The 56510-nt window shown below is 71.5% G+C and carries 51 protein-coding genes (2 of these 51 running past the window's edge); 21 read left to right on the top strand and 30 right to left on the bottom strand.

The window, feature by feature from the left end:
* The 5 genes from IC605_RS06250 to IC605_RS06270 all read left to right on the top strand — a co-directional run.
* Window positions 1–916, top strand: the 3' portion of a protein-coding gene (locus IC605_RS06250) for a ketopantoate reductase family protein (protein ID WP_216320498.1). 107 nt of this gene lie to the left of the window's left edge; only the last 916 of its 1023 coding nucleotides appear in the window; its start codon lies off the left edge, out of view; the stop codon is at window positions 914–916.
* A 133-nt stretch (window positions 917–1049) separates the two neighbouring features.
* Window positions 1050–1814 (top strand): SDR family NAD(P)-dependent oxidoreductase, encoded by a 765-nt coding sequence (locus tag IC605_RS06255; protein WP_216320520.1) that lies wholly within the window; start codon window positions 1050–1052, stop codon window positions 1812–1814.
* Window positions 1814–3199, top strand: coding sequence for a dipeptidase (locus tag IC605_RS06260; RefSeq protein ID WP_216320523.1), 1386 nt, complete (start codon window positions 1814–1816; stop codon window positions 3197–3199). Before IC605_RS06255 ends, IC605_RS06260 begins: the two co-directional genes overlap by 1 nt.
* Window positions 3196–4728, top strand: a complete 1533-nt coding sequence (locus tag IC605_RS06265; protein WP_216320526.1) for a carboxypeptidase M32 — start codon at window positions 3196–3198, stop codon at window positions 4726–4728. The genes IC605_RS06260 and IC605_RS06265 overlap by 4 nt, the downstream gene beginning before the upstream one ends.
* A complete protein-coding gene (locus IC605_RS06270) occupies window positions 4725–5471 on the top strand; it encodes an SDR family NAD(P)-dependent oxidoreductase (RefSeq protein WP_216320529.1) in 747 nt (248 codons plus the stop codon). Before IC605_RS06265 ends, IC605_RS06270 begins: the two co-directional genes overlap by 4 nt.
* 124 nt (window positions 5472–5595) lie before the next feature.
* Here the strand turns inward: IC605_RS06270 and IC605_RS06275 are convergent, their stop codons facing one another.
* From IC605_RS06275 to IC605_RS06285, 3 genes are all read right to left on the bottom strand, one after another.
* A complete protein-coding gene (locus IC605_RS06275) occupies window positions 5596–6558 on the bottom strand; it encodes a threonine ammonia-lyase (protein WP_216320531.1) in 963 nt (320 codons plus the stop codon).
* The gene (locus tag IC605_RS06280; RefSeq protein ID WP_216320533.1) at window positions 6555–8399 is read right to left on the bottom strand and encodes an N-acetylmuramoyl-L-alanine amidase family protein; all 1845 of its coding nucleotides are present in this window, start codon (window positions 8397–8399) and stop codon (window positions 6555–6557) included. The genes IC605_RS06275 and IC605_RS06280 overlap by 4 nt, the downstream gene beginning before the upstream one ends.
* Before the next feature lie 196 nt (window positions 8400–8595).
* Window positions 8596–9399, bottom strand: coding sequence for an IclR family transcriptional regulator (locus IC605_RS06285; RefSeq protein WP_216320535.1), 804 nt, complete (start codon window positions 9397–9399; stop codon window positions 8596–8598).
* Window positions 9400–9478: 79 nt separating this feature from the next.
* Between IC605_RS06285 and IC605_RS06290 the strand changes: the two genes are divergently transcribed.
* From IC605_RS06290 to IC605_RS06330, 9 genes are all read left to right on the top strand, one after another.
* Window positions 9479–11251 carry a M28 family peptidase gene (locus tag IC605_RS06290; protein ID WP_216320537.1) on the top strand — a complete coding sequence of 591 codons (1773 nt, stop codon included), beginning with the start codon at window positions 9479–9481 and terminating at the stop codon, window positions 11249–11251.
* The gene (locus tag IC605_RS06295) at window positions 11248–12786 is read left to right on the top strand and encodes an ABC transporter substrate-binding protein (protein WP_216320539.1); all 1539 of its coding nucleotides are present in this window, start codon (window positions 11248–11250) and stop codon (window positions 12784–12786) included. The genes IC605_RS06290 and IC605_RS06295 overlap by 4 nt, the downstream gene beginning before the upstream one ends.
* Window positions 12786–13742, top strand: coding sequence for an ABC transporter permease (locus tag IC605_RS06300; RefSeq protein ID WP_216320541.1), 957 nt, complete (start codon window positions 12786–12788; stop codon window positions 13740–13742). Before IC605_RS06295 ends, IC605_RS06300 begins: the two co-directional genes overlap by 1 nt.
* Window position 13743: 1 nt before the next feature.
* The gene (locus IC605_RS06305) at window positions 13744–14604 is read left to right on the top strand and encodes an ABC transporter permease (protein WP_216320544.1); all 861 of its coding nucleotides are present in this window, start codon (window positions 13744–13746) and stop codon (window positions 14602–14604) included.
* Between the two features lie 100 nt (window positions 14605–14704).
* Window positions 14705–16120, top strand: a complete 1416-nt coding sequence (locus tag IC605_RS06310) for a M20/M25/M40 family metallo-hydrolase (protein WP_216320548.1) — start codon at window positions 14705–14707, stop codon at window positions 16118–16120.
* The gene (locus tag IC605_RS06315) at window positions 16113–17663 is read left to right on the top strand and encodes an ABC transporter substrate-binding protein (protein WP_216320551.1); all 1551 of its coding nucleotides are present in this window, start codon (window positions 16113–16115) and stop codon (window positions 17661–17663) included. The genes IC605_RS06310 and IC605_RS06315 overlap by 8 nt, the downstream gene beginning before the upstream one ends.
* Window positions 17664–17691: 28 nt before the next feature.
* On the top strand, window positions 17692–18918 hold the full coding sequence (locus tag IC605_RS06320) for a dipeptidase (protein WP_216320554.1): 1227 nt from the start codon (window positions 17692–17694) through the stop codon (window positions 18916–18918).
* Window positions 18906–19778, top strand: a complete 873-nt coding sequence (locus IC605_RS06325) for an alpha/beta fold hydrolase (RefSeq protein ID WP_246580498.1) — start codon at window positions 18906–18908, stop codon at window positions 19776–19778. Before IC605_RS06320 ends, IC605_RS06325 begins: the two co-directional genes overlap by 13 nt.
* Window positions 19775–20974, top strand: a complete 1200-nt coding sequence (locus IC605_RS06330; RefSeq protein ID WP_216320557.1) for a M24 family metallopeptidase — start codon at window positions 19775–19777, stop codon at window positions 20972–20974. The genes IC605_RS06325 and IC605_RS06330 overlap by 4 nt, the downstream gene beginning before the upstream one ends.
* Window positions 20975–21020: 46 nt before the next feature.
* Here the strand turns inward: IC605_RS06330 and IC605_RS06335 are convergent, their stop codons facing one another.
* The 7 genes from IC605_RS06335 to IC605_RS06365 all read right to left on the bottom strand — a co-directional run bounded on the left by IC605_RS06335 (window position 21021) and on the right by IC605_RS06365 (window position 29303).
* Window positions 21021–21794, bottom strand: coding sequence for a response regulator (locus IC605_RS06335; RefSeq protein WP_216320561.1), 774 nt, complete (start codon window positions 21792–21794; stop codon window positions 21021–21023).
* Between the two features lie 15 nt (window positions 21795–21809).
* Window positions 21810–22637: a DUF4388 domain-containing protein gene (locus IC605_RS25010; protein WP_216320565.1), complete on the bottom strand. Its 828-nt coding sequence runs from the start codon at window positions 22635–22637 to the stop codon at window positions 21810–21812.
* The gene (locus IC605_RS06345; RefSeq protein WP_343216526.1) at window positions 22634–25387 is read right to left on the bottom strand and encodes a hybrid sensor histidine kinase/response regulator; all 2754 of its coding nucleotides are present in this window, start codon (window positions 25385–25387) and stop codon (window positions 22634–22636) included. Before IC605_RS06345 ends, IC605_RS25010 begins: the two co-directional genes overlap by 4 nt.
* 11 nt (window positions 25388–25398) lie before the next feature.
* Window positions 25399–27594: a methyl-accepting chemotaxis protein gene (locus tag IC605_RS24465; protein WP_246580499.1), complete on the bottom strand. Its 2196-nt coding sequence runs from the start codon at window positions 27592–27594 to the stop codon at window positions 25399–25401.
* A 62-nt stretch (window positions 27595–27656) separates the two neighbouring features.
* The gene (locus tag IC605_RS06355) at window positions 27657–28475 is read right to left on the bottom strand and encodes an MHYT domain-containing protein (protein ID WP_216320568.1); all 819 of its coding nucleotides are present in this window, start codon (window positions 28473–28475) and stop codon (window positions 27657–27659) included.
* Between the two features lie 40 nt (window positions 28476–28515).
* Complete coding sequence (locus IC605_RS06360; RefSeq protein WP_216320571.1) at window positions 28516–28935, bottom strand: chemotaxis protein CheW; 420 nt, start codon at window positions 28933–28935, stop codon at window positions 28516–28518.
* Between the two features lie 5 nt (window positions 28936–28940).
* Window positions 28941–29303: a response regulator gene (locus IC605_RS06365; RefSeq protein WP_216320575.1), complete on the bottom strand. Its 363-nt coding sequence runs from the start codon at window positions 29301–29303 to the stop codon at window positions 28941–28943.
* 389 nt (window positions 29304–29692) lie between these two features.
* Here IC605_RS06365 and IC605_RS06370 point away from each other — a divergent pair, with 389 nt between their 5' ends.
* Entirely contained in the window at window positions 29693–30127 is a 435-nt protein-coding gene (locus IC605_RS06370; protein ID WP_216320578.1) for a response regulator, read from the top strand.
* A gap of 37 nt (window positions 30128–30164) precedes the next feature.
* The gene (locus tag IC605_RS06375) at window positions 30165–30584 is read left to right on the top strand and encodes a response regulator (RefSeq protein WP_216320581.1); all 420 of its coding nucleotides are present in this window, start codon (window positions 30165–30167) and stop codon (window positions 30582–30584) included.
* 172 nt (window positions 30585–30756) lie between these two features.
* On the opposite strand, the gene IC605_RS06380 is transcribed toward IC605_RS06375, so the two are convergent.
* A complete protein-coding gene (locus IC605_RS06380; RefSeq protein ID WP_216320584.1) occupies window positions 30757–32475 on the bottom strand; it encodes an AMP-binding protein in 1719 nt (572 codons plus the stop codon).
* Between the two features lie 254 nt (window positions 32476–32729).
* Between IC605_RS06380 and IC605_RS06385 the strand changes: the two genes are divergently transcribed.
* Complete coding sequence (locus IC605_RS06385) at window positions 32730–34403, top strand: tyrosine-protein kinase domain-containing protein (protein WP_216320587.1); 1674 nt, start codon at window positions 32730–32732, stop codon at window positions 34401–34403.
* Between the two features lie 195 nt (window positions 34404–34598).
* On the opposite strand, the gene IC605_RS06390 is transcribed toward IC605_RS06385, so the two are convergent.
* From IC605_RS06390 to IC605_RS06415, 6 genes are all read right to left on the bottom strand, one after another.
* Window positions 34599–36059: a DHA2 family efflux MFS transporter permease subunit gene (locus IC605_RS06390; RefSeq protein ID WP_216320590.1), complete on the bottom strand. Its 1461-nt coding sequence runs from the start codon at window positions 36057–36059 to the stop codon at window positions 34599–34601.
* An 82-nt stretch (window positions 36060–36141) separates the two neighbouring features.
* A complete protein-coding gene (locus IC605_RS06395; RefSeq protein ID WP_216320594.1) occupies window positions 36142–36576 on the bottom strand; it encodes a hypothetical protein in 435 nt (144 codons plus the stop codon).
* 47 nt (window positions 36577–36623) lie between these two features.
* Window positions 36624–36866 carry a helix-hairpin-helix domain-containing protein gene (locus IC605_RS06400; protein ID WP_216320597.1) on the bottom strand — a complete coding sequence of 81 codons (243 nt, stop codon included), beginning with the start codon at window positions 36864–36866 and terminating at the stop codon, window positions 36624–36626.
* Window positions 36863–37297, bottom strand: a complete 435-nt coding sequence (locus IC605_RS06405; protein ID WP_216320601.1) for a VOC family protein — start codon at window positions 37295–37297, stop codon at window positions 36863–36865. The genes IC605_RS06400 and IC605_RS06405 overlap by 4 nt, the downstream gene beginning before the upstream one ends.
* A 28-nt stretch (window positions 37298–37325) precedes the next feature.
* Entirely contained in the window at window positions 37326–37865 is a 540-nt protein-coding gene (locus IC605_RS06410; RefSeq protein ID WP_216320604.1) for a dihydrofolate reductase family protein, read from the bottom strand.
* 1 nt (window position 37866) lies between these two features.
* Window positions 37867–38412 (bottom strand): dihydrofolate reductase family protein, encoded by a 546-nt coding sequence (locus tag IC605_RS06415; protein ID WP_216320605.1) that lies wholly within the window; start codon window positions 38410–38412, stop codon window positions 37867–37869.
* 261 nt (window positions 38413–38673) lie between these two features.
* Here IC605_RS06415 and IC605_RS06420 point away from each other — a divergent pair, with 261 nt between their 5' ends.
* Window positions 38674–38913 carry a winged helix-turn-helix transcriptional regulator gene (locus tag IC605_RS06420; RefSeq protein WP_216320606.1) on the top strand — a complete coding sequence of 80 codons (240 nt, stop codon included), beginning with the start codon at window positions 38674–38676 and terminating at the stop codon, window positions 38911–38913.
* 420 nt (window positions 38914–39333) lie between these two features.
* Here the strand turns inward: IC605_RS06420 and IC605_RS06425 are convergent, their stop codons facing one another.
* The 12 genes from IC605_RS06425 to IC605_RS06480 form a co-directional block, all read right to left on the bottom strand.
* Window positions 39334–39639 (bottom strand): MliC family protein, encoded by a 306-nt coding sequence (locus IC605_RS06425; RefSeq protein ID WP_216320607.1) that lies wholly within the window; start codon window positions 39637–39639, stop codon window positions 39334–39336.
* A gap of 105 nt (window positions 39640–39744) precedes the next feature.
* Complete coding sequence (locus IC605_RS06430) at window positions 39745–41037, bottom strand: alpha/beta hydrolase family protein (protein ID WP_216320608.1); 1293 nt, start codon at window positions 41035–41037, stop codon at window positions 39745–39747.
* Window positions 41038–41122: 85 nt separating this feature from the next.
* Window positions 41123–41902, bottom strand: a complete 780-nt coding sequence (locus tag IC605_RS06435; protein ID WP_216320609.1) for a bestrophin-like domain — start codon at window positions 41900–41902, stop codon at window positions 41123–41125.
* Between the two features lie 156 nt (window positions 41903–42058).
* The gene (locus IC605_RS06440) at window positions 42059–42550 is read right to left on the bottom strand and encodes a hypothetical protein (RefSeq protein WP_216320610.1); all 492 of its coding nucleotides are present in this window, start codon (window positions 42548–42550) and stop codon (window positions 42059–42061) included.
* 12 nt (window positions 42551–42562) lie between these two features.
* Window positions 42563–43294, bottom strand: a complete 732-nt coding sequence (locus tag IC605_RS06445; RefSeq protein ID WP_216320611.1) for an MliC family protein — start codon at window positions 43292–43294, stop codon at window positions 42563–42565.
* A 57-nt stretch (window positions 43295–43351) separates the two neighbouring features.
* Window positions 43352–43798: a CHRD domain-containing protein gene (locus tag IC605_RS06450; protein ID WP_216320612.1), complete on the bottom strand. Its 447-nt coding sequence runs from the start codon at window positions 43796–43798 to the stop codon at window positions 43352–43354.
* Window positions 43799–43976: 178 nt separating this feature from the next.
* Entirely contained in the window at window positions 43977–44495 is a 519-nt protein-coding gene (locus tag IC605_RS06455) for a hypothetical protein (RefSeq protein ID WP_216320614.1), read from the bottom strand.
* Window positions 44496–44523: 28 nt separating this feature from the next.
* Window positions 44524–44970, bottom strand: coding sequence for a protease inhibitor I42 family protein (locus tag IC605_RS06460; protein WP_216320616.1), 447 nt, complete (start codon window positions 44968–44970; stop codon window positions 44524–44526).
* Between the two features lie 53 nt (window positions 44971–45023).
* Complete coding sequence (locus IC605_RS06465) at window positions 45024–45656, bottom strand: hypothetical protein (protein WP_246580500.1); 633 nt, start codon at window positions 45654–45656, stop codon at window positions 45024–45026.
* Complete coding sequence (locus tag IC605_RS06470; protein ID WP_216320618.1) at window positions 45631–47202, bottom strand: alpha/beta hydrolase; 1572 nt, start codon at window positions 47200–47202, stop codon at window positions 45631–45633. The genes IC605_RS06465 and IC605_RS06470 overlap by 26 nt, the downstream gene beginning before the upstream one ends.
* A 181-nt stretch (window positions 47203–47383) precedes the next feature.
* Window positions 47384–48664 carry a M23 family metallopeptidase gene (locus IC605_RS25015; RefSeq protein ID WP_216320620.1) on the bottom strand — a complete coding sequence of 427 codons (1281 nt, stop codon included), beginning with the start codon at window positions 48662–48664 and terminating at the stop codon, window positions 47384–47386.
* Window positions 48665–48770: 106 nt separating this feature from the next.
* Window positions 48771–49064 carry an antibiotic biosynthesis monooxygenase family protein gene (locus IC605_RS06480; protein WP_216320623.1) on the bottom strand — a complete coding sequence of 98 codons (294 nt, stop codon included), beginning with the start codon at window positions 49062–49064 and terminating at the stop codon, window positions 48771–48773.
* Window positions 49065–49420: 356 nt separating this feature from the next.
* Here IC605_RS06480 and IC605_RS06485 point away from each other — a divergent pair, with 356 nt between their 5' ends.
* A complete protein-coding gene (locus IC605_RS06485) occupies window positions 49421–52426 on the top strand; it encodes an ATP-binding protein (RefSeq protein WP_216320624.1) in 3006 nt (1001 codons plus the stop codon).
* A 491-nt stretch (window positions 52427–52917) separates the two neighbouring features.
* On the opposite strand, the gene IC605_RS06490 is transcribed toward IC605_RS06485, so the two are convergent.
* Window positions 52918–54759 (bottom strand): ABC transporter ATP-binding protein, encoded by a 1842-nt coding sequence (locus tag IC605_RS06490; protein WP_216320626.1) that lies wholly within the window; start codon window positions 54757–54759, stop codon window positions 52918–52920.
* A gap of 106 nt (window positions 54760–54865) precedes the next feature.
* Here IC605_RS06490 and IC605_RS06495 point away from each other — a divergent pair, with 106 nt between their 5' ends.
* Window positions 54866–55510 carry a TetR/AcrR family transcriptional regulator gene (locus IC605_RS06495; protein ID WP_216320627.1) on the top strand — a complete coding sequence of 215 codons (645 nt, stop codon included), beginning with the start codon at window positions 54866–54868 and terminating at the stop codon, window positions 55508–55510.
* A gap of 266 nt (window positions 55511–55776) precedes the next feature.
* A protein-coding gene (locus tag IC605_RS06500) for an LLM class flavin-dependent oxidoreductase (protein WP_216320629.1) crosses the window boundary here: on the top strand, window positions 55777–56510 show its 5' portion. The gene runs 388 nt beyond the window's last position; only the first 734 of its 1122 coding nucleotides appear in the window; its start codon is at window positions 55777–55779; its stop codon lies off the right edge, out of view.

A 56510-nucleotide genomic window follows, 5' to 3' on the forward strand; every position in this document is an offset into this window, starting at 1 on the left:
GGACGCGCTGAACACGCAGGGGCTCAGGATCGAGGGGCCGATCACCGGGTTCACCGTCCCCGCCGTCGCCGCCACCCCCGAGGGCCTCACCGGGCAGTGGGACCGGGTGCTCCTCTGCACCAAGGCGCAGGACACCGAGGGGGCGGCCGTCGCCCTCGCGCCCCATCTCTCGCAGGGCGGGTGCGTCGTGTCGGTGCAAAACGGGCTCAACCCCCTCACGCTGGCGGAACACTTCGGGCCAGAGCGCGTGCTGGGCAGCTTCGTCAACTTCGGCGCGGACTACCTCTCGCCGGGCGTGATTCACTACGGGGGGCGGGGCGCGGTCGTGATCGGCGAACTCGGCGGGACAATGAGCGACCGGGCGCGGGCCCTGTACGCGGCGTTTCAGCAGTTCGAGCCCAACGCCGTCCTCACCCCCAACATTCTCGGCTACCTGTGGGGCAAGCTCGCCTACGGGGCGCAACTGTTCGCCACCGCCCTCACCAACGACGGGATCGCGGACGCCCTCGCCCGGCCCGAATACCGCCCCCTCTACAGCGAGATCGCCCGCGAGGTGCTGCGGGTGGCGACCGCCGGAGGGATCAGGTTGGAGGGCTTCAACGGCTTCGACCCGACCGCCTTCCTGCCCGGCGCGTCCGAGGAGACCTCCCAGCGCTCCCTGGACGACATGGTGGCCTTTAACCGGAAGAGCGCCAAGACGCACAGCGGCATCTGGCGCGACCTGGCCGTGAGAAAACGGCGCACGGAAGCGGACGCCCAACTCGGTCCCATCGTCGCCTTCGGGGAAAGGTGGGGCGTACCGACTCCCCTCACCGCCCGATTGATCGAACTCGTGCACGATCTGGAGGAGGGGCGGCGGGCTTTCGGCACGGCCAACCTCGACGAGTTGCGCGCCGTGATGGCGGTGCGGGCGTGAGGCGAGCCGCGTCCATTTCCGTCCGGTTCGGTGGTGTTCCGAACCGGACTCCACTTCCCGCGACCCCCCTCTGTCTCCTGCTCGCTCCGCTCGGAGAATTCCCGCGCACCGCACGGAAATGTTCGGAGGCTTTATGAACATCCGTTTCGACGGGCAGACGGTGATCGTCACCGGGGCGGCCCACGGCTTCGGGCGCGCGATCTCCCTCGCCTTCGCCGAACGCGGCGCGAACGTCTGGGCCTGCGACGTGAACCGCGACGGCTTGGCGATGACCGAGCAGCAGGCACAGGAGAGGAACATGCCGCTGAACGTCCGCGTGGTGGACGTGGCCGACCGCGAGATGGTGCGGGCCTTCGTGCAGGAGGCGGGTGCGGGGGCGCGGGTGGACGTGCTCGTCAACAACGCGGGCGGCGTGCTCGGCCAGGTCGGGCGCCCCCTGGAAGAGATCGGCGAGGACGACTGGCACGCGATCTTCCGGGTGAACGTGGACGGTGCCTTTTATTTCGCGCAGGCGGTCGCACCCTTCATGAAGGCGCGGGGCTCCGGGCGCATCGTCAACATCTCCAGCGGGGCGGGGCTGGGGGTCAGCCTGACCGGCATTCAGGCGTACGCGAGCGCCAAGGCCGCTCAGATCGGCCTGACGCGGCAACTCGCGCACGAACTCGGCCCCTTCGGCATCACCGTGAACAACGTCGCGCCGGGCTTCGTGCGGAGCAACCCGACGACCGAGCGGCAGTGGGAGAGCTACGGCGAGGAGGGGCAGAGAAAGCTGGTCGAGGGCATCGCGATGAAAAAACTCGGCACGCCCGACGACATCGCCCACGCCGTCCTCTTCTTCGCCTCCGAGTACGCGGGGTGGGTCACCGGGCAGGTGCTCAGCGTGGACGGGGGCCGGTGATGGAAGACGTTCTGGCGCATCTCGACGGGCGGAAGGACGCGAGCCTGGTCGATCTCCTCACCTTCGCCTCCATCCCCAGCGTGAGCACCGATCCCGAGCGGCGCGGGGACGTGCGGCGTGCGGCCGGGTGGCTCGCCGACCGCCTGCGTACCGCCGGACTTCCGACCGTGGACATTCTCGAAACGCCCGGTCATCCCGTCGTGTACGCCGAGTGGCTGGGGGCAGCGGACGCGCCCACCGTCCTCGTCTACGGCCACTACGACGTGCAACCGCCCGATCCCCAGGGCCGCTGGCAGAGCCCGCCCTTCACGCCGACCGTGCGGGGGGAACGGGTCTACGGGCGCGGCGTCTCGGACGACAAGGGGCCGCTGCTGATCCCGGTGCAGGTGGCCGAGGCGTTTTTCCGGACGCGGGGAACGCTCCCCCTCAACGTCAAATTCCTCTTCGAGGGCGAGGAGGAGGTCGGCAGCCCCAACCTCGCGCCGTTCGTGCGGGCACACGCGGAGAGGCTGCGTGCGGACGTGGTGCTCTCCGCCGACGGGGGGATGTGGCGGGCGGACGTGCCTACTTTGACGGTCAGCTCGCGGGGCATGACCGGGCTGGAGCTGACCCTGCGCGGCCCCGGCAAGGACCTGCACTCGGGGCGGCACGGGGGCGCGGTGCAAAACCCGCTGCACGCGCTGGCCTCGCTCATCGCCGGATTGCATGACGAGCGGGGCAGAGTAGTGGTGGACGGTTTCTATGACGACGTGCAGGAATTGCAGGGCGACGAGCGGGCCAGTCTCCGCGCCCTGCCCTTCGACGAGGACGCCTACCGCGCGGAGGTGGGAGCCTCCGAACTTTTTGGCGAGCCTGGCTATGCCACCCTCGAACGCCTGTGGACCCGCCCGACGCTGGAGGTCAACGGGATGTGGGGCGGTTACACCGGGGAGGGCAGCAAGACGGTGTTGCCGAGCGAGGCGCACGCCAAGATCACCTGCCGCCTCGTGGCGAACCAGGACCCGGAAAGGGTGACGGCAGCAGTGGTCCGCCACCTGGAAACGCATCTCCTGCCCGGCGTGACGCTCGACGTTCGCCCCTCGGATCACGGCGCGCGTGCATATCGCATTCCTGCCGATCAACCGGCCCTGCGCGCGGCCCGCAAGGTGCTGACCCAGGTCTACGGCCAGCCTCCTCTCGAAGTCGGCATGGGCGGCTCCATCCCCATCTGCGAGGTGTTCCAGCGTGAACTGGGCCTCGAAACCGTCTTCTTCTCCTTCGCGGTGGGCGACGAGGACATCCACGCGCCGAACGAGTTCTTCCGCATTCCCCGGCTGTACGAGGGGCAGCAGGCGTGGGCCCGGCTCTGGCAGGAACTCGCGGTGAGGGAGGCCGCCCCGGCATGAACGACCTGAACGCCCAACTCGCGCAGATCAACGACCTGCTGTGTGTGATCAACGTGCTCAACTGGGACGCCCGGACGCAGATGCCGCCGGGTGGAAACGAGACGCGAGGGCATCAACTCGCCACCGTGAGCGCCATCGCCCAGGAAAGGCTGACCTCCCCGGCGTTGCGGACGGCGTTGGGGGAGGCTGAAGCGAAGTTCCCCACCCTCGACGACCGCGAGGCCCGCGCCGTGCGGCAGACGCGCGAGGCGGTGGACCTTCTTTCCCGCATCCCCGCCGACCTGACCCGGGACCTCGCCGAGACGAAAAACCGGGCGCAGGCGGTGTGGGCGCGGGCCAAGGGGGACAACGACTTCGCCGCCTTCGCCCCCGAACTCGAACGGATGGTGGCCCTGAATCGCCGCCTAGCCGACGCCATCGGGTACGAGGAGCACCCCTACGACGCCCTCGTGCGGCAGTACGAGCCGGGGATGACGGCCGGGACGCTGCAAACCTTGTTCGCTCAGCTCAGGGCCGGACTCCTGCCCCTCCTGAACGAGATTCGCGCCGCCCCCGAGCCGCGCGCCGACTTCCTGACCCGCGACTACCCGGAAGACCGGCAACGCGCCTTCGCCCTCGAAATGGCCCAGGCGTTCGGCTACGACCTCTCCCGGGGACGGCTGGACGCCTCCGCCCACCCCTTCGAAATTTCCTTCACCCGGCAAGACGTACGGATCACGACCCGCTACCGCCGCGACTTCCTGCCCGGCGCCCTCTTCGGCACCCTGCACGAGACGGGACACGCGCTGTACGAGCAAAACATTGACCCGGCCCTCACCCGCACGGTGCTCGCCTCGGACCTGCTCGGCCTGTATGCGGTGGGCGGCACGAGTTACGGCACCCACGAGAGCCAGTCGCGGCTGTGGGAGAACCGGGTGGGCCGCTCGCGGGCCTTCTGGGCGCACCACTTCTCCCGTTTGCAAGCAGTCTTCCCCGACCAACTCGCTGACGTGACCGATGAGGAGTTCTGGCGGGCCGTGAACCGCGTGCGTCCCTCCCTGATCCGGGTGGAGGCGGACGAGATGACCTACGACCTCCACATCATGCTGCGGGTGGAGTTGGAGATGGCGCTGATCGAGGGCAGCCTGAGCGTCCCCGACCTCCCCGAGGCGTGGAACGCGAAGGTGCAGGAGTACCTGGGCATCACCCCGCCCGACTTCGCCTCCGGTGTCTTGCAGGACATCCACTGGTCGGCGGGCCTCTTCGGCTCCTTCCCGACCTACACGGTGGGGAACGTCATGGCCTCGCAGTTCTACGCGGCGGCGCGGGAGGGCGTGCCGGGGCTGGAGGACAGCTTGACGCGCGGCGAATACGCGTCCCTGCGCGAGTGGCTGACCGAACACGTCTACCGGCATGGACGGACCTACAGCCCCGCCGAACTGCTGGAACGGGCGACGGGTGAGGGACTCAATCCAGCGCCTTACCTCGCCTACCTGCGCGGCAAGTATGCCGAGCTGTACACCCTCACCCCTCAAGGAGAACGCGCATGAGTGAATCTATTCAAGGCAAGGTCGCTGTTGTCACGGGAGCGTCCTCCGGCATTGGCGAGGCGACCGCACTCGCGCTGGCCGGGGCAGGTGCGAGAGTCGTGCTGACTGCCCGGCGGCAGGAACGGTTGGACGCGCTCGCCGGTCGGATTCGGGAGGCGGGGGGTGAGGCCGAGGTCGCCGTCGCGGACGCCTCCGACGAGGGCCAGACGCGCGGGGTGATCGATCACGCCTCTCAAGCCTTCGGCGGCGTGGACATCCTCGTCAACAACGCCGGGCTCATGCTCCTCGGCCCCGTTACGGACGCCGACACCGAGGACTGGCGGCGGATGGTCCACCTCAACCTGCTCGGCCTGATGTACGCCACGCACGCGGCCATTCCCAGCATGAAGGCGCGGGGCGGCGGGCACGTCGTCAACATCTCCTCGGTGTCGGGGCGGGGCGCGAGTCCCCTCTCGGCGGGGTACAGCGCGACGAAGTGGGGGGTGGGCGGCTTCAGCGAGGGGCTGCGCCAGGAGGTGAGACTGCACGGCATCCGCGTCACGGTGATCGAGCCGGGCGTCGTCCGCACCGAGCTCACCGACCACATCACCCACACGGAGACGAAGACGACCTACGAGGGCCGCATCGCCCAGATGACTCCGCTGGAACCGGAGGACATTGCCGCCGCCGCCCTGTACGCGGTGACGCAGCCGCAGCGGGTGAACGTCAACGAAATCCTGATCCGGCCGCTCGACCAGGGCTGAGGTCCGCTGCCGCTGGCCGCCTCCGGATCGGCAGGCTGTGAGGGACGCTGGCTGTCAGGCTTGACGGTGGGTCAGGACTCGCCCGGAAGAGCTGCCCTGTCTCGTATGCCCACCGCGTCCGCCCTCACCCCTCCCCTGCCGTGAGCAGTTCGACCGGCAGGCCGGGGTCGAGGTTCCCGCCGCTGAGCACGGCCACCAGCGGTCCCGCCTCGCCCAGCTCCGCGCGGTGGTAGAGCGCCGCCGCGACGGTCACGGCCCCACTCGGCTCGGTGACGAGGCGGGCACGCAGCGCCGCGTCCCTCGCCGCCCGCCGCAACTCCGCCTCGGTGACGGTCACGATGTCGTCCACGAAGGCCCGCACATGCGCCCAGGTCAGCTCGCCGAGTTGCTGCACGCGCAGGCCGTCCGCCAGGGTGGCGCCCACCTGCTCGGCCGGGTACGCGACGCGCTCGCCGCGCCGCAGGCTGTCGCGGGCGTCGGCGGCCAGCTCGGGCTCCACGCCGATCACCCGCACGTCCGGGCGTTGCAGCTTGAGGGCGGCGGCCACCCCGGAGATCAGCCCGCCGCCGCTGACGGGGACGAGCACCGTGCCCACGCCGGGCAGGTCTTCGAGAATCTCCAGGCCCACGGTGCCCGCCCCGGCGATGATCCGGGCGTCGTCGTAGGGCGGGATGGGCGTCAGGCCGCGCTCCCGCCCCAGCTCCCCGGCGCGGCGTTCCCGGTCCACGCTGGCGTCGCCGACCACGACCACCTCGGCCCCGAGGGCGCGGGTCAGGTCGAGCTTCAGGCGGGGGGCGTTCCCCGGCATCACGATCACGGCGGGAATCCCGAGTTGCCGGGCGGCGTAGGCGACGGCCTGGGCGTGGTTGCCGCTGGAGTGGGCGACCACTCCGCGCGCCCGGGCGTCCCCCGGCAGGGACAGCAGGGCATTGAAGGCGCCGCGCAGCTTGAACGCCCCGGTGGGTTGCAGGCTCTCGGGCTTGAGCCAGAAGCCCTCCAGCGGGAAGGGCACCAGGGGGGTGCGGACGACGTGGCCGCGCATCCGCGCCTGCGCCGCCCGGAGGTCTTCCAACGAGGAGAGCGTCATCTCCCGAGTCTCCCCTGCCCCAGCGCCGCGTCCCGGTAGAAGCGTTCGATACCGAGCGCGACGGCCTGGGCGAAGCGTTCCCGCCCGGTGGCGCTCATCAGGAGACGCAGGTTGCCCTTGTCGGTCAGGAAGGCCGTCTCGACGAGCACGCTGAGTTGCGTGGTGGGCCGGGTCAGCGCGAGGTTCTGGTAGTGAACGCCGTCGTTGCCGACCTCCGGCAGCACGCTCAGCAGACTCGCTTGGAGGGCATCGGCCAGGGCGCGGGCCTGCGGGTGGTAGGAGTACACGCCGCTGCCGCGCTTCGTGCGGGGGTCCACCCCGTCGGGCAGGGCGTTGGCGTGGATCGAGACCAGCAGGTCGGCATTGCGCTCCTCGGCGAGCAGCGGGCGGGTGTAGATCGGCACCGTCACGTCGGCCTCGCGGGTGAGGATCACCGTGGCCCCCTTCGCCCGCAGCAGCTCGGCCACCCGCAGGGCGATAGGCAGGACGAGGTTCTTCTCCGGCACCCGCAGCGGCCCCGCCCCACCGAACTCGTCGCCCCCGTGCCCCGGGTCGATCACGATGACCCGGCCCCGCAGCGGTGCGCGGATGTCGAGGGCCGGTGCCTGGCGCACCCGCAGCACCAGGGTCGTGCCCTCGTAGGTCGCGTCGTAGCCCCAGGGCTCGCCCCGCAGGTCCACCCGCACGCGGGCCACGCCGTCACCTTCCTGGGTCCAGCGCACGTCGCGCACCGTGCCTTCGGGGAAGTCGGAGACGATGTAGTCCACGTCCGCCACGCTGGAAAAGAGCCGCAGGTCGAGGCTGGAGCTGCCGCGATTCACCTGCTGCTCCACCGTGAAGGGTACGCGCGCACCCAGGTCGAGCCGCACCTCGGCGTGGGTGTCCCCCGTCCTCACGTCGATCCGGGTGAAGACCGCCCGGGGCAGGGGCGTGCCCGCCGGGCGCAGGGTCAGGGTACTCTTCGGGGCGTTGAGGGTCAGCGTCTCCGAGGCCCGCACCGCGAAGGTGTTGCCCTCCTCGCCCACGACCACGGCGAGGGCTCCGGGCCGGGGAAAGACCACGTAGTTGCGCCCCGCGCCGTTGCGCCACACGAAGGTGCCCGCTTGGACGCCCCGGCCGGGGATGGTGGCCGTGACCTCCGCCACCCGGGGGCCCGTCCCCGTCACGCTGAGCTTGCCGGGGCTGGTCGCCGTGGCCGCGCTGCCGTCCCCCGCCGTCAGGGTGAAGACCACGGGCGCCGCCGCCAGCCGCCCGGGCAGGAGGAAGGTGCCCTCGTAGCGGCCCGGCGCCGTCTCCGTCATGGGGAAGGGGCCGAGGTCGCCCACCCGGAAGGAGGCCTGCCCCCCGGCGGTCCCGGTGAAGGCCACCGGCACGGCGCGCCCCTCCAGGCCCGGCGGCTGGACGTAGGCCACCCGGTCCCCGGCGGGCAGCAGGCCCGCGGCCACGATCTGCGCCGCGCCGGTCAGGACCTGCGGCGGCGTGCTCGTCACCCGCAGCTCCTGGCGGGCGACCGCGCCGCCCCCGCCGGACTCCAGCACGAGGACGTTCTCGCCGGGGTTCAGGGGCACCCACTCGATGAAGAGCCCGTCGGCCCCGACCTCGACGGGCTGGCCGTTCAGGGTGAGGGTGGCCCCGGGTCTCACGCTGCCCTCCAGCAGCACGTGGTCGTACGCCACGGTGTGGCGGTCCGGCGGGTAGGCCACGAAGATGGGCGCGTCGCTGATCGGCATCAGGGGGGCCGCGCCCGTGGCGGGGGGCGTGGCGGGCGGGGGGGCCGTCTGGGCGAGGGCTACCGTCGCCCCCGCGAGCAGCAGGATGGAGAGCAGGAACCGGCGCGACATGGAAGACCTCCTGGGGTTGGGATGGGGCCGAGTCTAACGGGCGTCCGCCCCGGGCCGCACCCCCCCGCGCGGACCCCCGGGTGAGGACCTTCCCGTGGACACCTCGACCTCACCGGATTGCCTCACCGGGAGGGGACGACCCAACGACACGAACGGCCCCCGAACCCCTGCCCCCTGGCCGGGGAGGTCTCGCTGCCTACGGCGCCAACGGCAACCCGCCCGAGAACCCGAACTGGGCCGAAAGCTCACGGCTGGCCTCGCGGATCAGGGCGAGGTACCGCTCCTGGTTGTGGGGGTCGAGGCGCATGAGTGGCCCGGCGATGCTCATGGACGCGACGGCCTGACCCTGATCGTCGAAAATCGGGGCGGCGACCGAGAAGGTGTCCTCCTCCAGATCCGAGATCGCCACGTGCACCCCGTCTTCCCGGATGTGCCGCAAGGCCTGCTCCAGCGTGGCCGTGTCGGTGATGGTGCCGTCCGTGAAGCGTTCGAGGGGCCCCCTGAGGGTGGCGCCCAGCACCTCCCGGGGTGCGTAGGCCAGCAGCACCTTGGACGACCCCCCGGCGTGGAGGGGCCCGATGCGCCCGACCCGGGCGAACATCCGCACCGGATGCGGGGAGATTCGGACATCGACGACCAGGGAATGCTGCCCCTCGCGCACCACGAGGTGGATGTTCTCCCCCGTCTCGTCGGCGAGGCGGTCGAGGATCGGCCTCGCCGCCCGGGTGAGCGAATACTGTTCCCGGGCCTGCTGACCGAGGACGAGGGAAGCCGATCCCAGGCGCACCGCGTGCTCCTCGTCGAACCAGACGTACCCGAGGTGCGCGAGCGTCTGGAGGATGCGGTAGACCTTGCTCCTGGTCATCCCCGCCTGGGCGGCGAGCTGCGGGATTTTGAGTTCCGGGCACTGACCGACCAGCGCGAGCACCTGAAGCCCCGCCTCCAGGGCGGAGATGGTGTACTCCGGGGACGGCTCTGGAGCTGCACTTGACTTTGCCATACGCCGACCTCACACTACACGCAAATCCAGTCCATCCAATGAATCGGTAGTTCATCTAGTGAATCACAGGGGGATGGTTATGCTGCTCGCCGCAGAACGTCAGCTTCTCGACGCCGCCACACTCGAAAGGCCGTGGGACCTGATCACGACGTTCTCCGGCCTCAAGCGAGAGCACCCCGAGGACGTGCAGCAAGCCGCCCAGCACATCGAGCGGCACCTGCGCGAGCTGGGCATTCCCGTCGAGGTCCACCGCCCGGACCTGTTTCTCAGCCTGCCCCGCCGGGCGAGCGTCACCGTCGGAGACGTGACCTTCACCGCCAAGCCGATGGCGATGAGCGCGATCTGCCGGGAGGGCCTTGAGGCGCCCCTGGTCTACCAGCCCAGCGCCTACGCGGCCAACGCCGACGACATGTTCTCCAGCGCGCTGCTGGAGGGTAAAGTCGATGTGCGGGGCAAGATCGTGGTGACGGAGGGCTTCGGGATGCCGGGCAAGATCCGGGAACTCGAACGGCGCGGGGCGCTGGGCGTCATCGCCATCAATCCCGGAGAGCGGGCCCACTGGGGCATCTGCACGAGCATCTGGGGCACCCCGGACCTGAACGACCTGCCACGCAAACCACAGGTTGCGGTCGCCAACGTCAACCGCCCCGACGGGGACCGCCTGATCGAGTTCGCCCAGCGCGGGGCTGAGGCCGTGCTCACCACTGACCTGGAGGAGGGGTGGTTTCCCTCGCCCATCCCGGTCGTCACCATCCCGGGCACCGAGGACCCCGAGGCCTTCGTCCTGCTGCACGGGCATTACGACTCGTGGGACTACGGGGTGGGGGACAACGCGGTCGGGGACGCCACCCTGCTCGAAGTGGCCCGCAACCTCTGGAATCGCCGCGCCGAGTTGCGCCGCAGCGTCCGCATCGCCTGGTGGCCCGGGCACTCCACCGGACGGTACGCCGGGAGCACGTGGTACGCCGACCACTTCGCCCTGGAGCTGTACCGGAACTGCGTGGCCCAGATCAACTGCGACTCGCCGGGTTGCCGCTGGGCGACCGAGTACAAGGACGTGAGCGTGATGGCGGAGGCCGTCCCCTGGGCGGGCGACATCATCCGCGACGTGACGGGCCAGGAGATGCAGGCCGAGCGACCGGTGCGCGCCGGGGACTACTCCTTCAACAACATCGGGCTCAGCGGGTTTTTCATGCTGCTCTCGACCATGCCCGACGACCTGCGCTCCGAGAAGGGCTACTACGCGGTCGGGGGCTGCGGCGGCAACATCGCCTGGCACACCGAGGACGACACCCTGGAAGTCGCAGACCGCGACATCCTGCTCAAGGACATTCAAATTTACCTGCTTTCGGCCTACCGCACGGCCAACGCGACCGTCATTCCCTTCGACTACACCCGGACCCTGGACGAGTTCGATCAGGCGCTGGACGAGTACGCGGCGGCGGCGGGAGACGCCTTCGACTTCTCCCCGGCGCGCACGGCGGTTCACGAGCTACGCCTGGACTTGCAACGACTGGCCCGGGCCGCGCACGCGCTGAGCGGCGAGTCGCTCGCGTCCCCCACGGTGCGCCGGGTGAACGCCGCGCTGATCTCGCTGGCCCGGCACCTCGTCCAGGCGGGCTACTCGCAGGCTCCTGCCTTTTTCCACGACCCGGCCGAGCACGTGCCGCCCTTGCCCGACCTCGCCGTTCTGGGGCGGCTTGCGGAGGTCAGCCCCGAGGAGCGCGGCTTCGTGCTCACCCACGCGCGGCGCGGTCAGAATCGCCTGCTCGCCCACCTCGGCGACGCGCGGAACGCCGTCCGGGGTGCCCTGGAACACACCGAGATTTCCGTCCGAGGAGGACAGTCATGAAACAAATGCTGACGGCGTTGAGTTTCGCTCTGGGTGTGGGGATGGCGGGCGCGCAGTCGAACATCTTGCAACTGCCGCTGATCAACGACCCGATCATGAACCCCCTGATCGCGCCGGAGCTGGGCAGCATCCTGGTGAACAAGGTGATTTTCCCGGGCCTGGTGCGGCCCAACGAGGACCTTCAGCCGGTCCCCGACCTCGCCAAGAGCTGGACGATCACCAACGGGGGCCTGGTCTACACCTTCACCCTGCGCGACGACGTGCGCTGGCACGACGGGAGACCCTTCACCGCCGACGACGTGGTGTTCACCTTCAACACGGCCCGGGACCCCAAGAGCGGCTCGCGGTTGGCGTCCGACTTCAGCTCCATCAAGTCGGTAGAGGCGAGGGGCAAGAACACGGTGCGCTTCGTCCTCTCCCGCCCCTTCGCGCCGTTCCTGATCCTGCTGGGCCACAACGCGGGCATCCTGCCCAAGCACCTCCTGGAGGGCAAGGACCTCAACTCGGCGACCGCGTTCAACCGCCAGACGCCCATCGGGACCGGCCCCTTCAAGGTCTCCCGGGTCGTGCCCGGCGCGAGCGTCACCCTGGTCGCCAACAAGGATTACTACGGCGGCGTGCCTAAGCTGGCGGGCATCACCTTCAAGGTCGTTCCGGACCTCAACACCCAGGTTGCCCAACTGCGTTCCGGCGGGCTCGACTGGGTGACGCTGGAGCCCAGCAACCTGCCGAGCGTCCAGGGAGCGCAGAACGTCGCCATCAAGCAGGCCGACGCCGTTCAGCATTACCTCGTCTTCTTCAACCTGAAAAACCCGCTGTTTACCAATGCGACCGTGCGCCGGGCCATGCAATACGCGGTCAACCGCCGGGCGATCATCGACGGCATCCTGAAGGGCTACGCCGACTACCCCACGGGCACCATCCCCACGGCGCTGCGGACGTACTACGACAAGTCGATCAAGCCCATCAACTACGACCCGGCCCAGGCGCGCCGACTCCTCGCGCAGGCGGGCTGGAGACCCAACGCCCAGGGCGTGCTCGTGAACGCCAAGGGGGAGCCCTTCAAGTTCACCCTGATCGTGGACAAGGGCAACGCCACGCGCGAGCAGGCGGCGCTCGCCGTGCAGCAGGACCTCAAGAGGGTCGGCATGGACGTGACGCTCCAGACCCTGGAGTTCGCCACCCTGGTGCGCGACTACCTGATCCCCGGCAAGTACGACGCGAACCTGATCTGGTGGACCACGCCGCCCGACCCGGACCAGTACTCGTTCTACGCGACCGGACAGGACAACAACGAGGCCGCCTGGAGCAACGCCCGCGCCGACTCCCTGCTCAAGCGGGGCCGCGAGACGGTGGACCCCGCTGCCCGCAAGAACATCTATAACGCCTTCCAGCGCCTGACCATGCAGGACCCGCCCGTGCTCGTCCTCTACTACCCCAAGGAACTCCAGGCGATCAGCAAGCGGCTCACGGGCGTCCCCGACCTTGGCATCCGCGACGCCCTGCGCTACACCGAGCGGTTCGACCTGCGCTGATGCTCAGCCCCGGCTACGTCGCCCGACGCGTGCTGCACGCCCTCGTCGTGCTGGCAGTCGTGGCGGTGGTGACCTTTTTCATCGTGCGGCTGGCGCCCGGCGGGCCTTCCCTGCTGGCCGACCCCGCCCTGCGGGACGCCGAACGTGCGGCCATCGAGGCGCGGCTGGGGCTGGGTGACCCCCTGCCCGTGCAGTTCCTGAAGTTCGTGTCCAACGCCGTGCGGGGCGACTTCGGGCAGAGCTTCCTGTTCGGCACGCCCACCCTCCAGGTCATCGCCTCGCGGCTGGGCAACACGTTGATCCTGGCGGGCGCTGCCCTGGCGCTGACACTGCTCGTCGCGGTGCCGCTGGGGACCCTCTGCGGCCTGCGTCCGCACTCGTGGCTGGACCGGCTCGTCAGCGTGCTCAGCGTGGTGGTGCTGGCCGTGCCCGTCTTCTGGCTGGGCCTGATGCTGATCATCGCCCTCGCGGTCCTGCGCCCGGTCCTGCCCGCCGGGGGGATGTACACCACCGGCCTGGAGGGCAATATCCCTGACCTGCTGCGGCACCTCCTGCTGCCCGCCGTGGTGCTGGCGAGTGCCTCCATCGCCGAGCTGCTGCGTTACACCCGGTCGAGCGTCCGCAGCGCCGCGCGGCTCGATCACGTCCGGACGGCGCGGGCCAAGGGGTTACCGCAGGGCGCGGTCCACCGCCGCCACGTCCTGAAAAACGCCCTGATCCCGGTCGTCACGGTGATCGGCCTGCAACTTCCCCGGTTGGTGGGGGGCGCCGCCGTCACCGAGACCATCTTCGCCTGGCCCGGCATGGGGCGCCTCAGCGTGGAAGCGGCGCTGGGGCGCGACTACCCGCTGATCCTCGGCGTGACGCTGGTGGTGGCGCTCGCCGTGGTGCTGTTCAACCTGCTCGTCGATCTGCTCTATCCCCTGATTGACCCCCGCATTCGGACGGAGGTCTGAGGTGACCGCCCGTGTGATCAGCCCTCCTCTGGCCCCAGCCGGGCGGTCCTGGCGGCGGCTGCGGCGCGACCCGGTGGCGGTCACGGCGGCGGCCGTCCTGATCGGGGTCGTCCTGTTCGCGTTCCTGGGGCCAGTGCTGAGGCCCGTCGATCCCAACGCCCTCGACCTGGGCAACACCCTGGGCCGGTCCAGCCTGGCGCACCCGCTGGGCACCGACGAGAATGGCCGTGACGTGCTGGTGCGGCTGATGCTGGGGGGGCGCGTCAGCCTGCTGGTGGGGGTGTTCGCGGTGCTCGTCTCGCTGCTCGTCGGCACCCTGGTCGGGGCGCTGTCGGGGTTCTACGGCGGGTGGCTGGAGGGCCTCTTAATGCGCTTCACCGACGGCATCCTGGCCCTGCCCGCCTTTTTCGTCAGCGTGCTCACCCTGACCTTTTTCGGCCCGGGGCTGGTGCCGCTGGTGCTCGTCATCGGTCTGACCTCCTGGATGGGGCTCGCCCGGCTGGTGCGCGGCGAAGTGCTCAGGTACCGCGAGGAGCAGTACGTCGAGGCGGCCCGCGCGCTGGGGGGACGCGACGGGCGGGTGCTCTTCCGGCACGTGCTGCCCCAGGTCCTCCCCACCCTGATCGTGAATGCCAGCGTCGGCATCAGCACCGCCATCCTGGCCGAGTCCGCCCTGTCCTTTCTCGGGCTCGGCATCCAGCCCCCGGCGGCCAGTTGGGGAAACATGCTCAGCGGCGCGCAGAACTACTTCTACACCGCTCCCCGCCTCGCCGTGTATCCCGGCCTGCTGATCCTGGTCACGGTCCTGGCGAGCAATCTGCTCGGCGACGCCCTGCGTGACGCCACCGAGCCCAGCGGATGAACGTCTTCAAGGAGTCTCCATGCAAGACAGACAGGACAGCGGGAGCAAGTCCTCCTTTCCTCAGCCGGGCGGGGAAACACCCCGACGAGCAGGGAGGAGCATGAACGTTCAGGCCATTCACGTTGACTTGCAGCGACATTTTGAGGCCGACCTCGAAGACATCCGCCGCTTTCTGCGCCAGCCCAGCATCAGCTACACCGGCGAGGGTATCCGCGAGACGGCGCGGGCCGTGGCCGACCTCATCACCTCGCTGGGGGGTGAGGCCGAGATCGTCGAGACGCCGGGCCATCCCATCGTGTACGGCGAGCTGTGGCAGGACGCGCCCCGGACCCTGCTGATCTACGGCATGTACGACGTGATGCCCACCGACGAGGACGGCTGGATCGCCGAGCCGTTCGGGGCCGAGATTCACGACCTGCCCGGGCTGGGCCCCAGCGTGATCTGCCGGGGCGCGGTGAACACCAAGGGGCCGCTCGCCGCCTTCTTCACCGCCATGCGTGGGATTCAGCGGGTCGAGGAACGGCTCCCCGTCAACCTGCTCTTCGCCGTCGAGGGCGAGGAGGAGATGGGCAGCCGCTCCTTTCCCGCCTTCGCCGAACAGTACGCCGACCGGCTGAAACGGGCCGACGCGGTGTTATTCCCCTTCTTCGAGCAGGACGAGGCCGGGATGCCCAGCCTGGTCCTGGGCACCAAGGGGATGCTGTACGTGGAGCTGATCTGCACCGGCGGCGAGTGGGGAGGTCCCACCGAGCGCGGCATCCACGGCAGCTACAACGCCTGGGTGGGGAACCCGGCTTGGCGGCTGACCCGGGCCCTCGCCAGCCTCGTGGACGACGACGAGACCGTTCAGGTGGAGGGCTTTCTCGACGACGTGCGGCCCCTCCCGGAGCGTGAGGCCGCCCTCCTTGACGAGCAGATCGACGCGGGCCTGTTCGACGCCGGGGTGTTCCGGGACGCCTACGCGGTGCGGCGGCTCAAGGAGCCCGACGACCGCCGGGCCTGGCACCGCCTGTTCTCGCAGCCGCAACTCAACATCGACGGCCTGTTCGCGGGCTACACCGGCCCGGAGACCAAGACCGTGCTCCCGCACCAGGCGACGGCCAAAGTGGACGTGCGGATGGTGCCCGACATGGACCCCGACCGGGTGCTCGCCGGGCTGCGCGCGCACCTGGACAGAGGAGGCTACGGCGACATCGAGATCAAGGTCTACAACAAGTACCCGTGGTCGAAACTCAGCCTCGACGAGCCCGCCGTGCAGGCCATGATCCGGACCTACCGGGCGCTGCACGGTGAATTGCAACTCTGGCCGATCAACCCCGGCAGCGCCCCCTACTACGTCTTCGAGCGGCTGCTGGGCCTGCCCTACGTCACCGGCGGCCTCGGGCACGGCTCGCGGCAGCATTCCAGCAACGAGTACTGCACGGTGGCGGGCATCCTCGACTTCGAGCGGTCGATGGTCACCTTTCTGGACGAGTTCACGCGGGGGCAGACCCCGGAGGGAGACGAACGTGCGTAAATGGCTTCTGGCAGGACTTCTCCTGGCGGGCGGCGCCTCGGCCAAGACCATCGTGTTCGGCCTGAGCGGCGAGCCCATCAGCCTCGATCCCAGCGTCACGGCGGACGGCAACAGCGCCTATGTCCAGACCCAGATCTACAACAGCCTGGTCAGCTTCAAGCCCGGCACCGTGGACGTGCAGCCCGACCTCGCGCTGCGCTGGACCACCAGCCCCGACGGCCTGACCTGGACCTTCTACCTGCGCCAGAACGTCCGGTTCCACGACGGCACACCGCTCAACGCCGAGGCGGTGCGCTTCAACTTCCTGCGGTGGTGGGACCCCGGCTTCGAGTTCGGCGCGAAAAAACCCTTCCTGGGCTGGAAGAACAACCTGGGCGGCTTCAAGGGCGAGGCGAGTTCCATCGTCAGGGACGTGAGGGTCAGAAACCAGTACGCCATCGACATCGTGCTCGGTCAGCCCTACCCGGCCCTCGGCGCGGTGCTGGCCGACGCGGGCCTCTTCGGCATCGCCAGCCCCACGGCGATCCGCAAGGACCCCGCGCAGTACGGCACGCCCGCGGGCCTCGCCGTAGGCACCGGCCCCTTCGTGCTGAAGAAGTGGACCAGCGGCGTGAACGTGGAGCTGAGCCGCAATCCCCGGTACTTCCGCGCCGGTCTGCCCAAATCGGACACCCTGGTCTTCCGCTTCGTCAAGGACCCCAGCGGACGGCTCAACGAGCTGCTGGCCGGGGGGGTGGACATCGCGGGCGACCTGCTGCCCGACCAGCTCAAGTCCGTCCAGTCCAATCCCAGGCTCACCGAGGTGCTGCGCCCCGCCCTCAACCTCGGGTACCTGGGGCTGAATACCAGCTATAAGCCGCTTTCAGACGTGCGGGTTCGCACGGCGATTGCGATGGCCCTGAACAAAAAGGCCATCGTGGACGCTTTCTGGAACGGGCTGGGCACCACCGACGGCCACCTGCTGCCGCCGCCCCTCGCCCGCTACCACGCCAAGACGGTCACCGACTACAAGTTCGACCCGGCGGCGGCCAAGCGGATGCTCGCCGCGGCGGGGTACCCCAACGGCTTCCCGCTGGACCTGTGGTACATGCCGGTCTCGCGGCCCTACTACCCGAACCCCAAACCCATCGCCGAGGCGATGGCCGCCGACCTCTCGGCGGTCGGGATCAAGGTCACCCTCAAGACCGCCGACTGGGCCAAGTACCTCGAAGACCGCCAGAACGGCAAGCTCCAGGCGTTCATGCTCGGTTTCGTGTACGTGACCGACCCCGACAGCGCCTACACCTACCTGATCGCGGGCGGCTCGACCACCGACATCAACTGGACCAGTCCGGAGGCGGACGCGGCCCTCGTCAGCGCCCGCAAGCTCCAGAACCCGGCCCAGCGTCTGCCCCTCTACCACAAGGTGGACGAGATCATGTTCCGTGAGGCGGTGCGGATTCCCATCGTGCATTCGCGGCTGCTGGCGGCCAGCGGCGCGGGCGTGAAGGGGTGGATTCCCAGCCCGACGGGTTCGGAGAAGCTCGACACGGTGGAGAAGTGACGGGGATGCTTTCCCGGGAGGAACGACCATGACGGACCTCAAAGACGCCCCGATGCAACAGAAGAACTACACGGGCTACAAGTCCTTCTCCTACCTGGAGCCGGGGACGGACTACAAGGTCTGGCCGCTGAGTCCGGAACTCAACCGGGTGCCCAGCCGCCGAGTGGAGGTCAGCGCGGAGCAGGAGGACCGGGTACGTCGCCTCTTCCGGGAACACCTGATGATCTCGCTGCACGACCACTGCTTCGTCGCGCCCCAGGACCTCTCGCAATTTCTGGAATTCCGCCGCTGGGGGCGCGACTTCACCGGCTATGAGGGGCTGAGCGTCTCGGGCCTCGACGCCGTGTTCGACAACCTGATGAACGGCACGGCCATGATCACCTCGCGCGGCGGCTGGAAGTGGGAGGACATCATCTATGACCTCGGGATGCGCCTGTCGGACATCGCCCATCAGGAGATGGTCGTCCACTGCAAGACCACCGAGGACATCGTGAACGCCAAGCGGGACGGGCAGATCGCCTTCATCGTCTCGCTGGAGGGCGCGGCGATGATCGAGAACGAGCTCGACCGCCTCGACATCCTGTATGGGCTGGGCGTGCGCTGCATGGGAATCGCGTACAGTGAGGGCAATGCGTTGGGAGCGGGTCTCAAGGAACCCCGCGACGGCGGCCTGACCGTGTTCGGGCGCCAGGCGGTCAGGCGCATGAACAAGCTCGGCATCGCCATCGACGTGAGCCACAGCGGCGACCAGACCTCGCTCGACACCATCGAGGTCAGCGAGAAGCCCATCTTCATCACCCACGCGGGGGCGCGCGCCCTGTGGAACTCCAACCGCCTCAAGCCCGACGAGGTGATCAAGGCCTGCGCGGCGAAGGGCGGAGTCATCGGCATCGAGGCGGCGCCGCACACCACCCTCACCGAGCGGCACCCGCGCCACAGCATCGAGTCCTTCATGGAGCACTTCGAGTACTGCGTGAATCTGGTGGGCATCGACCACGTGGCCTTCGGGCCGGACGTGCTGTTCGGCGACCACGTGGGGCTGCACCACGCGCTGTCCGAGGCCCTGTCCATCGGGGCCTCGCGCGGGCACCTCCAGTACGAGGAGGTCGAATACGTGGACGGCATCGAGAACCCCGCCGAGGCGTTTCCGAATATCGTCCGCTGGCTGGTGGCGCATGGCTACAGCGACGAGGACATCGCCAAGGCGGTGGGCGGCAACGTGATGCGGGTGCTGAAGGAGGCATGGTACAGGTGAGCCGAACCATCGAGGTGGGCGGCGTCACGCTCGTCTACGACGATTCCGGGAAGAGCGCGGGGCAGAGGGCGACCATCGTCACGCTGCACGGCGGGCCGGGGATGGGGAGCCGGGCGAACGACTGGGCCGCCTTCCAGCCGCTCACCGACACCTACCGCCTGATTTCCTACGACCAGCGCGGGAACGGCGAGTCCCAGGGCGCCGAGCCCTACTCGCACGCGCAGTTCGTGGCCGACCTGGAGGCGCTGCGGCAGCAACTGGGCCTGGGCAAGATCGTGGTGCTGGGCGGGAGCTACGGCGGTTTCATCGCGCTGGAGTACGCCCTCGCGCACCCCGAGAACCTGCACGCGGTCATCCTGCGGGACACGGCGGCGAGCAACCGCTTTCAGGGCACCAGCAAGGACCGGGCGATGAGCAGCGGCTTCCCGATGGACGAGGAGACGCTCGACCGCCTCTTCTCCGGGCAGATTCGGGACAACGACGACTTCCGCGAGAGCTTCGCCATGATCCAGCCCCTCTACACCGTGGAGCGCGACCCGGCGGCGGAGGCCGGGCGTCTGGCCCGCATTCCCTTCCGCTACGAGACGCACAACTGGGCCTTCTCGCGCAATCAGCCGGAGTACGACCTCGTGGACCGCCTGCCCGAGGTCACGGTTCCCGTGCTCGTGACGGTGGGGCGCCACGACTGGATCACGCCGCTGGAGGCCAGCGAGGAACTCGCCGCCGGGCTGCCACGGGGTGAACTCGTCGTGTTCGAACACAGCGGCCACTCGCCCCACCTGGAAGAACAGGAACGGTACCTGGCCTCCGTGCGGGATTTCCTCGCCCGGCACGTTCAGGCACAGGTCGGGCAGACATGAACGCCCAGCCCATCTCGCGGGAGGAACGCTCCGGGCGGGCCCGCGACGTGTTCGGCCATCTCACGCCCGGGATCGACGCGGTGGTCCTGTTCGACGACCAGTTCATCCAGTACCACAGCGGCTTCGCGTTCTTTCCCACTGAGCGGCCCATCGCCCTCGTGATCCTACCCGGAGGAGAGCGGCACCTGTTCGTGCCCCGGCTGGAGCGGGAACACGCCGAGCAGACGGGGGAGGCCGAACGGGTGCTGGACTACCCGGAGTACCCGGGCCGGGTCCATCCCCTCGTGCAACTCGCCGCGCACCTGACCGAACTCGGCCTCGGGCGGGCGCGGCTCGGGGTGGATCACGACGGTTACCCGGCGGTCATGGGGTACAGCGGGCCCAGCCTCAGTCACGCCCTTCCCGACGCGCGGGTCGTCCCGGTGACGGACGGCCTGAACCACCAGATGTCGCTCAAATCGGAAGCCGAGTTGCGGCTGATCGAGGAGAGCGTCCGCTGGGGCGACCACGCCCACCGCCTGCTTCAGGAGTACACCCGGGTCGGCGAGAACGAGCACGCGGTCGAGGGCCGCGCGACCCGGGAGGCGACGGAGGCGATGACCCGCACGCTGGGGCCGGACTACCGGGGGCAGAACCGCTGGCTGAGCGGCGCGGTGGCGCTCTACCGGGGGCAGATCGGAAAGAACAGCGCGCTACCGCACGCGATGACCACCGGCGCGACCTTCCAGCCCGGCGACACCCTGGTCACGGGCGCGGGGGCGGCGGTCTGGGGTTACCTCAGCGAACTGGAGCGGACGATGTTCCTGGGCGAGCCGTCGCCCGGGCAGCGGCGCTCTTTCGAGCACATGCTGCGGATGCAGGAGATCGCCTTCGAGGTGATGGGTCCCGGCGTGCCCTGCTCGCGGGTGGACGAGGCGGTGCAGGCCTACGTGGAGCGCGAGGGACTGCGGGCGGGCTGGCGGCACCACGTCGGCCACGGGCTGGGGCAGCGGATTCACGAGAGCCCCTTTCTGGACGTGGGGGACGACCGGCCCCTGGAGGTCGGCATGGTGCTCAGCGTCGAACCCGGGCTCTACGTGCCGGGGCTGGGCGGCTTCCGGCACTCCGATACCGTCGTGATCACGGGCACGGGCATCACCCGCCTGACGACCTACCCCCGGGAGCTGCCCGACCTCGTGCTGCCGCCGGAGGCCTGAGGACCGCGCCCCTGGGGCACGGGGACCCGCGTGTGGGCGGATCGGCTCAGGCGGTCACCTGCCGCAGCAGGTACTTGACGACCCCGGCGCCGCCCGTCTCCCGCAGCAGGCACGCGAGGAAAACGTCGCCGTCACGCGCGAGCAGCAGGGTCCGCTGCGCGAACTCCAGTTGCAGCGTCTGGAGGGCCTGGCCGTGGATGTGCCTGCCGAGCGCCTCGGCCGTGCCCAGGTAGAAGCGGACGTACGCGCCCACCTCGTCCGGCAGGGGCTCGCCGACATGCGCGAGGACTTCCCCGCCCTGGCGGTAGGCCGTGGCGCTCACCATACCCGGCGTCTCGGCGAGCTGCCCGACCAGGGCGGCGTGCCTGGGCGGGGCCGCCGCCGGGGAGGGTGGCCGGGCGGGGGCCGGGGGAGCGGCGGGCGGGGGGGCCTGGAACGGGTCGGCCTCACGCGGGCCGCCGAGCGCGCGCTGCACCGCCGGGAGCAGCCCCCCCGAGGTGAAGGGCTTTTTCAGGAGCCCGGCGGCCCCCGCCTCCTGGGCCTGGCGGTACATGCCGTCGTTCACGACGCCGCTCATCAGGAGGACGGGCAGGCCCGCGTGGCCCGGGCTCCCCCGGAGTTCGCGGCAGAGTTCGAAGCCCCCCATCCCGGGCATCACGATGTCGGCGATCACGAGGTCGATGGTGGGGCGCTCCGCGAGCAGGTGCAGCGCGTCCTGCGCGCTGGGGGCGCCGAGCACGGTCAGGCCGTGCGGGATGAGGCTAAATTCCAGCGCCTTGCGGACGCTGACGCTGTCGTCGACGACGAGGACTTCGGGCATGGGGCTCCTCTGGGCTCAGCCGTGGGCCGCCCGCGCGTGGTCGAGCTGCACGGTGGCCTCCAGCATCAGGTGTTGGGTGGGGGTGGTGATCGTGTGGGGCAGCCCCCGCACCTCGCCCTGGCGCAGCGGCGAGAAGGTGAAGGGGGCCCCGGGGGCCGCCTCCGTCAGCGCAAAGGCGCGGAAAAAGGCCGCCTCGCCGCTCAGGAGGCCGTACTCGGCCCAGACGACCTCCCCGCCGTCGAGGACGAACTGCGCCGCCTCGCCGAGCTGCACGAGCAGCCGCCCGCTCTTGCGCATCTGGTTGAGAAAGCTCAGCAGGTCGAACAACCCGATGAGTTCGAGGGTGCCCTGAAGCTGGGCGCCGCCCTCATCGGGGGCCTCACCGGGCACGGGACCTTCCTCCGGCGCGTCGTCGAGGAGCAGGTCGTCGGTCAGCGGGGGCTCGTCCACGGCGGTAGCGGGCCGGGGGTCCGGAGAGGGACCCAGCCCCTCCAGGTGCTCCAGCACCACGCCGATCAGCTCCTGGGGGGAGAGGCCGGGGGCCTGCCACAGGTCGAGGGGGCCGCTGAAGCGGGCGGGCTTTTCCCGTGAGACGAGGAGAAAGGGGCAGCGGGCGGTCGCCGGGTCGTTGCGGACGATCTCGAAGAAGTCCTCGCCGCCCAGATCGGCCATCTTCTCGTCGCAGACGATCAGATCGGGCACGATGCGTTCGAGTTGGGTGAGGGCGTAGAGCGCCCCCTCGGCGAAGCTCGCCTCCAGCCCGCGCCCGGTGCCCAGCAGGGCGTGGGCCCGGCCGCGCGCGAAGGTCCCCATCACGAAGAGCACGCTGCGGGGGGCGCTCACGGGGCCCCCCCGGCGCAGAGCTGGGCCAGCCGCCGCAGGAGCAGCGTCTCGTCCACGGGCTTGCTGAAGTAGTCGGTGGCGCCGAGCGAAAAGGCCAGGCGCTGGTGCTTCTCGCCCGCCCGCGTCGTCATCACCACGACGGGCGTTCCGGCGGTGGCGGCGCGGGCGCGCAGGGCCTCGATCAGTTCGTAACCGTTCATGCGGGGCATCTCCAGGTCGCTGAGAATGAGGTCGAAGGCCGGGTCTTGCGAGAGCACTTCCAGCGCCGCCTGACCGTCGGCGGCGGTCACGACCCGGTAGCCGCCGCGTTCGAGCATCCGCCCCACCACCCGGCGCACGCTCACCGAATCGTCCACGAGGAGCAGCCGGGTCCGGTGCCGGGCCGCCTGCACGGCGGCGCGGGGAGCCCAGCGCCGGGGCTCGGCGGCGAGGCGCTCCAGTCCCCCCGGGTCGAGCAGCGGCACGACCTCCCCCCCACTCGTCACCGTCGCCCCCGCCAGGAAGGGCAGGCTGGCGAGCAGCGGCTCGAGCGGGCGCAGCGACACCTCCTCGATGTCGAGAAACTCGTCCACCTCGACCGCCGTGAGCCCCGAGGCCGTCTGCACCACCGCCACGCGGCGGGGGCCGGGTGCGCCCGCGTCCGGCAGCCCCCACAGGGGACGCAGGGGGTGCAGGGTCAGGCGCTGGCCCTCGTACTCGACCTCCTCGCCCGCCGGGGTGCCGAGCACCTGGCCGGGGTCGAGCTCGCGCAAGGCCGCGACGCTGTTGGTGGCAAACGCCACCGTCTGGGGGCCCACCCGGGCGAGCAGGATTTCCGCCACGCGCACGGTGAGGGGCACGCGCAGGGTGAAGGTGGTGCCCTCCCCCGGGCGGCTGCGGATCAGCAGTTCCCCGCCCAGGCGCCGGACGTTGCTCGCCACCACGTCCATGCCGACCCCGCGCCCCGCCTCCGCCGTCACCTCGCGGGCGGTCGAGAGGCCGGGCAGCAGGATCAGCCGCAGGGCCGCCTCGTCGGTCATGGCCTGGAGTTCGGCGGCCGAGTGCAGCCCGCGCGCCAGGGCCCGCTCCCGCACGGCCGCCACGTCGATGCCCCGCCCGTCGTCGCTGACCTCCACGTCGAGGTGGTGCCCGCGCGCCACGGCGCGGACGCGGATGGTGCCCAGGGCCGGTTTGCCCGCCCGGACCCGCTCCCGGGCAGCTTCGAGGCCGTGGTGGGCCGCGTTCGTCACGAGGTGGAGCAGGGGGTCGGCCAGGCCCTGGAGCACCCCCGCCTCGACCTCCACCCGCTCGCCCTCGGTGACCAGATGGAACAGCTCCTCGCGGTCCCGCGCCCAGCGGCGCAGGCGGACCGTGGCCTGCCCGAAGGGCACCCGGCTGGTGCGGGCGACCTCCTGGCGAAGCTGGCGCAGCAGCTTGCCGAGCCGCTCGCTCTCGTCGCGCAGGCCCGAAAGGCCGCTGCCGAAGCCCGTTCTGACCTCCCCGAAGTCGGCGGCGAGTTCGGTCACCGCCCGCGCGAGGATGTTGAGGTCGTCGTAGGCGTCGAACTCCAGCTCGTCGAACAGCTCGCCGACGCTGGCGCCCGCCCGGGAGGCGGCGGGCCCTTCCCCCACCCGCACCATGTCGGGGTTGAGGTAGCGCTCTTCGAAGTCGCGCACCGCCCGGCTGATGCGCGCGTGGCTGTCGGCCATCGCCTGCCCCAGGGTGGAGAGCTGCGAGAGCGTCTGCCCCAGCCGGGCGCGCGAGACCACGAGTTCGCCCACGAGGTCCATCAGGGCGTCGAGGCGGCGCGGATCGACCCGCACGCTCTCGCGGCGCTCGGGGCTGGCCGGGCGCGGGGCCCCCGGCTCGGGGGCCGGCACGGCCGGGACCCCCGGCCCGGGTCCCTCGCCCCCAACCAGCGCGGCCAGCCGCCCGCCCACCCGCGCGAGGACGGGCGCGAGGTCGTCGGGCTCGCCCTCCGCCGCACGCAGCAGCCGCTCGACCACGGAGGCGGCCTCGAGGAGGGCCTGCCGCGCCGGGGCGTCGAGGGAACGCTCGCCGTCGCGCACCGCCGAGAGCAGGTTCTCCAGGCCGTGCCCGAAGTCGCCCAGCACCTCGAAGCCCACCATGTAGGCGCTGCCCTTGATGGTGTGGGCGGCGCGGAACATCTCGGTCACGTCGCCCGACTCGCCCGCCTCCAGCCCGGCGCGCAGGGCCCCCAGGTGCTCGCGCACCTCGGGGGCGAAGTAGCTCCACAGGTCGCTCTGCCCCTCGCGGAAAGCGCGAAGATTTGCCTCCAGCCCGGCGGGGAGACCCGGAACCTCCGGTCCCTTGGCCCGCTCCGGGGCCGACGGGGCGCGGAAGGCGGTGGGCTGGGCGGCCAGGAGGTCTTGCAGCCGGCGGGTGCCCCCGATCTGGGAGAAGGTGAGGCCCACCTCACCCTCGCCCTGGCCGCCCGCCACCCCCTCCAGGGCGCCGCGCAGGCAGACGGCGACGTTGCCGAGCACGTCGAGGAGGCTCTGCCGGAGCCCCTCGGGCAGCGTGGGGCGGGGTTCGAGGAGCCGCTCGGCGAGGGCGGCGAGGCTCGACATCTGCGGAAAGCCGTAGAGGGCCGCGCTGCCCCGCATCCGGTGGCAGAGCACGGCGAGGGCGTCCACCGCCCCCGGGTCGTGCCCGGCGCGCAGTTCACCCAGGCGGGCGTCGAACTGGGTGAGGGTTTGCCCGCTTTCGAGCAGGTAGCCGCCCAGCAACTCGGCGGAGTGCGCGGTCACTTCCGGGCCTCCTAACCGGGGAGCCGGAAGCGTTCGAGGCTTCCGTCCAGTTGACCGGCGAGGCTCTGAAGTTCCTCGGCGGCCTGGCGGCCGCGCTGCACGGACACGCTCGACCGCTCGGCGATCTGGGCGATCTCGCCGACCGCCTGCCCCACCTGCTCGACCCCGCGCACCTGCTCGGTCGTGGCCGCGCGGATGCTCTCGGCGAGCTGGGCCGACTGCCGGGCGAGGGCGCCGAGTTCCTGGAGCCGTTCACCGGCGGTCGTGGCGACCCGGTAGCCCGACTCCACCTCGCGGGTGCCGTCCTCCACCGAGGCGACCACCTCCTGAATCTCGCCCTGCACCGTCTTGATCAGGGTGGCGATGCGCCCCGTCGCCTGGGCGCTGTTCTCGGCGAGCTTGCGCACCTCGTCGGCGACGATGGCAAAGCGGCTTCCGGCCTCGCCCGCGCCCGCCGCCTCGATGGCCGCGTTGAGCGCGAGCAGGTTCGTCTGCGAGGAGAGGCGGGTGATGGTGTCCACGATCTCCTGAATCTCCAGCGAGCGGTCGCCGAGGGCTTTCACGCGCTTGGAGATGTCCTGCACCTCGCGCCGGACGTTTTGCATCCCGCCCAGGGTGTCCTTCACGGCGTCCTGGCCCTGCACCGAGACGCTGAGCGCCTGCCCCGCGGCGGTCGCGCTCGCGGCGGCGGTCTCGGCCATCCGGCGGATCGCGGCCGTCACCTCCTGCACCTGAGCGCGCACCCGCTGGGCCTCGCCCAGGGTCGCCTCGGTGCCCTGCACGATCTCGCCGGTGGTGCCCAGCATCGCCTGCGCGCCGCCGCTCACCGAACTCGAGGCGGCCTGGACGCTGCGCAGCACCGCGCTCAGCTCGTCGGCCATCAGGTTGATCGAGTCCACCACGTTGCCGAGCACGTCCTCGGTGACGCGCCCGCGCCGGGTGAGGTCGCCGTCGGCGATGTCCATCGTCACGTCGAGGAACTCGCCGATATTTTGCTGCAACCGCTGGGCCTCCTCGCGCTCGCGCCGGGTTTTGACCTCGTTCTCGTGAAGCTGGGCGGCGGTGCGGTTGAAGGTGCTCGCCATGAAGCCCAGCTCGTCGCGGCTGCGCACGGGCACCCGCACGTCGAGGTCGCCCCCCCCGAGCGCCTGGCTGGCGCGGGTCAGCGTGCCCAGCGGCCCCACGATGCTGCGGGCGAGCGCGATCAACAGGCCGAAGGCGGCGAGCAGCGCCGCGCCCACGCCGAGCAGGGACAGCAGGCGGTCGCGCTGCTCCTGGGCCAGACGCTCGGACAGCAGGCGCTGCAACCCGGCGGTGCCTGCCACCTGCACGGCCCGGACGCCCTCTTCCGACTGCTCCTCGAGCGCCTTGAGGTTCAGGGCCCGGAGGTCCCCCTGGGCCACCGCCCCCTCCATGTCGGCGACGAGCCGGCCCGCCGTCTGCACGAAGCGCGTGCTCGCGGCCCCGAAACTGCCTTGCAGGTCCGGGTCGGCGCGCACCGCGCGGGTGGCCGCGTCCTCGAAGGAGGCCAGCGCCTGCCGGGCGAGCACGGTCTCACGCTGCAAGACGCCCAGGGCCCGCGAGGGGTCGGCGGCCTCGCCGTTGAGGTAGGCGACGCGGAAGCTGCGCCTGAGCTGCGCGAGGAAGCCCAGCGTGCTGTTCTGGAGGTGGTAGACCGGGAGCGTGGAGTCGAGGGAGAGCTTCGAGCTGTCGAGCAGGTCCTGCGCGAGCCGGGTCTGGACGTTCAGGAGCCCGTCGAGCTCCTCCAGCAGTGCCCCCGGGGAGCGGGCCGCCCCCCCCGCCTGGTAGGCCGTCCAGTCGCGCTTCAGTTCCGCCAGCCGGGCCCGGGCGGCGTCGGGGACCTGGGTTTCGAGCCGTTGCAGGCGCCGGTCGACGCGCGCCGCGAGCTGCAGGGTGTCCGGCTCGCCCTCCAGCAGGTGGTCGGTGTAGTTGCCGAGGTCACCTTGCAGGTCCTGAAGGGGCGCGAAGAGGGGCAGGGCGTTCACCTCGCCCCGGGTGACGCTGATGACCCGCTGCTGGTCGGCGAGCACGAGCGAGATGAGCACGCTGAGCGGAAGACCGAAGGCGAGGGCGGTCAGGGCGAGCTTCTGGCCGACGCGCAGGTTGGCGAGGGGGCCGCCGGGCGCGCGCAGGCCACGGGACCGGGCTGGGGAGGAGAGGCGGGCCGTCTGGAACTGGAGTTGCATGGTTGGGGGCTCCTCGGGGGGCGGGAAGGCTGGGGGAGTGGGCGAGGGGAGCGCGGCAAGCTTCAGTCCGTGCCCTCCGGGGTGAACTCCAGCTCCCCGAGTTCGCGCACGCCGCCCGAGTCCATCAGGATGCTGGTGACGGCCAGCCCGATCAGCAGGAAAGAAATCACGCCGATGATCAGCGCGAGCAGGCCGGTGTCGGCCCCCGAGGCGGCGCTGCCGAGCGCGCCGGCGTTCACCACGCGGTGCTGCCAGGCCGCCATGCCGGTGTAGTGCATACTGACAATCGCCAGCCCCATGACCAGACCGGCGCCGATCTTGAGGCCCGTCATCACCGCCCGGGAGCGGCCCTCGGCCCACTCGCTGGACACCAGCTTGAAGAGGAACAGCGCGGCGGCGCTCGCCCCCACGGCGATCAGGACGGACGCCAGGAAGGGGCCCCAGTTCACGCTCACGGCCGTGCCCGGAACGCGGAAGGCGTACATCCCCAGGTAGTGCATGACGACGATGCCGGTGCCCGCGACGCCGCCCGCCGCGAGGAGCCGCCGGGCCGTCAGGGGACCGCCGTGCAGGATCGTCAGGGCCGGGTAGAGCAGGGCCACCGCCGCCAGCCCCGAGACCACCGTCAGCGGCAGGTTGTAGCTCACGGCGGCCGGGACCTGAAAGGCCAGCATGCCGACGAAATGCATCGCCCAGATGCCGTAGCCGATGATGAGCGCCTGCGCGACCAGCCAGAAGCGGTTGCCCGCCTCGGTGGGGCGGCGGCCCGCGCGGGCGGCGAGTTCCAGCGAGACGTAGGAGGCCAGGGTGGCGATGGCGTAGGACAGGGCGACGTACGTGGTGTTCCACTGGTGCGTCAGGGCGTGGTGGGCGTGATCCATGACTCTTCTCCTTTCAGGGCTCTTTGACCTTGACCCGGCGTCAGGCGCTCGCCTGGACACCGAGCTGCGCCCGCACGGTCTGCGCGAGGGCCGCCAGGTCGAGGTGGTGCACCGGTCCCAGGTCGCCCGCGGTGTCCTCGGCGAGCAGGTCCTGGGGGGCGGGGGCGGGGACCGTCCGGCTCTCGAAGCCGAGGACGCCCGCCACGGGGAAGGCGAGGGGTTGCCCGGCCGTCTCCACGAGCAGGGCCAGCTCGGCGGTCGGCTCGGGCTCGCCGACCAGAGCGGCGAGGTTGACGAGCGGCACCGGGCGGCCCTGCACCGCGCAGACCCCCAGCAGCACCCGGCGGCCCAGGGGCAACGCGGCGACCCGCCCCGGGGCGAACGCCTCGCGGCTCTGGTCGGCGGGCACGGCGAACACGCGCCCGCCGAGGCAAAAGAGCAGGACCCGGCGCCCCCGCACGCGAGTCAGCCCACCACGCGGCGCACGGAGGCGAGAATCTGGGCGGGCGTGTACGGCTTGGTCACGTACTCGCTGGCCCCCTGGCGCAGGCCCCAGCGCACGTCGGTGTCGTTGCCCTTGCTCGAGACCAGCACGACCTTGACCCCCTGGGTCAGGGCGTTTTTCCGCAGCGCCCGCAGCACCTCGTAACCGTTTTGCCCGGGCATGACCACGTCGAGCAGCACCAGATCGGGCCGCTCGGCCGCCACCCGGCCCTCGACCTGGGCCGGATCGCTCACGGTGATGACCTGATGGTCGGCCGAGCGCAGGATGCTCTCCATCAAGGCGAGGTCGGCGGTCGAGTCGTCTGCAACGAGAATACGGGCCATACGGGGGTCCTCCTGGGGGCGCTGGGCGTTGGGGAAGGGCAGGGGGCGAACACTCGGCCGCGGGGCGGGAGCGGCCAGAACGTGGCGGGCACCGGCCACCCGGAGCCGGCGGGTGGCTCCCGGCAAGAGCGCCTCCTCCCGGGGCAGGAAGCCTCCGGGGGGCTCACCGGGGCACGTGGCCGCGTCACTGACACCCTGGGCAAGAAGCTAGGCCCCGGGGCCTCACAGCTTCATCACAGGCTGGCCGATTCGCTTTACGTTAAAGAGAGACGCGGTGCGGCGGGGCCCGGGCCATGCTGAGAGGGCCCTCCATCCGGCTTTGAGGATTGGCCGCGCCTTCCCTTGAGAAACCGCCGCGCCGGGGAGGCGGCGGGTAAAATGGAGGGGTCATGACGCGCCCCCTGCGCCTGCTGCTGATCGACGACAGTCTGGTGGATCGCCAGCTCGCCGAGGAGGTCTTCGCCGAGTACGCCGGGCTGTGCACCGTCCGCACCTGCGCGAGCGGGACCGCCGCCCTCGAAATGCTGGACAGTGGGCAGGCCACCTTGCCCGACGTGATCTTGCTCGACATCAACATGCCCGGCATGAACGGGTTCGAGGTGCTGGCCGCCCTCAAGGGGCACCCGCGCCTCGCCCAGATCCCGGTGGTCATGCTCAGCACGTCGGGCCACGACTCGGACGTCGCCCGGGCGTACACCCTCCACGCGAGCTCATACCTCGTGAAGTCGGTGAGCTTCGGGGACTTCGTGAGCCAGATCGAGAGCTTTCTGGAATTCTGGCGAACCTCCCGGCTCACCACCTGGCCGGAGATGATCGCTCGCTGAAGGCCGGAATGGGACCTCCCGGGCTACGCTGAGGGGTATGGTCTTCAAGCGCGACAGCGCCGACCCGCGCCCCGAGTCGGCGCCGTCGGTGCGGCGGGTGCTCGTGATTGAGGATTCCGCCCCGGACGCCCTGCTGCTCGAACTCGCCTTCGAGGAGCTGGCGCCCGGCGTGCAGGTCCACCTCGCGCACGACGGGGAAGAAGCGCTGCACGCCCTCGCCACGCTGCCCGAGCCCGACCTCGTGTTGCTCGACCTGCACCTGCCGGGACGGGATGGGCTCGAACTCCTGGCCCTGCTGCGCGCCCGGCTGGGAGACGCGGCCCGGGTGGTGTGCTGGAGCAGCCGCGCCCAGCCCCGCGAGGTCGAGGCCACCTCCGCCCACGGCGCTGCCTACGTGGAAAAGCCCATCGGGCACGACGACCTGCTCGTCCTCGTCGGGGGCTGGCTGCGCCCCTGACCCGGCGCCGGTGAGGCCACCCGGCCGGGGCCACCACCGCGCTCAGGACAAGGGTGCCGACGGCCCACCCACGGGAAGGGGTTCGTCCGCCGCTCCCGTTGGCCCCCGGGCCTGTGGCGACGGGGATCAGGCCCGCTCAACTCCTGCCCCGCGTGACCGGGGGCGCGGCCTTTTACCCGGGCTGAGGCGCCGGGAAGTCCTCCTCCCAGAACTCCAGTTCCCCGCGCACGCCGCCCTCCACCCCCTGCCGCGCGTGGGCGGTCAGCTCCACCCGGCGAATCTTGCCGCTAATGGTCTTGGGAAGCGGCGCGAACTCCAGGCGGCGAATCCGCAGGTGGGGCGAGAGGCCCTCCCGCGCGAAGGCGAGCAGCTCGCGCGCCACCTCCGCCGAGGGCTCGACCCCGGGGGCGAGGACCACGTAGGCCTTGGGCACGCACAGCCGCTCGGGGTGGGGGCTGGGCACCACGCCCGCCTCCGCGACGAGGGGGTGGGTGACGAGGAAGGACTCCAGCTCGAAGGGCGAGACCCGGTAGTCCGCGCTCTTGAACACGTCGTCCGAGCGGCCCACGGAGAAGAGATAACCGTCCTCGTCCCGCCGCACGATGTCCCCGGTGGGGTAGGTCGCGCCGCCCAGCACGGCCGCCGTGCGCTCCGGGTCGCCGTCGTAGCCCACCATCAACCCCAGGGGCCGCGCGGCCCCCAGGCGCAGGTTCAGCTCGCCCTCGTCCGCCTCGCGGCCGTGCTCGTCGAGCAGCACGACCTCGTAGCCGGGGAGGGGGCGGCCCATGCTGCCGGGCCTGACGGGCACGCCGGGCGGGTTGCCGACCTGCGCGGTCGTCTCGGTCTGCCCGTACCCGTCGCGGATGGTCACCCCCCAGGCCGCCCGCACCCGGGTGATCACCTCCGGGTTGAGGGGCTCGCCCGCGCCCACCGCCTCGCGCAGCCGCACCGGATAGGCCGCGAGGTCCTGCTGGATCAGCATCCGCCACACCGTCGGCGGGGCACAGAGGGTGGTGACGCTCTGGCGGACGAGCTTGCCCAGCGTGGCCGCCGCGTCGAAGCGGGCGTTGTCGAGGTACACGGCCGCCCCCACCGTGAGGGGCACGAAGAAGCTGCTCCAGGCGTGCTTGGCCCAGCCGGGCGAGGAGATATTCCAGTGGCGGTCACCCTCCCGCAGCCCGAGGTAGTAGCCGGTCGAGAGGTGCCCCGCCGGGTAGCTGGCGTGGGTGTGGACCACCAGCTTCGGGCGGCTGGTGGTGCCGGAGGTGAAGTACAGCAGCACCGGGTCGCTCGCCCGCGTCACCCCGTCGGGCGTGAACCCGGCGGGCGCCCGGTCGGCCCCGGCGAGGGAATGCCAGCCCGGTCCCGCGCTCGCGTCCACGCTCACCCGCAGCAGGTCACCCGGCAGCCCGGCGAACTTCTCCACGTTCGCGCCGTCGGTCACGACCGCCCGGACCCGGCCGCGCTCCACCCGGTCCTCCACATCGGCCGCAGTCAGGAGCGTCGCGGCGGGCAGGATGGGGGCGCCGAGCCCCATGCAGGCGATCAGGACCACCCACAGCTCGGGCACGTTGCCGAGCATCACGAGCACCCGGTCGCCGCGCCCCACCCCCAGGGCCCGCAGGTGGTTCGCCACGCCGCCCGCGCGGGCGCCCAGGTCCGCGTAGGACAGCTCCCCCCCGTCCCAGAACAGCGCAGGCGCCTCCCCCAGCCGGGCCGCCAGCGGCGCGAACACGTCGAGCGCCCAGTTGAAGGTCGTGAGTTCCGGCCAGTGGAAAGCGGCGTGCGCGGCCTGGGGATCGGACGCGTGGTCGAGCAGCACCTGCCGGGCGGCCTGGAAGGCGCGGGCGCCGGGGCTGTCCGCGCCGTGCCGGGCTTCGGGATCGGTCATGTCACCCTCCTCGGGGGTGGGAGCCTTCAGGGACGGGCGGACGGTGGAACCTCCCCGTCACCTTAACCGACCCGGGGCGCAGGCGGGCGGGGGGGGACTCCCCCCAATTCGTCAAGGTCTCACCCGCCGCACAACCACGTCATTCCGGCCACGGGCCGCGCTGGGCGGCGACCCGGCCTCCCGCGACCCACCCGGTCAGAAACGCCGAAAAACGTAAAGATGAAGAGAATCCCTCTTGTTACAGTGACGTTCGCATGCAGACTTCCCCCCCCCGTGGCCCGAGCGCGGACCAGATTGACCTCCGGCAGGTGTTCGGCACGCTGCGGCGCTCTGCCCCACTGCTGCTGCTGGCTCCGGCGCTCGTCGCCGGGGGCACCTACGCCCTGACCAAACGCCAGCCGCCGACCTACGAGTCGAGCGCGAGCGTGATCGCCGTGGACAACGACGCGCAAAATTCCCTGATCAACAACACCCTGGTGACGGCGCCGCCGCTGCCCCAGGGCGCGGTCGAGCAGGTGATGCGCAGCCGCAGCCTCCTGAACGACGTGGTGGGGCGGCTGGAGCAGACGGACCTCGGCCCCGCGCTGGTGGGCACCATCCGCCGGGACCTGACGAACGAACTCGCCGAGCGCGACTTCACCCGCTTCAAGGTCCGGGCCCGCCTCGATCCCCAGCAGCGCGGGGTGTACGAACTGCGCGCGCAGGCGGAGACGCCCGAGGCCGCCCGGCTCCTAGCCGAGGCCGGGGTGCGCTCGCTGATCGCCTGGGACAACGACCGCGCCAAGCAGGGGGTGATCCGCTCCCGGCAGAGCCTTCAGGAGCAGCTCCGCAGCCTGACGGTGCGGATCAACGCGACTCCGCCGGGCAACCTGGAGCGCCAGAGCCTCGTGGCGGCGCGCGGGCAGCTCCTGCAAAACCTCTCGCAGGTCGCGGTGCTGGAGACGGCGGCGAGCGGCACGCTGGTGCTCGTGTCCGAGCCGGTCGCCCCCCTCACGCCGGTCTCTCCCCGGCCCCTGCGCAACGCGGCCCTGGCGGGACTGCTCGCCCTCTTCCTGACGGCGGCGGGAGCGCTCCTCAGTGACAGCCTGCGCCGCCGGGTGGACGGCCCGGCGGACCTGCTCCCGCTGGGGCTGCCGCTGCTCGGGCAGTTGCCGCTGCTGCGCCGCCGCAGCCTGGGGGAGGGCTTCATCCAGGCCAGCCGCAGCGGGCCGCTCTACGAGAGCGTGGGCTTCTTGCGGATCAACGTGCTGTCGCTGCTCCCCGAGGGGGGCCAGCGGCGGCTGGTGATTTCGAGCACCTACCCCGGCGAGGGCAAGAGTTCGGTCACGGCGGCCCTGGCCGAGAGCCTGGGGGCGAGCGGGATGCGGGTCCTCGTGATCGACGCCGACCTGCGCCGCCCCACCCAGCTCAAGGTCTGGTCCCCCGAGCGCCTCGCCACCCACCCCCTGCCGGGCACCCGGCCGGGCCTGCCCCCCGCCACGACGGTACCCGACATGTTCCTGCACCCGGAAGCCGCCCACGTCACCCGGGTCTCGCCGGGCGTGGACCTGCTTCCCGCAGGCACGTCCCAGCGCGCCGGGGGCGTGACCGGTCTCCTGAGTCAGCCCGCCTTCCGCACCCACCTCGACCGCTGGTCGCAGGGGTACGACTACGTGCTGATCGACACGCCGCCGATGCTGTCCCTGCCCGACACGCTGGCGGTCGCCCCCTACACCGACGGCATCCTCCTCGTCGTGGAGGGCGGCAAGACCCGGCTGGCCGACGTGGAGCGCACCCTGCAAAATGCCCGGGTGGCGAAGGTCAAGGTGCTGGGCCTCGTGTTGAACAAGGTCGCGCGCGCGAGCAGCACCTACTCCAGCTACGGCTACGGGGCCGACCACACCGATCCGCCCGTGCGCTCCTCCCGCAGCCCCGTGACCCAGATGTGAGGGAGGGGGGGGGCGGGCCCCCTCTCCTCCAACCCCAGCCTCAGGTGGAGCTGGCGGCGCGCGAGCAGCCCCGGCTCCATTGCCTTTCCCGCCGCCTCCCCTGCCGGGGCTGAGGCCGGAGGGGAGGTCCCGCGCGGTCGCTGCTCCGCGGTGAATGCTGACCGGACGGGTCCTCCCCTCTCCGGGCAGCGATGCTCAGTCGCCCGGCTGGGCCAGGGGCTGGCCCACGGCCACTCCCGGGGCCTGCGGGGCACGCCTCAGGAAGAGGGCCAACCCCACCGCCAGCGCGGCGATGGCGGCCGAGACCGTGAAGGCGAGGTGGAGCCCGGCCACCTGCGCGGGGACCTGAGCCGCGCCCTGGGTGGTCAGGCTGGCGGCGCGGCCCGCCATCAGGGTGACGAGCAGGGCCGTACCCGCCGCGCCCGCCACCTGTTGCAGGGTGCTGAGGATGGCGCTGCCGTGCGAGTACAGGTGCGGCGGCAGCGGGCCCAGGGCACTCGTGAACACGGGGGTGAAGAGCAGCGCCAGCCCCACGCTGAGGGTGAGGTGCAGCGCCAGCAGCGCCCAGACGGGCGTGCCCGTGTCGATCCGGCCCAGGCCGACGAGCACCAGCGTCATCAGGACCGTGCCGGGCAGGGCGAGCGGGCGCGGCCCAACGCGGTCGTACAGCCGCCCGATGCCCGGGGCGAGCAGGCCCATCAGCAGGCCGCCGGGCAGCAGCAGCAGGCCGGTTTGCAGCGTGTCCAGGCCGCGCAGGTTCTGGAGGTACAGCGGCAGCAGGACCCCGCCGCCGAACAGCGCCATCATGGCGATCACCATCAGCCCCACACCCAGCGTGAAGACCGGGAACCGGAAGGCCCGCAGGTCGAGGAGCGGCGTCCCCCGGCGCCCCAGCACGACCTGTCGCCACAGGAAGGCGGCCAGCGAGACGCTCCCCACCAGCAGCGGCACACTCACGGCGGAATTGCCCAGCCCGCCGGGCGTCTCCCCGAAGCGGCTCAGGGCGTAGACGAGGCCGCCGAAGCCCAGCGCGGACAGGGGCACCGAGATCACGTCGAGGGTCAGCCGTTGCGGGGTGCCCACGTTCCTCAACGTGCGGGCCCCGTAGCCCAGTGCGGCGAGCGCGATGGGCAGCACGAAGAGGAACAGAAAGCGCCAGGGCAGCACCTGGAGGATCAGCCCCGAGATCGTCGGCCCGACGGCGGGCGCCACCGAGATCACGATGCTGATCTGGCCCATCACCGCCCCGCGTCCTGGCCCGGGCACCAGGGTCAGCACGGTGGTGATCAGCAGGGGCAGCATGATCGCCGTGCCGCCCGCCTGCACGATCCGCGCCAGCAGCAGCGGCACGAAGCCCGGCGAGAGGGCCGCGAGCAGGGTGCCCACGCAAAACAGCGTCATGGCCGTGAGGAACACGGTGCGGGTCTGGAGCCGCTGGAGCAGGAAGCCGGTCACGGGGATCACGACCGCCATCGTCAGCATGAACGCGGTCGAGAGCCACTGCGCCGTGCCCGCCGTGATCCGCAGGTCGGCCATCAGGCGCGGCAGGGCCACGTTCATGATCGTCTCGTTGAGGATGACCACGAAGCTGGCGATCAACAGGATCAGGATGACGGCGCGGTCACGCGGGGCGAGCGGTTCGGCGGGGGCACTCACGGGCGGACCTCCTGGGTCGGGGAAGCGCGATGGCGACGAGGGGCCCGGGTTCCGGCGCGGCCGGGACCGTCCTCTCCCCCCGTCACGGCGACCCCATTCGGGTCATGCTCGTCCGGTAGCCGCCGCCGGGCCACGTCCAGCCGCCCGTCACGGTCTGGCCGTCCCCGCTGAACGTCCCCCGGTAGAAGCTGGGAGAGTCCCGCTGCCCGGCCCAGATCGTCAGCGTGTCGCCCGTCAGGTCATAAACGTAGTCGAGCGTCTGCCCGTCCGTGAAGGAGTAGACCCGGGTGTGGATGTCCGCGCTCCGCCTCCCGCCGAAGGGGTGGAGGTGCCCGATGACCTCGGTCCCCCGGATGGGCCGGTCGCCGTGGATCAGGTCGAAGTGCTGGACCAGGAAGAAGCCGCCCTCCATCCACTCGTACCTGACCTGCCCGGTGGCCTCACCGGAGACCTGCCAGGTGCCCACCAGCCGCTCCAGAGTGCTGAGGTCGGGATTCGGCGTTTCCAGGTTGGTCATGCTCTGTCCTCTCTCGCGGGCGTCTCGGGGTGGAGACAGATTGACGTTTACGGCGGCGAGTCGGTGAACGCCATCCCCCGGTCGGCCAGCGCCGCCCGCAAGGTCCCCAGCGCCCTCGGCCCCAGGCCGTGGAGCCGTGCCACCTCGGCCCCGCTGTGCCGGGCGAGGTCCGCCAGCGTGGTGATTCCGGCACGGGCGAGGGCCCGCCCGGCGGGGGCGCCGAGCCGGGGAAGGTCGCCCGCTTCCCTGCCGTCGTCCGTCAAGTCGAGAGACGCCTGAAGACGGGTCATGAGGTCTCCTGCAAGACGCTGTGAGGAGGTCCGTGCGTGTGGTTCAGCATCCACTGGAAGCCGGAGCGGTCGGTCAGGTGCCCGAAGGTCGAGCCCCAGAAGGACGGGCCGAAGGGATGGGTGACGGTGCCGCCCTCCGAGAGCTTCTGGAAGGCCGTCTCGATCTCCTCCCGGCTGCCGCATTCCAGCATCAGCGAGACGGCCCCGTTCGGGCGCACGTCCGTCCCCATGTCCGAGCCCATCAGCGTGAGGTCGCCCCGCGTGAGGACCCATTGCAGCACCCTCTCCTGCATCCCGGCGGGCAGGTCGGCGGCCACCGGGGACTCGCCCACGGTCTGCACCTCCAGCGTGCCGCCCAGACGCCGCTGGTAGAACGTCATCGCCTCCTGGCCGTTGTCGGTGAAGCCGAGATACGCCTGAAGCTGTGCCATAGGTCCTCCGGTGGTGGGCCGAGTGGGCTTACTTCGCCGCGGGCGCGTACTGGAGCAGCACGGCCCCGGAGGAGAACGCGCGGGACTCCAGCAGGGTCAGGCCCACCGCAGTCCCCCCGAACAGCCGCTGGCCCGCGCCCAGGGTCAGCGGGTACACGATCAGGTTGAGCTGGTCCACCAGCCCCCGTTCCAGCAGGAAGCGGCCCAGCATGCCGCTGCCGTACATCAGGAGGTCGCCGCCGAGCCGCGCCTTGAGCGCCGCGACCTCCCCGGCCACGTCGGCGCCCAGCACCGTGGAGTTCTGCCAGTCGGCCCGCGTCAGGGTGGCCGAGGCGACGTACTTGGGCAGGGCGTTCATGCGGGCGCCGCCGCTCTCCTCGTCGGTGCGGGAGGGCCAGGCCCGCGCGAAGCCCTCGTAGGTCACGCGGCCCAGCAGCAGGGCCTGCGCGCCCGCCATCTCGGTTTCCTTGAAGGCGGCGATCTCGTCGTTCCAGTAGGCCGCCGTCCAGCTCGGCTCCTCCATCACGCCGTCGAGCGACAGGAATTCGGACATCACGAGTCTGCCCATGTCAGGTCCTCCCCACCCGGTAGGTCAGGTGTGTGGCGTGCGCGGATTCCACGGCCCGCACGCGGTCCAGCCGCACGGGCCGGTCCAGGGGTCCGAACAGCCGCAGGCCGCCGCCCAGCAGCACGGGCGCGAGGTGGAGGTGCAGCTCGTCGAGCAATCCGGCGTTCAGGAACTGCCGGGCCGTGTCCGCGCCGCCCGCCACGCACACGTCGCGCTCTCCGGCGGCCTCGCGGGCCCGGGCCAGGGCGCTTCCGATGCCGTCCGTGACGAAGATGAAGCGGGCGCCGCCGCGCTCCACCGCCGGGCGGGCGCGGTGGGTCAGGATGAAGTGCGGCACCCGGTACTCGGTGTCGAAGCCGTCGGGGGCGGTGCCGAAGGCCGTGTGGCCCAGAATCATCGCCCCTATGCCTTCCCGCAGTTCCCGCTTGATGCCCTCGGCCGCGCCCTGTTCGGCGAAGTACCAGTCGTGCAGGCCGCCGTCCTCGCCGCTTGGCCCGGCGATAAAGCCGTCGAGCGACAGGGCGAGGTCGAGAAAAACCCGGCCCATCAGACCGGCCTCCTGGGGCGGTGGGATTCGCTGCGTGTCATGACGGCCTCCTGGGGAGATAAGGGGGTGGACCGGACGCATAGCCGCGCCCGTCCCGTTCCCCTCCGTAACTTGCCTTCTTATTTAGCTTACAACATAACGATGTGAGATTGCAACATTCTGCTCATTTGGTGGAGACCGTGGAGGGCAGGCACGAGGAGAGACCGCCCTCCACCTCGCTGCCACGAGGACGGCCGCACCACCGCGCACGCTCCCGACCTCGTGCGCGAGCTGCTCGGCCCGAAGCGGTTCACGGACCTCCGCGCCGACCTGCCCGGGACCAGCTCCACCGCGCCGCCGCCGCGGCCGAAGGACCTCGGTGTGGTCGTGCGCGAGCCGCTTTCCCCGCCCGCCGCGACCCGGGTCTACGCCCCGAGCGAGTGGGGCCGCGAGCTGGAGCCGGTCTTGCGGGCGCTGGGGGGCCCGCTCACCGACCAGGCCGCAGGTGCCCATCGCTGGTGACGGCCATAAAGACCATGTTCCACCCGCCCGGGAACGGAGCGGCAGCGTGGCCTTGCAGCTCGGCCGCGAGCGCTTCCGACTACAGATTGTCGGCGGGGGCCACCCCCACCTCGGACGTGCAGACCCTGGGCGGCCTGCTGTTCGGGATGCCGGGGCCGGTGACGCGGCCGGGCACCTGGCCCGTCGTGTCAACCCCGTTGGCTCAAGGCGCGTCCCTGCCGTCCGGAGGGTTCAGCCACCGTGACGAGGCCGGTCAGGGCGATGCAGGCGCGCAGTTGCCCCAGGGTGCTGAACGGCAGGCCGGTGGGGACGGTCTGTGGACAAAAGGCCATCTGGGGGGCGTCTGGGGGGGTGCGGGAAGCTGAGGGAGAACGTGTGTTCCACGCCCGCGCAGAGGGCCGCAGCTTCCCAGGCCGCCGTTCAGCCCTCCTGGCACTGGCGCAGGGAGGTCAGGGTCCCCAGGGTTTCGCCCCGGTAGAGTTCGGCCACCCCGCCGTCTGTCCACCACGTGTACCCGCCCCCCACGTAGCGGACGCCCGAGCCGGAGCGGGCCCGGGTCAGCTCCAGCACCCGGCGGCCGACCACGAGCCGCGCGTGCGGGCCGGTGTAGGTGGCCTGGATGCGGGTGTTCCCGGCGCAGACGTACCGCACGGTGGGCCCACCCCCACCGCCCGCCGACGCGGGGGAGGTGAGGGCGAGCAAGAGGGCGGCGAGGAACTTGCTCATCTTGGACTCCTGACGGGCGAGAGGGGACTCCAACCGTGGGTCCCCCGGCGGTCGGGGCCTCCCGGGCTCACCTCTGCGCCGGAGCGGACGATCACAGGTGACGGCTCACAGCCCCCCCGGGTCGTTCGGCAGGGGCGGCTTGGTAAAGGCGCGGCCCACGTCTACGAGGTCGCCCGTCAGGTCCTCGCCGGCGGGCTTGGGCCCTCCCCCCACCCAGGCGGTCAGGGCGTCGAAGGCCTCGGCCTCCTCCGCCTCGCTGAACTGGCAGTGGCCGGGGCGGCGGATGGCGCGCTGCACCAGCAGGTCGCCCTTCCCGGCGGCCTCCACCCGTCGGCGGTAGTTCGCCTCCACGAAGATCGGCACGAAGGGGTCTCCGGTCGTGTGCAGGGTCAGCAGCGGCACGGTGATGTTCCCCGTCGGAATCCCGTAGATCGCGGGCCTGGGCAGGTCGCGGCTGCCCGGGGCGGCGTTGATTCTCCGGATGCCCCGGTTCAGGGTCGCCTCGTCCAGCCCCAGGCCCGGGTCGATGCGGTACACCGTGCCCACGTTGGTCGCCACCTGCGTCCTCGGGACGAGGTTGGCGACCCCGGTGTACTTGGTGCTGAAGCCCGCCGCGTAATACTTGGCGCCCAGGTCGAAGACGAGGTTCAGGCCCTCCTGGCGAAAGGGCCGCGGGCCGCCCGTCAGGTGCTTTTGCACCGAGTCGAACTGCCGTCCAAGCGCCGTGTAGGTCCCCGGCTCGCCCAGGCGGGGCCGCACGACCTCGCGGTAGGTCGTCGCCAGGAAGCGCGGGTCGAGCACCGGGAGCAGCATGGGGCCGAAGTTCTGCCCGGTGAGGTATTCCCCCACCAGCCGGTACGACAGGAAGTAGTCGAACAGCTCCAGCCCGACCAGCGCCCCGCACTCGGCCACGGCCCCCTGGTAGACGTTCGGGTAGGTTTCGAGCGAGTCGGTGACGATGTTGCCGCCCATCGAGCGGCCGTAGAGCAGGGTGCGGCCAGGGGGGCCGACCTGCCGGGCGAAGAACTGCCGGAGGTCGTTGAGGTCGTCGGCACCCTGGCGCACGGCCCAGCCGTTGACGCTGTAGCTGGAGGCGGCCCAGGCGTAGCCGCGCCGCAGGAGGTGCGCGCGGATAGGCGGGAAGTTCTCCTCCAGCCTCAGGCCGAAGCCCTCGAAGCCGTGGGCGTACATCACCAGCCCGCCGTTCCAGTTCCCGGGCACCTCGATCTGGTAGCCGTAACCGTTTCTCGTTCCGTAGAGGGCGCGGGCCCCGGGGAGGGGCGTGAAGCGGGGGTTGGCGACCCGGTAGGCCCAGGAGCCGGGGTCGTTCAGCAAGACGACGCACCCCGACAGGCCCAGGGACAGGGCACCGAGGAGCACGGAAAGACGCTTGTTCATCGGACCTCCGGGAGAGCGGGCATCTGGAACTCTCCGTCTTTCTCGGGGCGGAGAGAAAAGACCTCATGGGACAGGGGGAAGCGTCTCAGGGCGCGGCCTCGGCCCTCGCCACCCGGTCGAAGATGGTGATGACCTGCTCGAAGGCCTCCGGCCCCACCTGGATCACCCCCGAAAAGGGGCGGTCGAGCGCGAGCACCAGAAACAGGATCAGCGCGATGGTGCCCGACAGCGCCAGCACCATCAGCCCCTGCGACCACACGCTGCGCACCCCGAAAAAGTACGAGAAGGCCACCGTCACCACAGCCCCCACCCACAGCACCCCCCACATCAGCCCCGGCAGGTGGGACCGCCCGCTGAGCAGCCGCAACCGCCGCTCGTCGCCCAGGTCGTTCAGCCGCTCCAGCGCCTGCGTGTACCAGACGTTCTCGTACCCGGTGCGGGGTTGCAGGCCCAGGTACGCCTCCCACAGCCGGTCGTAGGCCCGCTGGGTCTCGGGGCTCGCCTGCCCCCGGCCCAGTGCGGGCCACTCCCGCGTCACCACCGCCTCGGCGTACCCCCGCAGGTCCCCCCGCAGCGTGGCGCGGGTCTCGGCGGGAAAGGCGCGGGCGCCCCGGTAGAGGTCGGCGAGCGCGTTGGCCTCGCGGTCCACCCGCGTGCGGGCCTCGCCCTGCGCCTCCCAGGCGACGATCACCACGAAGGCGAGCAGCACGGCGTACAGCACCCCGACCACCGCGTAGACGAAGCCCGCCACCTCCTTGTGGGCCTCCAGGGTGGAGAGCTGCACCGAGCGGCGCACCCCCACCATCCCACCCAGCGAGACCAGCACGGCGGCGAGCACGAACAGCAGCGCCGAGAGCCACCCCATCAGCGCCTCCCCCGGTCAGGCCCGTCGCGGCGGACCCCGGAGGCGACCGGGAATGGGCTGGTACGGGGTCTCTTCTCCATACATCCTCCTGCTGAGGGGGAGCGGGGCGGGGACGAGGGCCTGTGCTGCCCGGCCCCGCCCCCCGCCGCGAGGCGGTCAGCCGCAGTTGCTGACCACGGGCACGGCGTTGCTGGTGAGCACCCGCGTCACGCCGCTGCCGCTGAAGCCCTGCATCTCCAGCTCCGAGTACCCGATCACGTTCGGCGACACCACGATGCTCTGCTGCCCCAGCGTGCCCGTCCCCACCCTCAGCGGCGCGGTTCCCGCGGGCAGGCCGAAGGTCACCCGGCCCGCGCCGCCCGAGATGCTCGTGCCCGTCACATTGATGCCCTGCCGCTCTCCCGTCGTCACGCCCACCAGGGAGACTTGCACGCGCTCCAGGTCGCCGCCGTACAGGAAGTCGAACTGCATCGGCGTGGGCAGGTTGTCGCAGATCAGCGGGCGGCCCAGGTTGTCCGTGTACCCGCTGGTGAGCACGGGGTCGGTGACGTAGAGGTCGTCGTCCGGCGTCGTTCCCCCGCACGCGGCGAGGGCGCCGAGCAGGGGAAGGGCCAGCAGCGGGCGGGCGAGCCTGGAAGTCAGGGTCATGGGGGTCTCCTCCTACTGGGAGAGGGCGACGCAGTTGTTCGCCACGGTGATCTGGGGTTGGTTGAGGCCGCGCTGCGCGAGGAAGCCCTGGTTGCCCTGGGTCACCCAGGTGTAAAAGCCGTTCGTGTACCGCACCCCCGAGCCCGATTCGGTCTGGTAGAGGGTGTCGGTCTCGCCCTGCCAGAAGAGCTGGGCCGCACTCGGGCCGAGGTAGGCCACGGCGATGCGCTGCCCGCCGTCGCAGGTGTAGTTCACGGTGTTGACGTTGGAAGGCCCCGAGGGGGACGGGCCGAAGCCCGGCACGGGGATGACGGTGGACCCTCCGCCACCGGGGCCGACGGGGATGATGGTGGAGCCTCCACCGCCAGGGCCGACGGGAATGATGGTGGAGGAGCCCCCGTTGTTGGGCTGACACCCCGAGGCGACCGTGAAGCCGTTCTGGTTGAGGAACGCGCCGCCGCCGCCGATGTTCCAGCTCGTGACCGGATCGGAGTAACGCACGACCCCCCCGAACGGCACCGGGCCCTGGTTCCGCCGGACCAGGGTGTAGGTGACGCCGCCGAAGTTGAGCTGGGCCACGAACGGGCTACGGTACGCCACATCGAGGGCCACGCCGCCACCGCACAGGTACGAGATGTCGGTGCCGGGCACAGGCACGCCGGGAATGCCCTGCGCGCGGGCGAGGGTGCCCACCCCCAGCAGGGCGAGGACGGTCAGGACGGCGGGGAGACGGGGGGCGTTCATGCGGACCTCTCTTCCGGCGGAGGGGGCTGGGGCCAGACACCCCGGCCCCACCCGGGCCTACTGCACGAGATTGCCGATCTGGCCGCGAATCTCGCCGTTCGGGTAGGTCTCGGAGTGGACGTTGACGTAGAGCTGGCGGTTATTCAGCCACGTCACCTGCTGCTCGCTCAGGGTGAAGGTCCCGCTGACCCGCCCGCTGCGCGCCCCGTTCGTCACCTGGTCGATCACCAGCGGCAGCAGCACCGGGGCGTTGGTGTTCTCGTCCGCCGGGCCGTGGATGTGCGCGACCGTCACCGCCGAGCTCAGGTCCTGAAAGGTGCCCACGACCGTCAGGGTGCGGCCCTTGAGGGTCAGGCTGGTCTGCCCGGTCGCGGTGGTGGTGACGACGGGGCGCTGATTGGCGCCGGAGAGGTTGGTGCCGTAGCGGGTGGTCGTCTCAAACTGCCCGCAGGCGGTGAGGGTGAGGGCGAATCCGGCAAGGGCGCTGAGGGGGAGTCGGTTCATGGTCGGTCTCCTGAAGGGGTCGGGGGGCGGGGGAACGGGGCGTCGGGCGAGGTTGGGTCAGGGTTCACCTCCTGGCCCCGGGCGCGGAGGAGACCGCGTGGCCCGCGGGGGGAGAGGTCGCTTTCGCCGGGCTTCTCCCAGGCCGCCGATGGTTGGAACCATTCCGGTCACCTCCCCTTCAGCGCCCGGCCCGCACGCTGCGCGCCACGGCGCCCAGGAGGGGCAGGTCCGCCGGGGCGGCGGCACTCAGCACGAGCCAGTTCCGGGCGCCCCCGTCCAGCGGCACGAGGTAGAGGGGGCCCAGCGGACCGCGCGTGCCCCGCCAGGTGCCGACCCAGGCGGGTCCTCCCCCGGAGCGCGTGAGGCGGGCGAAGCTCAGCAGGGCCCCGGCCCCCTGGATGCCCAGCGGCGCGAACTGCCGCGCGTAGGCGTCCGGGCTGAGGCGGCGGGCGCCGACGGGACGCGGCAGAACCGTGGCGGTGAGGGCGTCCTCCTGCCCCGAACGCCGCAGGGCCACGCCCCCCACGAAGGGCCGCACGGTGTAGCCCCCCGGGTAGCGCAGCGTGAAGCCCGCGCCCGCGTAGGTCCGGTCGAGGATGGGGGCGGCTCGGGGCGAGGGGGTCCCCCCTCCGGCCAGGGCCAGCCCCGACGAGGTGACCAGCAGGAACAGGGCGGCACCGTTGAGGCGGACGGACATGGGCAGACCTCCGGGGGCAAAGGGGGCGCTACTGGACGGTCACGGTCAGGTCGAACTCCTGCGCGTTCGGCCCCGGCGGCGAGGAGGGGCGCCTGTAGAGCAGCGTGAGCTCCACCTCGCCCGGCTGGACGGCCTGATAGCTCAGCAGGACGAGCCCGCCCGCGCCCAGCCCCGTTCCCTGCGCCAGGAAGCTCGGCTGGCCCAGCGGCAGCAGCGTCGGCCAGGCGTCGGTCTGCGGCTGCCAGGCGTAGCCCGTGGAGGGATTGCCCGGCAGGGTGATCTCCAGCGTGTCGCCCACGTTGAGCCTGACCTCTCCCCCGTCGGCGTCCTGACCCACCCGGACGACCCGGGGCAGGGGCGGAACGGGCGTGACCGCGCCTCCGGGGGCGACGGAGCCGGAGGCGGCGGGCGCGCACCCGGCGAGTCCCGCGAGGACGAGCACCACGGCGGGGGCCAGCAGCAGGGAGTTCTTCATCTGTTCCTCCTTCCCTCTCCGGGGACGTGGGCTCGCGCCCCGCCCGCCGGCCATCAGAACCACGCGACCCGCACGCCCACCTGCGACAGCGACAGGCTGCGGCTGCCCGTCTCGTAGAACACCCGCCACACCGGCAGCGTGCGGTCGATGGGCCCGGCCACGACCCCGCCGTCCGGGCAGCCGTAGTTCATCCGCAGACCGGCGACCGGCGCCGTCGCCCCGGTCAGCGCCACGCACCGCTGCCCGTTCGCCAGTTCCAGCGCCCAGGGGGTGCCCGCCGGGTAGTTCGGCTCACTCGCCCGCGTTCTGCCCGGCAGGGCGCCGCTGCGGGTGAGCAAGACCGCGTTGGCGCTCCAGGGATCGGCAGAGCAGGCCATCGGATCGCGGGGATTCAGCGACGTGAAGCAGGGGTCGAGGATACGGTTGCCGCTCATGCAACGGTAGGCGTCGGGCCGGGTGGGCGAGGCGGCCGAGGCGGCGAAGCACGAGCCGCTCGCCTGCCCGGTGACCGCGACGCCGATGAGCAGACCGCCGCCCGGCTTGAAGGGCGTGTAGAGCTGCACCCCGGTGAGGGTGGGCGGCGTCGTCTGGGCCGTGGCCGGGCCTCCGGCGCCCAGCGCCAGAAAGACCAGGGCGAGGGACCTGTGCCACTTCGGGAAGTCAGTGCTTGGGATCATCTCCGTCATGCCTCCGGGGGAACGCGTTCTGAACCTCATCGGGCAGCACCGTGTTCGGCGCGGGAACCCGCCCGGTGATGAGGTACTCGTCGAGGGCGTCGCGGGTCTGACTCACCCCGCCGAGCAGGTAGGAGGTGTGGCCGTCCCCCTCGCGGGTGAGCAGCACGGCGTTGTCAAACTGCCCCAGCACGCCGTTCGCCCAGGCGTACGCGGTCGAGGGATCGTGGCTGGCGTTCACGAGCGGGACCGGCGGGGTGCCCCGGATGGTCAGGCGCCGGGGCGGGTTGTTCATGGGCACCGGCCAGCCGGGGCAGTTCGCCTGGACCCCCCAGCTCGCCGCGTCGTTGCGGATGTGGGGAGCCACCGATTCGGAGAGTCGCCGCTTGTAGACCAGAGCGTGGAAGCTCCGCGCCGTGGCGGGCCAGTCGAGGCAGGTGATGGCGAGCGTGGCGTAGTTCTCGTCGCTCTCCGATCTGTAGACCGCACTCGACAGGCGGCTCGCGTCCCCCGCGCCCGCGTCGGCGAGCGCCCTCGCCAGGCCGATCCAGCCTGGAAAGCCCAGCGAGGGCAGCGGGTCTTTGAAGAGGAGCTGGCCCTGGAGGTTCTGGAAGACCTGCTCGCCGGTGACTTTCGCGCGGCACGTGCCGGTCTTCTCGCACAGCGGCGCGGGGAGGGGCGCCTGATTGGCCTTCGCCACCAGCGCGTCCACGAAGGCGCCCACCTCCTGGCCGTGCAGCGCGCAGTCCGGCGTCTGGCCGCACCACCTTGCGAAACGGTCGAAGCTGTCCTCGACGGTGACGGAGGCCGTGTAGTTGAAGTAGGTCTCGGGCAGCGAGTGGTCGAGCACCCCGTCGAGCGCCATCACCCGGATGTTGCGCGGGTAGCGGGCCGCGTACCCGGCGCCGATCTGGGTGCCGTACGACAGGCCGAGGTGGTTGAGCCCCCCCTCCCCCACCGCGACCCGGACGGCCTCCAGGTCGCGCACCACGCTGGCGGTGTCCACATGGCCGAGGAGTGGCCCGGTCCGTTGCAGGCAGCTCTCGCCCGCCGCCTTGTTGTAGGCGACCAGCCGGGCGAAGGCCGCGTCGTCCTGCGGGAACTGGGACGGGGGGGCGGTGTTCCAGACGCTGGGATCACACCTCACGGGCGTGCTGGTGCCCACGCCGCGCGGGTCGAAGCCGATGATGTCGTAGGAGGCGCGCAGGCGCCGGGTGAAGAGGCCCTTGCCCTGCGCGTCGAGGGCCACGTACTGGGACCCCGCGCCGCCCGGCCCGCCCGGCTCGAAGATCAGGGTGCCCAGGCGCCCCGCCGGATCGGTGGCCCGCAGCCGCGTCAGGCCCAGGGTGATCTTTTCCCCGCCGGGCTGCGCCCAGTCCAGGGGCACCATCAGGGTGGCGCACTCCAGCGGGGCCGGGAACGACTTCTGGTCGGCGCAGGGGCCCCAGCGCAGGGTGGACGTGGGCACCTGAAGGGAGACCGCGCTCAGCCCGGCGAGGGCGCCCGCGCCCAGGGCCGTGGTGAGGAGGACCCTTGCAGGGAGGCTGGGGCTTTTCATGGAAGTCCTCCGTGTGTCGGTGTCCCGGAGCACCTGCGGACGGGACGGGCGGGCGCTTCCTTTCGTCATCGCCCATCCCGGGCCCTCGGGGCTGAAGGAGGCTGAGCCCGGCGGCGGACACGAGGCGGGTCAGGGTGCGCACCCCGCTCTTTGGGCGGTGAAGGGGCTGCGCCGGGCCCCTTCACCGGAAATCGGCGACGGTGAAGAAGAGCGGGAGCGTGCCGTCCCCGGCCCGGGCGGGCCCCGTCACCACGAACTGGGGTGGTCTGTCGCCTCCCGCCTGCGCCGCCACCGCCGCCGGGTCCACCGTGCCCGCCAACGTGTAACGGTCGATCACGAAGGGCACGCTGCTGGCCGTCGTGTTGTCCGGCCCGTCCCCGAGCTGGAAGTGCAGGTGCGGACTCGTCGAGTTCCCGCTGCTGCCCAGTTTCCCGAGCGGCTGCCCGGTCCTCACCCGGTCGCCCACCTTCACCGTGACGCTGCCCGTCTGGAGGTGCGCGTAGGTCGCCCACACGCCTTGCCGCATCTGCACCACCACGCTGTTGCCGATGTAGTCCGCGGGCTTCTGCACGGTCGTGGCCGGTTGCCCCACCCCCGTCTCGGGCATGTCGTTGCGCACGTACACGACCGTGCCGTCGGCGGCCGCGACCACCTCGGCCCCGTAGCCGTACCACTGCGCGTTGGTCGAGCCGTCGCCGCTGAAGAGCTGGCCGTCTTGCAGCCGCACCCAGTCGATGGCGAAGGTCTCGGGCTTCACATAGCGCAACCCGTCGTCCACCCCCTGGAGGTAGCGGTGCAGGGCGGAGGGGGCGCAGCAGCCCACGAAGTTGAACCAGCCCGCGCCTCGCAGCGGAGGGGCGATCACGACCGGCGCCCGGGTCTGCACCGGGAGGTCAGGCCCGTTCACCGTGAGACTGCCAATGTCGGAGGCGCCGCGCGCGTCCGGGGGAAAGCTGTAGGTAATGCGGTGCGTCAGCCGGGCGGGCACCTGACCCCTGGGCACCACGACGTCGAGGATGGCGGTGGCGGTGCTGCGCTCAGGGATGGGGTTCATCGCCTGACCCGGGGCGATCTGGCCGGCGGGGAGGGCGTTGCTCAGGCCGGCACCCTGCCGGGTGACCGCGCCGAGGGCCGGGCCTTCGAGCTTCAGCAGCGAGCGGCCTCCCGCATCGAGCACCTCGACCGAAGTGAGGGTGACGGGCGCGGTAAAGACGTTGGTGAAGAGGAGGTCGTATTCCAGGTGCTCCAGGCCGTCGCTGCCGAGCACCCGCAGCGGGTCGTTCGTCGAGGCCACGAGGAGCGCGGTCGGGTGCGAGGCGGACGCGGCCCGCGAACCCTGGCCCGTCACCATCGGGGCGCAGGCGGCCAGGGTAAGACAGATGAGCCCCGTGAGCGCCAGCGGCAGAGCCGTGCGGAGCGCGCGGGAACGGGGCCGTCGGGACGAGGACTCGGTGTTTGTCATGGTCAGACCCTCCCGGGGCAGGCGCCAGCGGACGGCGGCGCGGAATCGGTCAACGGTGCGGTGCACGACAGCGGCCCAAACGACTGACTCCTGGAAGACTTCGGGCTCAGACCGTCACGCTCACTTCGTAGTCCTCGCGGCTGGGCGGCGCCCCCAGCACCGGTTGAAAGCGCGCGATCTCCTCGTGGAAGACGCCCCGGGCCTCCGCCGCGTGCATCTCGGCCTCGCTCGCCCAGAGCGTCAGCAGCAGCCCCCGCCCCGTGCGGGCATCTGTGAGCAGACGGGCCTCGCAAAAGCCCGGCTGCGCTCGCAGCAAAGGCAGCACCAGATCGCGGTAGATCGACACGGCGCCGCTCATCTTGCCGGGGCGAATCTGAACGGTGACGATCCTTGCGTGCATCTCCACCCCCGACGGCGTAGTTCAACCGGACGCCCTGTCCCTGCGGGCTCGCATGATCCCCCTCCCGGACAACCCGTCCCCTCGCTTTGAATGAGAGGTTGGCAAGGCGACCGTGTAATGCCCGTGTACCGGCAGGCCCCGGAATGAGCCCCCACATCACGGTCCTTCACGAAGGGCTGGAAAAGACTGTCTTGGACGCCGGGAGGAGTGCCCACCTCCCCCGGGGGCCTGTCTAGACTTAATCGATCTTTCAAGGCCGCCCCCACCCAGGTGGCTCCTTCGGAAAACCCTGGACGGGGTGGCCCGGGACGTGGCATGGTGAGTTTCTTCACACCGCCGCCGGAGGACCCCGACCCGTGCCTGACGTGACTTCCCCCTTCGTCTTCCTGCTGGGCCCGGCCCGCGTCACCCTGGGCGCGGGTGTCCAGCCGTTCGGGGTGGACCAGCGGTATCAGCTTCTGGCTTACCTCGCCTGGCGGGGGGAGTGGGTGGGCCGCGAGGGGCTGGCCCACCTGTTCTGGCCGGAGAGCGCCCCGGACACGGCGCGGGGCAACTTCCGGCACCTGCTGGGCCGGGTGCGGGCCCTGGAGCTGGCCCGCGGGCTGGAGGTGGAACGGGGGCGGCTGCGCTGGGCGGTGCCGACCGACCTCGCCGAGTTCACCCGCGCCGTGGGGGAGGAGCGGTGGGAGGGGGCGCTGGAGCTTTACGGCGGACCGTTCCTGACGGGACTCGACCCGGAGGGAACGGGAGAGTTCGCGGGCTGGCTGGAGCGCGAGCGCGAGCGGCTGCACGGCCTGTGGCGCCGGGCCCTGCTGTGCCGCGCGGGGGAACTCGGCGCGGCGGGGGCCCACCTCCAGGCCGCCGAGGGGCTCGACCCCCTGCTGGAGGAAGACCTCGACGAGGAGGTCTTGCACGCCCAGGTCGGCGCCCTGCTGCGGGCCGGGGGACACGGGCGGGCGCGGCGGGCCTACGAGACCTTCGTGGCGCGGCTGCGCGGTGAGTTCGGCCTGGAGCCGACGGCCTCCCTCGAAGGGCTCGGCCGCCGCCTGGGGGAACCCGCGCAGGCGGCGGCCACCGCGCCCTCCGCGCCGCCTGCCCCGGCGTCCCGCTCTTCGTTGCCCACCTCGCCCACCTCCTTTGTGGGGCGTGACCTCGAACTCGCCGAGATAGGGCGGCTCCTGAGCGAGCCGGACTGCCGCCTGCTGACCCTGACCGGGCCCGGGGGCATCGGCAAGACCCGCCTCGCCCTGGAGGCCGCCCGGACGCTGGGCCCCCACTTTCCCGCGGGCGTCTTCTTCGTGCCCCTCGACGCCCTCACCTCGGCGGCCCTGATTCCCACCCAGATCGCCCGGGTCCTGGGTGTCCCGCCCGCGGGCCAGGGCGACGGGCTGGACGGGGTGGTCGGGGTGATCGGGCGTGAGCGGATGCTCCTCGTGCTCGACAATTTCGAGCATCTGCTGGGGGACGCAGACACCACGCAGGCCCTGCTGGAACGCTGCGAGGGCCTGCGCCTGATGGTGACCTCGCGCGAGCGGCTGGGCGTGGAGGCCGAGTGGCTGCTGCCCGTACAGGGGCTGGCGTATCCCGAGGAGCAGGATTTCGGCCCGGTCCACGCCGGGCAGTTCGACGCGGTGGGGCTCTTCGTCGAGCGGGCCCGCCGGGTGCGGCCGGACTTCGCACCGACGGACGAAACGCTGCCCCACCTGCTGGCCCTGTGCCGCCTCGTCGAGGGGGCGCCGCTGGGGCTCGAACTCGCCGCGGTCTGGGTGCGCGCGCTGCCTTTGGAGGAGATCGCCCGGGAACTCGCACAGAACCTGGACTTCCTGGGGCCGGGGGAGCGCGGCCGGCCCGAGCGGCACCGCGGCCTGCGGGCGGTGTTCGAGCACTCCTGGCGGCTGCTGAGCCCGGCCGAGCAGGAGGTCCTGGCGGGGCTCGCCGTCTTCCGGGGCGGCTTTCGGCTGGAGGCGGCCCGGCAGGTGGTGGGGGCGCCGCTGCCCGTGCTGGCCTCGCTGGTGGACAAGTCCCTGCTGCGGGCGCACCCCACGGGACGGTACGGCCGCCACGCGCTGCTCTACGGCTACACCCGCGAGAAGCTGGCCGGGCACCCGGACCGGGAGGCCGAGCTGCGGGCCCGGCACGGCGCGTACTTCCTGGGCTTCCTTCAGGGGCTGGGCAGGGCGCTGCGGGGACCGGACCAGAAAGCGGCGCTCGCGGCGGTGGACGCCGACCTGGAAAATGTCCGGCTCGCGTGGGGCTGGGCCGTGGAGCACCGCCGGGCGGGTGACCTGGGGAGAGCGGCCGCTCCCCTTGCGCACTACTGCACCTCGCGCGCCCGCTCCCGGGAGGGCGTGGAGTGGCTGGCGGGGGCCGAGGCCGCCCTGAGTGACGCCGAGCCCGCCCACCGGACAGCCCTGGGTCAGCTCTGGGTCGCGGGAGCCCCCCTGCTCCACCGCCTGGGGCGCCACGCCGAGGCCGAGCGGTGGGCGGGGCGCGGCCTCGCCCTGGCCCGGGAGCAGGGGGAGGAGGGGGCGGCGCTCCCGGCCCTCACGCTGCTGGGCAGCCTGACCTGGCGGCGGGGCGACTACGGCCGGGCCCGGAGCTTTTTGGAGGAGGCCGTCGCCCTGGCCCGGACCCGGGGGGAGCCGTTCAACCTGGCCGACAGCCTCAACCTGCTGGGCAACGTCACGCTCGACAGCGGGGACCTCGCCGGGGCCGGGCGGCACTACGAGGCGGCCCTCGCCCTGCACCGCACGCTCGGGCACCAGGCCGAGGTCGTGCGGCTGCTCAACAACCTGGGGTGTCTGGCCGCCTACCAGGGGCAGCTCGGCGCATCGGTGGCCCGGCTGGAAGAGGGCCTGCGGCTCGCCCGCGACGTCGGCCTGCCGCGGCTGGTGGCCCAGCTCCTGTCGAGCCTCGCGGAGACCCAGCACGAGCAGGGGGAATGGGCCTGCGCCGCCGCCACCGCCCGCGAGGCCCTGGACCTGGCGCGGCGCAGCGGGGACCGGCGGCTGGAGGGCATCTTGCTGATGGACCTGGGGCGCACGGCCACCGCCTCCGGGGCGCTGGAGCAGGGACGGCGGCAGCTCCGGGAGGCTCTGGCGCTGCTGTGGAGCCTGGGCGAACTCCCGCAGGTCCTGCGCACGCTGGCCCGCTGGGCGGAGTGGTACCTGGCGGCGGCGCAGCCCGGGCGGGCCGCCGCCCTGCTCGATCTCGTCGTGCGGCATCCCAAGACCAAGGGGGTGGACCAGGGCCCCGCCCGGCGGTTGCGCGCCGAACTGGGCGGCGGGGAGAGGAGCGCGTCAGAAGACCCGGAGGCAGACCTGACGGCGGCGGTCGCGGAACTCGTCGGGCCCCCACCGTGAGCAAGGAGCAGGGTGCCGGACGGCGACGCTCTCAAGGCTCCCGGCCCAGGCCCGGGGAGCGAGCAACCTCCATCGGCCACAAGGTCGGTGCAGGAGTCCTGCTGGACGCGCCGCCCGCCGACAGACCAGGCACCGGACAGGCACGCGCGGGCCCTGGCCGCCCCACAGAAGACGACGCGGGCCCTGACGCACGACCGGCCCACCCCCCAGGCTCCTTGCCCCGCATCGTCCGGACGCCGCTCGACATTCTTGCCCGCGAGGCTCGGGGACGCCCGTTCCCCGCCCCTTCAGCATTGCCTGACTGGAGCCGTCTCCCCGGGCTTCAAGACCTGTGGGGTGACCGTGGACCTGACCGGAAGACCCCTTCAAGCGAAAGGGGGCGCACCCTCCCGAGTGAGCCCAGACCCGCCCGCTGGCCGCAGTGAACGAGCCCAACGCACCGATGTTCGGCCGGACATCCCGCCGCTGCCGGGCGGCGGGTCCGGCCACCGTCAGCGCGCCGCCTCCCCAGCCCCCGCCGCGTAGCCGCGCGCCTGGAGGGCGTAGAGGGCCGCGTACTGACCGCCCCGGGCGATCAGCTCGGCGTGGCTGCCCGCTTCCGTCACCACGCCGCCCTCCAGCAGGACGATCCGGTCGGCGAGCCGGACGGTGGAGAAGCGGTGCGAGATCAGGACGGTGATGCGCTCCCCGGCCTGCGCCCGCAACGCCTCGATGGTCTCGAACTCGGCCCGCGCGTCGAGGGCGGCGGTGGGCTCGTCGAACACCAGGACGGAAGCGTCCCGGAAATACAGCCGCGCCAGGGCGAGGCGCTGCCACTGCCCCCCCGAGAGCTGCCGCCCGCCCTGGAAGAGCCGCCCCAGCGGCGTGTCGATCCCCTGCGGCAGCGTGTCCACGAAGGCGGCCCCGGCCTGCCGCACGGCGCCCTCGACGCGCGGCCCGTCCTCCAGGCGGCCCACCTCGGCAATCGCCACGTTCTCGCGGGCGCTCATCTGGTACTGGCCGTAGTCCTGAAAGATGATGCTCATCTGCCGCTGCACGCTGCGGGGCGAGAAGCGCGAGGCGTCCAGGCCATTGAGCAGGATGCGCCCGCCGGTCGGCTCGAAGAGCCGGGTCAGCAGCTTGACCAGGGTGGTCTTCCCCGCCCCGTTCTCGCCCACGAGGGCCAGCGCCTCGCCCCGGCGGACGGTGAAGCTCACCCCGCGCAGCACGTCGCGGTCGGTGAGGGGATAGCGGAAGCCCACGTCCTGAAACTCGACCGTCTCGATGTTTCCCTGCCACTCCTCCCCCGCGTCGAGGTCACGCCCGGGTTTCTCCAGAAAGTCGAAGAGGTTGCGCATGTACAGCAGGTTCTGGTAGATGCCGCTGACCCCGTTCAGCAGCCCCGCGACCGTCCCCTGCACCTGCGCGATTCCCAGGACGAAGATGCTGAAATCGCCCACCGTGATCTCCCCGGCGGCGGCGCGGCGCAGGATCAGGGCGCTCGCCAGCCCGGTCAGCAGCGCCGAGGCCAGGGCCGCCCCGAAGCCCCAGCGCGAGCGGCGGCGAATGATGTCCTCCAGTTGCCGCCGGAAGCCCAGGTAGTAGTCGCGCCAGCGCCGCAGCAGGTAGGGCTCGAAGCCGAAGAGCCGCACCTCCTTCACGAGCCCGTCCGAGGTCAGCAGCCCGCCGAGGTAGTTCTGTACCCGCGCGTCGTGGGTCTGCCAGCGCAGCATCCGGTAGTTCTCCACGCCGAACTTGTTGCTCACCCACACGCCCGGCAGGCTCGCCAGCAGCACGAGGGGCAGCACCCACACGCCCAGCCGCGCCATCAGGGCGCCGACCGACACCAGCGTGACGACGGCGCCCGCCAGCCCGACGAGCTGGGTCGCCACCCCCAGGGGCCGGGAGCCCACCTCGCGGTAGGCCTGCTGCAACTGGTCGTAGGTCTCGGCGTGCTCGAAGGCCTCCACGCTCATGCCCGACGCCTTGTCGAGGATGCGGCGGCTGACCCCGTGCTGGAGGCTGTCGCCGAGGAGCTGCTGGGCCGCCCCCTGCACGGTGGAGAGCAGGCTGCCGAACACCCCCAGCGCGACCTGCACCCCCAGCAAGGCGAGGAGCGCCCGGTACGTCACGCCCCCCTGCGCCGCGCGGGCCACCTCGTCGAGCAGCAGCTTGCCCACGTACAGGTTCGCGGCGGGCAGGGCGCTCGCGGCGAGGCTGGTGGCCGCGTAGGTCAGGCTGTGCCGGGGGCTGGCGAGCCACACCAACCGCAGCGTCTGGAGCAGGTCGGCGGCCCGCTGCCGGGGGGTCAGGGCGTCGGGGGGCGCGGGCGGGGCGGGGCGGGGACGGGTCATCTGCGAGGAGTGTGGCGCGCGGAGCCGAAGGCGATGGTGCTCCGGTCCCGCTTGAGCCCGGGCACGGGAACAGGCGAGGCGCGTTAAGCTGTGCGGCGGACATCGCATGACGGAGTTGAAGGGCTTTCGCACACCACAGCAAGACCGCAGCCGCCAGTCGTTCGAGCGGGTGCTGGAGGCCGCGACCGAGCTGCTCGGGGAGAAGGGCTACGAGCAGCTCACGCTGGCGGAGGTCAGCCAGCGCGCGGGGGTGTCCACCGGCTCGATCTACGGGCGGGTGCGCGGCAAGGAGGACCTGCTCGACGCGGTGCAGGTGCACATTCTGGAACGGGTCGAGCGGCAGCAGACCGAGCTGCTGGACGCGATTCGCGCCGAGCGCCTGCCCTTCGACGCCCTGGTCGTCCAGATGGTGACGGCGCTGGGCGAGTTCCTGAGGGCCCAGGCCAACCTCCTGCGTCCCCTGATGGCGCGGGCCCCCTCCAACCCCACCGTCGCCACCCTGGGCAAGCGCTCCTTCCACAAGCTGAAACGGGGCTGGGCCGACACCCTGCTCGACCACCGCGCCGAGATCGGTCATCCCCGGCCCGAGCACGCGGTGGACGCCTGCTTCTCGCTCGCCTACGCCGCCTTCGCCCGCTACCTGGGCCTGGGCTCGGCGGCCGACGTGGCGGGCGAGGGCGACTGGGACGAACTGGGGCGCGACCTCGGCGAGATGAGCGTGCTGTTCTTGCGCTACCGGATGACGCCCTGACCCGTCACCCCTCCGGGCCACCTCCGCTTCGCAGGTCCCCTCAAAGGAGGCGGCAGAAGGGATTCTCCGGCGTCCGTCCCCGGCTCCCCTCTCCTTCTGGGCTGGTCCAGTCTCAGCGAAGCCGACCGAGGGGTTGACCGGGGCCAGCCCTCCAGCGCCGAACCTTGACTTTTGATCAAATCTGTCGCACTCTAAATCAGAATCATAATTTTAGTTTTGCTCGTGGCCGCCTCGCCGCCCATCTCCTACCTGTCCCGGAGGACTCCATGCGCTTTTCCGTCTTTCTCGTCGGCCGTTCCACCGCACCCGAACAGGACCGCGCCATCATCGGGGCGCTGACCGAGCACGCCCGGGAGGCCGAGGCGCTGGGCTACGACGCCGTGTTCATGCCCGACCACCACTTCACCGGGTACGCCCCGATGTCGAGCGATCCCTTCGTGTTCGCGGCGTACCTGGCGGGCCAGCTCAAGAGGATGCACTTCGGCATGTCGGTCACCACGGTGCCCCTGCACCACCCGGTGCGCTTCGCCGAACGGGTCAACCTGCTCGACCAGCTCACCGGGGGGAGACTGCTGGTCGGCATCGGCAGCGGCACCACACCCGAGGAGATGATCGGCTTCGGGGTGAATTACAAGGAAACGTCCCGCATCGCCCAGGAGAACCTCGACATCGCCGAGCGGCTGTGGCAGAAGGCGGTGGACGACGACCCCGTGCAGTTCGACACCGGGCACTACAAGGGGGCGGTCATCCAGCGCATCGTTCCCGCGCCCTACGGCGAGCGGCACGCGCCCCTGATGAGCGTGGCCCTGCGCGAGTCGAGCGCCCTGCGCGCGGCCCAGAGCGGCTACCCGGCCTTCATCCCCGCCTTCACGCCGCCCAAGATCGGGGGCACCGAGCCCTTCACCCACGTGCAGAAATACTTCAAGGTGTACCGAGACGCTCTGCTGGCCGCCGGTCATCCTGAAGAGGTGGTGCGCTCCGCGCTCTCGTGGACCACCCA

Source organism: Deinococcus aestuarii, assembly GCF_018863415.1.
Lineage (GTDB): Bacteria > Deinococcota > Deinococci > Deinococcales > Deinococcaceae > Deinococcus > Deinococcus aestuarii.

Bases quoted from the DNA above. Each gene is read 5' to 3' on its own strand.
- IC605_RS06255 (WP_216320520.1), top strand. From the start codon at position 1,050: ATGAACATCCGTTTCGACGGGCAGACGGTGATCGTCACCGGGGCGGCC.
- IC605_RS06260 (WP_216320523.1), top strand. From the start codon at position 1,814: ATGGAAGACGTTCTGGCGCATCTCGACGGGCGGAAGGACGCGAGCCTG.
- IC605_RS06265 (WP_216320526.1), top strand. From the start codon at position 3,196: ATGAACGACCTGAACGCCCAACTCGCGCAGATCAACGACCTGCTGTGT.
- IC605_RS06270 (WP_216320529.1), top strand. From the start codon at position 4,725: ATGAGTGAATCTATTCAAGGCAAGGTCGCTGTTGTCACGGGAGCGTCC.
- IC605_RS06275 (WP_216320531.1), bottom strand. From the start codon at position 6,558: ATGACGCTCTCCTCGTTGGAAGACCTCCGGGCGGCGCAGGCGCGGATG.
- IC605_RS06280 (WP_216320533.1), bottom strand. From the start codon at position 8,399: ATGTCGCGCCGGTTCCTGCTCTCCATCCTGCTGCTCGCGGGGGCGACG.
- IC605_RS06285 (WP_216320535.1), bottom strand. From the start codon at position 9,399: ATGGCAAAGTCAAGTGCAGCTCCAGAGCCGTCCCCGGAGTACACCATC.
- IC605_RS06290 (WP_216320537.1), top strand. From the start codon at position 9,479: ATGCTGCTCGCCGCAGAACGTCAGCTTCTCGACGCCGCCACACTCGAA.
- IC605_RS06295 (WP_216320539.1), top strand. From the start codon at position 11,248: ATGAAACAAATGCTGACGGCGTTGAGTTTCGCTCTGGGTGTGGGGATG.
- IC605_RS06300 (WP_216320541.1), top strand. From the start codon at position 12,786: ATGCTCAGCCCCGGCTACGTCGCCCGACGCGTGCTGCACGCCCTCGTC.
- IC605_RS06310 (WP_216320548.1), top strand. From the start codon at position 14,705: ATGAACGTTCAGGCCATTCACGTTGACTTGCAGCGACATTTTGAGGCC.
- IC605_RS06320 (WP_216320554.1), top strand. From the start codon at position 17,692: ATGACGGACCTCAAAGACGCCCCGATGCAACAGAAGAACTACACGGGC.
- IC605_RS06325 (WP_246580498.1), top strand. From the start codon at position 18,906: ATGGTACAGGTGAGCCGAACCATCGAGGTGGGCGGCGTCACGCTCGTC.
- IC605_RS06330 (WP_216320557.1), top strand. From the start codon at position 19,775: ATGAACGCCCAGCCCATCTCGCGGGAGGAACGCTCCGGGCGGGCCCGC.
- IC605_RS06335 (WP_216320561.1), bottom strand. From the start codon at position 21,794: ATGCCCGAAGTCCTCGTCGTCGACGACAGCGTCAGCGTCCGCAAGGCG.
- IC605_RS24465 (WP_246580499.1), bottom strand. From the start codon at position 27,594: ATGCAACTCCAGTTCCAGACGGCCCGCCTCTCCTCCCCAGCCCGGTCC.
- IC605_RS06355 (WP_216320568.1), bottom strand. From the start codon at position 28,475: ATGGATCACGCCCACCACGCCCTGACGCACCAGTGGAACACCACGTAC.
- IC605_RS06365 (WP_216320575.1), bottom strand. From the start codon at position 29,303: ATGGCCCGTATTCTCGTTGCAGACGACTCGACCGCCGACCTCGCCTTG.
- IC605_RS06370 (WP_216320578.1), top strand. From the start codon at position 29,693: ATGACGCGCCCCCTGCGCCTGCTGCTGATCGACGACAGTCTGGTGGAT.
- IC605_RS06375 (WP_216320581.1), top strand. From the start codon at position 30,165: ATGGTCTTCAAGCGCGACAGCGCCGACCCGCGCCCCGAGTCGGCGCCG.
- IC605_RS06380 (WP_216320584.1), bottom strand. From the start codon at position 32,475: ATGACCGATCCCGAAGCCCGGCACGGCGCGGACAGCCCCGGCGCCCGC.
- IC605_RS06385 (WP_216320587.1), top strand. From the start codon at position 32,730: ATGCAGACTTCCCCCCCCCGTGGCCCGAGCGCGGACCAGATTGACCTC.
- IC605_RS06395 (WP_216320594.1), bottom strand. From the start codon at position 36,576: ATGACCAACCTGGAAACGCCGAATCCCGACCTCAGCACTCTGGAGCGG.
- IC605_RS06400 (WP_216320597.1), bottom strand. From the start codon at position 36,866: ATGACCCGTCTTCAGGCGTCTCTCGACTTGACGGACGACGGCAGGGAA.
- IC605_RS06405 (WP_216320601.1), bottom strand. From the start codon at position 37,297: ATGGCACAGCTTCAGGCGTATCTCGGCTTCACCGACAACGGCCAGGAG.
- IC605_RS06410 (WP_216320604.1), bottom strand. From the start codon at position 37,865: ATGGGCAGACTCGTGATGTCCGAATTCCTGTCGCTCGACGGCGTGATG.
- IC605_RS06415 (WP_216320605.1), bottom strand. From the start codon at position 38,412: ATGGGCCGGGTTTTTCTCGACCTCGCCCTGTCGCTCGACGGCTTTATC.
- IC605_RS06425 (WP_216320607.1), bottom strand. From the start codon at position 39,639: ATGAGCAAGTTCCTCGCCGCCCTCTTGCTCGCCCTCACCTCCCCCGCG.
- IC605_RS06430 (WP_216320608.1), bottom strand. From the start codon at position 41,037: ATGAACAAGCGTCTTTCCGTGCTCCTCGGTGCCCTGTCCCTGGGCCTG.
- IC605_RS06435 (WP_216320609.1), bottom strand. From the start codon at position 41,902: ATGGGGTGGCTCTCGGCGCTGCTGTTCGTGCTCGCCGCCGTGCTGGTC.
- IC605_RS06440 (WP_216320610.1), bottom strand. From the start codon at position 42,550: ATGACCCTGACTTCCAGGCTCGCCCGCCCGCTGCTGGCCCTTCCCCTG.
- IC605_RS06445 (WP_216320611.1), bottom strand. From the start codon at position 43,294: ATGAACGCCCCCCGTCTCCCCGCCGTCCTGACCGTCCTCGCCCTGCTG.
- IC605_RS06450 (WP_216320612.1), bottom strand. From the start codon at position 43,798: ATGAACCGACTCCCCCTCAGCGCCCTTGCCGGATTCGCCCTCACCCTC.
- IC605_RS06455 (WP_216320614.1), bottom strand. From the start codon at position 44,495: ATGTCCGTCCGCCTCAACGGTGCCGCCCTGTTCCTGCTGGTCACCTCG.
- IC605_RS06460 (WP_216320616.1), bottom strand. From the start codon at position 44,970: ATGAAGAACTCCCTGCTGCTGGCCCCCGCCGTGGTGCTCGTCCTCGCG.
- IC605_RS06465 (WP_246580500.1), bottom strand. From the start codon at position 45,656: ATGACGGAGATGATCCCAAGCACTGACTTCCCGAAGTGGCACAGGTCC.
- IC605_RS06470 (WP_216320618.1), bottom strand. From the start codon at position 47,202: ATGAAAAGCCCCAGCCTCCCTGCAAGGGTCCTCCTCACCACGGCCCTG.
- IC605_RS25015 (WP_216320620.1), bottom strand. From the start codon at position 48,664: ATGACAAACACCGAGTCCTCGTCCCGACGGCCCCGTTCCCGCGCGCTC.
- IC605_RS06480 (WP_216320623.1), bottom strand. From the start codon at position 49,064: ATGCACGCAAGGATCGTCACCGTTCAGATTCGCCCCGGCAAGATGAGC.
- IC605_RS06490 (WP_216320626.1), bottom strand. From the start codon at position 54,759: ATGACCCGTCCCCGCCCCGCCCCGCCCGCGCCCCCCGACGCCCTGACC.
- IC605_RS06495 (WP_216320627.1), top strand. From the start codon at position 54,866: ATGACGGAGTTGAAGGGCTTTCGCACACCACAGCAAGACCGCAGCCGC.